Source organism: Streptomyces sp. NPDC002125, from assembly GCF_053593715.1.
In genome coordinates, this window is the sequence record NZ_JBSFDD010000016.1 from 111,418 (window position 1) to 166,907 (window position 55,490).

Consider the following 55,490-nt stretch of genomic DNA (forward strand, 5'->3'; position numbering starts at 1 on the left):
CGTGGACCACGACGCCGTCCGGATCGTCGGCGGCCAGTGGCCCGGGCAGGGGTCCCGCGTCGTCGTGGACGAGCCGGCGGGCGAAGTCGTCCTCGACGACGAAGGCACCGGCCCGCCGGGCGGCCCGCACGACGCGCTCGCGCCGCTCGGGGGCGAGGATCACGCCGGTCGGGTTCTGGAAGAGCGGCTGGCAGACGAAGACCTTGGCCCCGGTGGCGCGGAAGGCGGCCTCCAGGAGGTCGGGCCGCACCCCGTCGGCGTCCATCGGTACGGGCACGGGCCGCAGCCCGGTGGCGCGGGCGGCGGCCAGCATGCCCGGGTAGGTGGGTGACTCGACGAGGACGGGGGCGCCGGGCGGGGCGAGGGCGCGCAGCGCGGTGGCCAGGGCGCTCTGCCCGCCCGCGGTGACCAGGACGTCGGAGCCGGTGAGGGTGCCGCCGATCTCCCGGGCGAACCAGTCGCGCAGCTCGGCCAGCCCGCTGGTGGGCGGCCTGCCCCAGACCCCGGGCCTGCGGCCCGCGCGGGCGAGGGCGGCGGCCAGGGCGCGCTCGGGCTGGAGGCTGGGGTGGAGATAGCCGCCGTTGAACTCGATGACGCCCGAAGGCGGTTCGGCGAGCGTGACGAGGACGCCGGAGGCGTCGACGGTGCGCGGGACGACCTCGGGTCCGCTGTCGCCGCTGAGGGACACCTCCTGCCAGGAGGTGTCCCCGGGGGCGGGGAGCGCGGCGCGTGCCTCGGCGCGGAAGGCGCCGGAGCCGGGGCGCGTGACGACGAGGCCTTCGGCGGCGAGCTGCGCGATGGCCCGGGAGACGGTCACGGGGCTGACCCTGTAGCGCTCGACTAGGGCCCGGCTGGACGGCAGCTTTCCACCTGGTGAGTAGCGGTTGAGCTCGCCCCGAAGGGAACTCGCCAGCTCTGCGACACTGCTACGATCGTGCATGACAGCACAGAATAGCGCTACCGACCAGGCGGCGATAGCGGTGGACCCCGGCCCGACGGTGCGCGACCAGCCCTCGGGCGGCGTCCTGCTCGCCGGACTCGGCGTCGTCGCCTTCTCGCTGACCTTCCCTTCGACGGTGTGGGGCCTCGACAGCTTCGGGCCCTGGTCCCTGGTCGCGCTGCGCAGCCTGCTCGCGGCGCTGATCGCGGGGTGCGCCCTGCTGGTGGGCCGGGTCGCGCTGCCCGAGCGCCGCCACTGGGCCGGTCTCGCGGTCGTCGCGGGTGGTGTGGTGGTGGGCTTCCCGCTGCTGACCACGCTGGCCCTGCAGACCTCCACGAGCTCGCACGCCGCCGTGGTGGTGGGTCTGCTGCCGCTGACGACCGCCCTCCTCTCGGCGCTGCGTACGGGTTCGCGCCCGCCCCGCGCCTTCTGGGCGGCGGCCCTCGCCGGGGCGGCCGTGGTGATCGTCTTCACGGTCCAGCAGAGCGGCGGAACCCTCTCGGGCGGCGACCTGTACCTCTTCGGCGCGCTGCTGGTCTGCGCGGCCGGCTACACCGAGGGCGGCAGACTGGCCCGGGTGATGCCCGGCTGGCAGGTGATCGGCTGGGCGCTGATCCTCGCCCTGCCGCTCGCGGTGGCCGGCGCGGCCGTGGCCCTGCCCTTCGAGCCGGTGCATCTCACGGCGCGCGGGGTCGTCGGGCTGGTCTGGGTCGCCGCCGGGTCGACCTTCCTCGGCCTGTACGTCTGGTACCGGGGCATGGCGCGGATCGGCGTCCCCCGGGCCAGCCAGCTCCAGCTGGCGCAGCCCCTGCTCACGCTGGTCTGGTCGTTCCTGGCGCTCGGCGAGGAGGTGTCGGCCGCGGCCCCGGTGGCGGCGGTGGCCGTCCTGGTCTGCATCGCCGTCACCCAGCGGGCGGGCCGCGCCGGGGCCGGGCGGCCGGGCAGGGCCGAGGTCCGCCGGACGGGCAGGGCCGGGGCCCGGCGGACGGGCGCTTCCGAGGTCCGCCGGTCGGGCCGCGCGAAGGCCGCCCGGGGGGCGGCGCCCGCCGCGCCGAAGGACGGTGGGCGCGTCCGGTCATAGACTTGTCGACATGGACCGCCACCCGTGAGGAGGTCACTCCCGATGGAGGCACACGCGGGCGACCGGCTGCTGACGCACGGCAGGACCGTGGGGCAGCACGACCGGGTCGCAGAGATCATCGAAGTGCTCGGCGACCAGGGCGGCCCCCCGTACCGCCTGCGCTTCGAGGACGGTCATGAATCGATCAGGTCCCCGGGCCCCGACAGCGTCGTCCAGCACACCGGTCCCGAGGACCGGAAGCGGTAGAGCGCGCGTGCGCCGGGGGCACGAGTGGTTCCCGGCGCACGCGCCCGCGCGGACCGGGCGCGGCGGCGCGGCTCAGCGAGGGGCCCGGGCCCGCACCTGGTAGTGGTCGGCCACCACGCGGGCCATTGCCCCGATGGGGTCGGCCTTCACATGCTTCGCGGAGAAGTAGATGTGGCCGCCCACCTCGGGGTACCCGGCGGCGAGGTCGAGGTGGAGCGAGAGTTCGGCCGGGTCCTGCCAGGCGGCCGGCTGGGCGGGGTCGCCGGCCTTGTAGAGCGCCTCCCCCACGTAGAGCCCCACGCCCGTACCCCGGACCGTCTCGGCCCACCAGGGCAGCAGCTTCGCGTAGTCGGCGGCGGCGAGGCCGATGTTCCAGTAGATCTGCGGTGAGATGTAGTCGATCCAGCCCTCCTTCACCCATTTCCGGGTGTCGGCGTGGAGGTCGTCGTAGGTCTGCACGCCCGCCGAGGTCGCCGAGCCCAGCGGATCGGTGGAGGCGTTGCGCCACACCCCGAAGGGGCTGATCCCGAACCGGACCCCGCTCCTGACCTCCTTGATGCGCTCGGCGGTCTCCCGCACCAGCCGGTCCGTGTTGTCGCGGCGCCAGGCCGCCCTGTCCGGGAAGTCCCCGCCGTACATCGCGTACGCGTCGTCGTCGGCGAAGACCTGTCCGGCCACGGGGTAGGGGTAGAAGTAGTCGTCCCAGTGCACCGCGTCGATCGCGTAGCGGCTGACCGCGTCGAGCATGGCGTCCTGCACGAAGGACCTGACCTCGGGCAGTCCGGGGTTGTAGTAGAGCTTCCCGCCGTAGGGCAGGACCCAGTCCGGGTGCACCCGGGCGGGGTGGGAGGCGACGAGACGCGAGGGGTCCGTGTGGTTGGCGACCCGGTACGGGTTGAACCACGCGTGCAGTTCCAGACCGCGGGCGTGCGCCTCGCTCACGGCCGTCCCCAGCGGGTCCCAGCCCGGGTCCTTGCCCTGGACTCCGGTGAGGCACTGGGCCCACGGCTCGTACGGCGACGGCCACAGGGCGTCGGCGGTCGGCCGGACCTGGAGGACGACGGCGTTCAGCCGCAGCTCGACCGCGCGGTCCAGATGGGCGATCAGCTCGGCCCGCTGGGCGGCGGCGCTCAGGCCGGGCGCCGACGGCCAGTCGATGTTGGCGACGGTCGCGATCCACATGCCGCGCATCTCCCCCGCCCCGGCTCTGCGGCGCCGGTGAGGGTGCCGGTGCGCCGCGACGGCGTCACCCGCCGTCACCAGCGCGGCGACCGTCCCGGCCGCGCCCACCACGAATGACCTTCGGCCCATACGACGCATGTGCCCACCTTTCGATCCGCTGTTCCGTGTGTCACTCCGCCATTGCGTGACGCAGATCATGCCCTCCCGCGGCCCGCGCGACCCGCGGCTCACCGGAGCCGGATCGCGGAGTAACGTCGTGGGGTCGAGGCGGGCACCGGAATCGGACGGGAACTGCCGCACGAAGATCAGCGAAAGGCACGAGGTGACGGACTCTATGGCCGACATTGCACGCGTCGGAGTGGTCGGCTGTGGCCAGATGGGCGCAGGCATCGCGGAGGTGTGCGCCCGGAGCGGCCTCGAGGTCAAGGTGGCGGAGACCACCGGCGAGGCCCTGGAGATAGGGCGTACCCGGCTGCACAACTCCCTCTCGAAGGCGGCCGAGCGCGGCAAGATCACCGCGGAGGAGCGGGACGAGACCCTCGCGCGCCTCAGCTTCACCACCGACCTCGGGGAGTTCGCCGACCGCGATCTCGTGATCGAGGCCGTCGTGGAGAACGAGCAGGTCAAGACCGAGATCTTCCAGGTGCTCGACCAGGTGGTGACCCGGCCGGACGCGATCCTCGCCTCGAACACCTCGTCCATCCCGCTGGTGAAGCTCGCCGTGGCGACCTCCCGGCCGGACCAGGTCATCGGCATCCACTTCTTCAACCCGGCCCCGGTGCAGCGGCTCGTGGAACTGATTCCCGCGCTGACGACGTCCGACGAGACCATAAAGCGCGCCGAGGCCGTCGTGCACGACGTGCTCGACAAGCACGCGATCCGCGCCCAGGACCGGTCCGGCTTCGTCGTCAACGCCCTGCTGATCCCGTACCTCCTCTCGGCGATCCGGATGTTCGAGTCGGGCATCGCCAGCCGTGAGGACATCGACAACGGCATGGAGATGGGCTGCGCCCACCCGATGGGCCCGCTGAAGCTCGCCGACCTGATCGGCCTGGACACCGTGGCCTCGGTCGCCGACTCGATGTACGCGGAATACAAGGAGCCGCTGTACGCCGCTCCCCCGCTGCTCCAGCGCATGGTCGACGCGGGCCGGCTCGGCCGCAAGACGGGGTCGGGCTTCTACCCGTACGACTGACCGCCCTATCTGCGGGCCCGGCGCTCACGCCGCCGGGCCCGCAGGGGCACGTTCATCCAGGTCAGGGCCGTGTGCGGCTCCGGACGGCCTCTTCTTCCACTGCCGACCCGGCGTACTGCCGGAGCCCTACGGATCAACTGCGCGAGCCCGAAGCCTTGAGCCTCTCAGCGCTGTCGCGGGCTTCCGTGCTCGTACCGCGAAAACTCCCCGGGCACTTCTGTCCGAGTCAGCCGGTCCTGCCGTCAGCGTGGGCGATGCCCAGGTGCGAGAGCAGTGTGTCGAGTGTGGCCAGTTGTTGTGGTTCGAGGCGGCCGAAGTGCTGGCGAAGTACGTGCGTGCCCGCTTCTTCCGCGGCCCTCAGTGCCGTGCGGCCGGTGTCGGTGATGGAGACGGTCTTGCGGCGGCGGTCCTCGGGGTCGCCGGTTCGGGCGACCATGCCGAGACGCTCCAGGCCCTCCACGATCTGGGTGACGGAGCGCGGTGCTTGGCCGAGTGATGCCGCCAGTTGCGCTTGGTGGAGCGCGCCACCGCCGGCCAGTACCTGAAGGACCTTGGTGCGGGACAGGGACAGGCCGGCAGTCGCCAGCATGTGCTGGTCGACCTGTTCACGCAGGCCGGGAGCCGCGCGTGCAGCGGGAGCTGTGGGACGCGACCGCGGCGCTTCTCGCCGCCCGCCCGGCCGGCTGAGACCCGGGACGTCCGCCTCGATGAGGACACCGGCCGGTACCGGGGTACCGGCCCGGCCGGCTCGCCTTTCGGCGGCGCAGGCTGGTGCTGCTGGCGGGATCGCGGTGCTCGTCGCCGCGGTCATCGGCGTCAGCAGCGTGTCGGGCAGTACGACGGACGACTTCACGCTTCCCGGAACCCAGTCGCAGCAGGCCATCGACCTGCTGGAGAAGGAGTTCGCCCGCGCCGTCGCCGAATTCTCACTCACGGCCGCACTGTCAGATAGGACGCGGCGCGTTGGAGGTCGGGCGCGGCGTGTGCGGCCTGGTGGCGGTGAGGGCTGTTGCCGAGGGGGTCGATGAGGATGGAGCGGCGGGTGGCGGCGAACAGGCCTGTGTCGTTCGGGCCGTTGCCCAGCACGAGGATCTGGTCGGGCTCCAGGTGGAGGGAGCGGGCCAGATCGTGGAACTGGGTGACTTTGAGTTCGGTCAGGGCCGCCTGGTCGGTGGCGTCGAGGGCGAAGCCGGTCATGTAGCCGTGGTCGTCGTAGACGACGCGGCCGGCGCCGTAGGCGAACCGGGCGCCGATCCGAACGGCGGTGCCCTCGGCGTACTCGGTGACCGAGGAGCTGATCAGGGCCAGGGGCACGTTCCGCTCACGGACGGCTGCGGTCAGGTGGTCGACATCGCGCAACGGGACGGCGGCGAACGCGGCCTGCAGGTCCTCCCGCCGGGCACCTGCCCACAACGTGCACAATGCGCGGGACAGTTCGTCGCCGGCGAGGGTTCCGGCCTTGAACGCCCGGTAGAGACGGGCGTGTTCGGCTGCGGGGGTGCCGAGGGTCTTGGTGACCGTCAGCGCGCTTGAGGTGGTGGTGAGGGTGCCGTCGATGTCGCACACGACCGCACCCAGGGGAGGCAGCCGGCCGGCGGGCGGGGGGACGGCGGGGCGGAGGCTGTCGGTGGCCGGCGCACCGGCCGGGCTGGGGCGGTTCACGGCCTGGGTCCTCGTTCGTCGGCGTAGGCGGTGTAGTAGCTGGTCGGCATGGTGGCCAGTGCCTCCAGGTCACGGCGGGCGCCAGGGTCCGGCACCGCTTGGTCGAGGAGGGCCAGGATGTGCTGGGTCTGGCGGTCGATGAAGTCCAGGGCGCGGCGCCCGGCGTCGGTCGCGTTCACCAGTTCCGTCGCACGTTCGGTCTCCGCCGGTCCGAGGGGTGTGCGGGCGGCGTAGAGGGTGGTCAGGGCCTGGCCGGCCTCGCTGTCGTGGGCGAGGGCGTCCACGGTGACCAGGGTGCGCTTGAGCCCTGAGAGGTCGCTGCCGGTGGGCTTGCCGGTTCTGGCCGGGTCTCCCCAGACGCCCAGCATGTCGTTGGCGCACTGGAACGCCACCCCGGCGACGGTGAATGCCTCCACCAGGAGATCCACCACACCGGTGTCGGCGCCCGCGCACTGGGCGCCCACGCCCGCCGTCGCGCCGAGGAACACTCCCGCTTTCTGCCGGGTCATGGTCAGGCACTGGTCCCAGGTGGTGTCGTTCCGGGACTCGAAGGCGGTGTCGGCGTCCGCGCCTTCGCACATGACTGCGGTCGCGTGCCCGAGCAGCCGGGCCGCGCCCGGGGGCAGGCCGGGCAGGGTCAGGGCGAGGCACAGCAGGGCGTTGCCGGCCAGGAGCGCGGTGGGAGCGGTGTAGACGGTCCAGGCGGCACTCCGGCCGTGCCGGGTGCGGTCGCGGTCCAGGACGTCATCGGTCAGCAGCGTGAACGCCTGGATCAGCTCCACGGCCGCCGCAGCGGGCAACGCGGCCGCCGGCCCGGCGCCGAGTGCTGTCGCGGTATCGAGCACCAGCGCGGCACGGATGCTCTTGCCGCCGCCCAGACTCCCGGTCGGGCGGCCCTCGGCGTCGATCCAGCCGAAGTAGTAGCGGGCCGCTTCGCGCACCCCGCCTGCGGGGAGGGTGTCGACCGCGTCCCGGAGCACCGGGTCGATGTCGCGCCGGGCTCGGGCCAGCCTGGCTGCCAGGGCCGGTGCGGTGTGATCCGTGCTGTTTGTCGTGGTCATGCGGCCACCTCCGGCCAGTCGGCGACGCCGGGCAGCGCCAGGTCCGTCATCGCGGTCAGCAGGGCTTGTCCGGTCTGGGTGAACGGCCCGTCGGCCGCCCGGTCGAGGGCTTCTCGTCGCCGATCGATGACCATGGCCCGCACCTGCTCCACGGCCCCGGTTGCCGCGATCGTGGAACGCAGTTCGGCCAGTTCGTCGCTGTCCATGCCGGCCCGGCCCAGGAGCCGGGTCATGGCCGCGCGCTGACCGGTCGTGGCGGCCTCGGCGGCCAGGGCCACCACCACGGTGCGCTTGCCCTCCTTCAGGTCCTCCCCGCCGCCGGGACGGTCCGGTCCGGCCGTGACGTCCTCCAGGTCGTCCTGCAACTGGAACGCCTCACCCAGTGGCCGGGCGTAGCCGGCCAGGGCGTCGGTCACGTCCGGGTCGGCACCGGCCATCGAGGCACCGATGAGGAGCGGACCGAGGACGGTGTAGGCGACGGTCTTCGCCTGGATGACGGCGAACGCCTCGGGCACCGTTCCGAACGGACGGGAGGGCTCGACCAGGTCCAGAAGCTGGCCGTTGAGCAGTTCGGCACGCATCACACGCAGGTGGTCGCGGGCCGCCGGGGGGACGCCCGGCTCGTAGAGGCGGGCGAAGTGCTCCTCGGCCCACAGGGCGGCCACGTCGCCGAGGAGCACGGCGGCGCTCAGACCGTGCCAGGCGTCCCCGCCACGCAGGTCCGCGCACGCCACGTGCACCGCCGGGTGGCCGCGCCGCAGGAGGGAGCGGTCCACCACGTCGTCGTGGACCAGGGCGTGCCCGTGGAGGAGTTCGAGCCCGACACCGACGTCGACGAGTCGCGTGTCCGGCGGCGTGCTGGTGGCGGCCCGCCACCCGATGTGGCAGAACAGCGGGCGGACCCGTTTGCCGCGGCCGCTCAGAAACGCGCGCAACACAGCGATCAAATGGTCTGTGCCGGGACCGGAGCGTCCCGGCCGATCGGATGGCTGTTCGCTGTCCAGGAATGCGTCCAGGGCCCGGTCGACCGCGGTACGGGCCGCGGTCAGATCGGCTCTGGCGTCAGCCGCGCTCACAGGCCACGCCGTGATCGGTGACGCGCTCATGAAGACTCCCCATTCTGCCGCTCGCCCGCGTTTCGGGCTGCATACTTCACCCCGGGTGCCGTCAGCTGTCCGCCGCCGGCGCGGGACGCATGGTGGACGTCCCTCCAGCGACAGCGAATCTCAGTCGCCTGCTGTGACCTGGAGAAAGCCGCGCACCACGACAGTCGCGCTGTGCAACGACGGCGGGGCGCCGTCGTCACGCCTCGCGCGGGGAAGGCTTCTCCTGGCTCGGACTGCGAACCCACCCGGACGTCGAGTCCACTCGGCCCATGCACTGCCGCCGGTCCCGGCGTCCACACACGCGACCTCCGCTTTCCGCGCAGCCGGAGCGGGGCCCTCACAGGCTGACGAGAACCGCAGCCGGCCGCACATCGGACGGCTGCTCGCGAACGCCGGCCGACTCCGCGAGACGCCGCACTACGCCCCGCCTCCGGCTCCGTACCCGTCCAACGGCCGCTCGACGAGTGCGAGCGCGCTGGTGCAGGGCCGGCTCGTTCATCGGCCGTGTCCTGCGAACGGCTGTGATCGTTGCACGGCTGGCTGGGGCCTTCGGGATGTCATTCAGACGCGGCCTCGCGGCAGGCCGGCCGGAAAGCGATGGGAGTGGAGGGTGGAGCGGTGAGTCCAATCGGTCCAGTGCTGGAGGTGCGAAAGGTATGCAAGAGCTACCGGCAGCGTCCAGTGCTGCGCGGGGTGTCACTGGAGCTCCGTCCGGGCGAGTTGGTGGGCGTCGTCGGTGAGAACGGGGCCGGCAAGAGCACGCTGCTGCGCGTCCTGGCCGGGGACCTCGCGGCGGACAGCGGCACGGTGCGGCGTACGGGACGACTGGGCTGCTGCCCGCAGGAGACCGTGCTCCACCCCGCGTTCACCGTCGACCAGCACCTGCGGTTCTTCCAGGCCGCCTACGGCGTCAGCCGCCTGACCCGGGCCTGCGAGCTGCTGGAGGAACTGAACTTCAGCGACTACCGCTATGAGCGAGTGGAGACGCTCAGCGGCGGCACGCGCCAGAAACTCAACCTGACCCTCGCCCTCATGCACGATCCGCAGGTGCTGCTCCTGGACGAGCCGTACCAGGGTTTCGACTGGGAGACCTACCTGCGGTTCTGGGAGCTGGCAGTCGCCCTGCGGGACCGAGGCTGTGCGGTGCTCGTGGTCTCCCACCTCGCCTACGACGCTTCGCGCCTGTCCACCCTGTACCGCCTGGACGGCGGGCTGCTGCGCAGGACCGAGCGGACGACCACCGTCGGGGCGGCCTCGTGAAGCGCTGGTGCGCCTGTTTCGGGACGGCGATGCGGTTCGCGCTGATCGAGCAGGCCCGCAACCGGCTGGCACTGCTCATCATGCTCCTGTTCGTGCCGCTGTGGACCGCTTTGGCCTTTGAGGTGGTGTCACGGACACCCTTGCGGTTCTACGTCCGGCCGGTCGGACGTCATGTGGTCATGGATGGCAACGTGCTCACCCAGGTCGTCGGGGCGCTGCAGGCTCTCACGCTGGTCGTCGCGTTCATGATGTTCGTCGCCACGGCGCGCTCCGCCGTCTTCGACCGGCGCCTGGTGCGGGCGGGCTTCCCGCGTTCGTGCCTGGCCCTGGCGAAGTGCGCGTCGCTCGTCCTGGTGGCGGCCTCGGTCGCCGTGTACGGCACGGCGTGGATGCATCTGTTCTGGCGGCCCGTGCAGCCAGTGCTGTTCGCCGCCGGGATGTTCACCGGAGCGCTGGTCTACGGGACGGTCGGGATCGCGCTCGCCGCAGTGGTGCGCAGCGAGCTGGCCGGCATGTTCCTGGCCATCATGATCAGCTCGATCGATCTGCTGCTGCAGAACCCGCTGATCAATCCCGAATCGGACAGTGCCCTGGTGCGTTTCCTGCCCGCCCACGGCGCGGTGCAGACCGCGGTGACCGCTGCCGACCTGCACGTGATGCCGTGGAGCTGTCTGCTGCTCGGATTCGGGTGGGCCTTGGGCATGGCGGGACTCGGCCTGACCGCCTTCGTCCTGCGCACCCGCGCCCAGGGCCCGGCGCGGGCACCGGCTGCCAGTGCCGAAATGACCATGCCGGCAAGGTGACCAGGGCCGTTTCGCAGCGGGGAGCAGGGCGAGGACAGCGACCGTGCCCGCAGCGACGGCGCAACACACCGACGCTCGCCCACAGAAGGTGATCACCGTCAGACACGAACAGCACGGTCGACGCACGGCCATCAACGCATCGATGCCATGACATCCGACCTCCCGGAGTGACAGAAATTGACCGACATGCAGACGTTCCTTCCTCCCAGCGCGGCGGACCTCTTCCTGCGCGACCTGGAACAACGCGCGGATCATCCGGACGCCGGATCAACTATTGGTGGGGTCCTGCACCTGTCGGGCGCCGTACCCGGGCTGCCTGATCTCCAGGAGCACGTGGCCGCGCGCCTTTCCAGCCTTGCCTGTACGACGCATCTCCTTCACGGTGACGGTCGGCGGGCGCAGTGGGTACGTGCCGTCCCCCACCCTGCGCGTCATGTCAGCGCGCAGCGCCTGGCCAGAGGCCGCGCGGCTCTCGAGGAGGCCGTGCGCGAGCTACTGCGCGACCCCTGGCCCGTGGATGTCCCGGCCTGGCGCCTGGTTCTGTTGCACGGCCATGTCGACGACGGATTCGCACTGTTGTACCTCGCCCATCACAGCGTGCAGGACGGCGCCACCGTGGCCGAGATCCTGCACGCTCTCTTCGGCCCGGACGTACCTGCCGAGCAGTCCGCGGCGGCACTGCGGACCCTGCCGGCTGAGCCGCGGCCCCGACTGCGGCAGGTGCTGCGCAGCGCCGCACTCCTGCTGCGGTATGCCAAGAAGCACCATATGTGGACCTCACCGTCGCAGCCGCTGTCCAGCCGCCGCCGCACCGCATGGGTCCACGCCTCCGTGGACTCGCTCAAGACAACTGCCCGCGCCGGCGACGCCAGCACCAACGACGTCTACCTCACCGCTCTGGGGCACGCGGTCGCGCAGTGGACGAGCACCCACTGGCCCCATGCCGCCGAGGCTCCCATTCCCGTCATGATCCCCGTCAACCTGCGCGCGAAGGGCGAAGCCGGGGCCCCCGGCAACCGCCTTTTCCTGACCCGCGTCGACCTGCCAGCCGGCCGTCTTCCCCTCCTCCAGCGGCTCGCCGAGACCCGCAGGGTGACTTCGCCTCTCAAGCTGCCCGAACATCGAGCAGTACTCCGCGCGGCTCTCACCCGACTGCCCACTGGCCTTCTTCGGCGCCTCGTGGCCGCGAGCACTGCTCCGGGCCGGCTCACGCTCGTCGCGTCCAGCCTGGTGATGCGCGAACGTCTGCGCTACGGCGACGCGGTGGTGACCCGGATCGACCCCGTCATGTGCTGCCCGCCCGGCGCACCCCTGGCGGCGGTCATGCTCGTCTACGCGGGTGAGGCGAGCGTGTGCTTCCGCATCGACGAGGCCCTCCCCGACGCCGACAGCCTCCCCGGACTGTGGAGGCAGGCCCTGGAGGACCTGTCGACAGCCGCTGACCGCCCGTCGGCCGGCCCCCGGCCCGCCACGGCAGCAGCGGCACTTACCTCGGAGCCGTGAACGCAGCATGTGGGCCGCAGAAAATCGGCGCACGCGGCCGGTACCACCAGGCTGGGCGGCACTCCAGTGATGTAGGGGGTGGGGTTCAAGACGGGGTCGGGGTTCTACCCGTACGACCGACCGACCGGCCGGCACCGGGCGCCGTGCGGCCGGTTCGGTGCCCGGCGCCCGGCCCTTCCGTACTACGCGGCGCCGGGCTGCGCCCATGCGGCGAGGGGCACCCGGCCGCCGCGCTCATCACGGCCGTGCCGGGAGCTCAGAGATCCGACGGGGCCGCCTCGCCCTGTGCCGCGTCGCGGGTTTCGAGGAACGACGCGTCCCGGAAGGCCCTGAGCCCCTTCGCCCGGGTGACGCCCAGCTTCTCCAGGACCTGCTCCTTCACCAGGCCGGCGCCCCGGAGTTCGGCGCAGTGCCGTGCCAGTTCCAGTCGCTCCGGATGATCGTCGGGGGCTTCGTAGAAGACCGCGTCCTGCAGCAGCTCCTTCACCGATTCGACCGACCGGCCCATCGCCCGTGCTATCTGAGCCCTCGCCATGCCGGATCTCTTGTGCCGCAGGGCCTCCGCCGCCGCGCCGTACCGCTCCTTCCGCAGGTCCTCGTTGCGCTGGAGCGTGATTCCCGCCGCCTTTCGGGCACGGTGCAGGAGACCCTCGACCTGCTTGGGCGTCAGGTCCAGCTCCTCGGCGATGTCCTGGTGACGCCGGCCCTCGCCGTGCAGCCTGAGCGCGTGCTCCACCTGCTCCCGGCGCAGCAGGCGCTCCTGCTCGCGCTCCCGTTCCTTCCGCCGCCGGATCTCGTCCTCGAACCCACGGGTCAGGGCCGACTTCACGGACCTGGCCCAGCGGAGTCGCTCCTCCTCCTCGCGCATCCGCTCGCGCACGAAGTACCCGTACCAGAACGGCATACGCTCGCTCAGACCGCCGTCGCGCTTCCCGCCCCATGTGCATGCGGGGTGCTGCTCGCGCTTCGTCCACAGCGCCTTCAGGGCCGTCTCGCGCGGGGTGTAGCCGCCGTCCTCCCTCATAAGGAGTCGCTGCTCCTCCGTCAGTCCCTCCAGGGCGGCCCGTGAGGCCTTCCTCAGACCGACCGTCTCCGCCATCGCCAGAAGGGTCTGCCAGTCCCACTTGGGTACGGTGAGACCGAACCGGACCTCGCCGTCGCCCTCCCAGCGGTTCACCTCAGCCGCGACGTACACCGCGAAGCCTGCGGTGTTCCACCCCCGCACGACGTCGTGCCACATCTTCGCGGCGGTCGCGGGGAGATAGGCGACCCTCCGCCCCTCCACGTCGTAGGCCACCGCCCGCGCGTCCCAGGGGTTGCACGGCTCCGGGACGAGCTCGGCCTCGACCTTCTCTCCGGCCTCGAATCTGCTCAGCGAATCCTGGAGGTAGTAGGCGCCGGATGCGTAGTACTCCCCCTCGGGCCGACCGTAGTCGTCCAGCAGAACGCGGCCCGCAGGCCTGACGTACTCCCCTGCCCGGCGTCTGTGGATCCCCACGGAGCCCTCCCCCTCGCACCTCGCGCACGACTCTCCTGCCAGGTCGGGTGTATGTCGCCACACCATCCCCGACCTGCGACTATCGAACGATTCTATGTCTGGGCCGCCGCTGTCCGAGGCCGGCCGAGGGGCCACCGGGCCGGGTCTCCTGCCACGGAGGACCGCCCCGGATTCCCGGCCGGCCCCGGCACCGGTCAGCCCAGGCGCATGTGATGGAGCATCAGCAGGGCCGCCGCCATGTTGGCCGCCGGTATCTCGCCCCGCGCGATCATGTCCGGCACCAGCTTCAGCGGAACCCATGCGCGGCGCGAGGACTCGAAGTCGTCCGCCGGGTGCCCGGTGTACCCCGCCTCACAGCACCAGTAGAAGTGGTGCCGGGCGTCGATCAGGCCGTTGGCCGGTTCGACGGTCATCAGAGGGCGCAGCCCTTCGGGCCGCCAGCCCGTCTCCTCCTCCATCTCGCGCGCCGCCGCCACGGCGATGTCCTCGCCGTCCTCGACGACGCCGGCGGCGAGCTCCCAGCCCCAGCTGTCGGTGATGAAGCGGTGCCGCCACAGGAGCAGGACCTCGTTGGCCTCGTTGACCACCGTCGCCGCGGCGACCGCCCGGAGCCTGATGAGGAAGTGGTCCAGGTGCTTGCCGTCAGGGAGTACGACATCCGCCAGATTGACCCGGAACCAGCGATTCTCATACACGGTCTGTTCGTTTAAGTTCGTCCACTGCACAGTTCTGCCACCTTCCGACTGGTCGATGGCAACATCGGAGCAGGGTCCGCCCCGCAGGGGAACGCGGTGAGGCTCCCGTGCCGAGGCTCACAGGGGCACGCGCAGCGCCCCGTCGATGAGTCCGGCCGCGGCCTCCGCGTCGGCGGAGCCGCTCGCGGCCAGTTGTGCCCGGACCGAGCGCAGCCGGTCGCGGAGTCGCTGGGACTCCATGCCCCGGGTGCGTTCCGCCATCTCCGAGGCGGTGCGGGCCGCCTTGTCGGCGTCTCCCTGGAGCAGTTGGAGATGCGTGAGCATGGCGAGCCGGTGCACCGTGCCGCGATCGTGCGCCGGGGAGCGTACGGCCGCCGCGGCGTGCTCCCGGGCCCCGGCGAGATCCCCGAGGCTCAGCAGCGCCTCTGCCACCTGGACGTTGACGAGGCCCGGCTGGACGTATCCGGTCTCGTCGGGTTCATGGACGGCGTGGATGCGGGCGGCCTCGGCCTCGGCGCGGTGGATGGACTCCAGGGCGCCACGGTGGTCGCCGAGCTGCGCGTAGGCCTTGGCCTGCATCGCGTGGAGGTCGGTGGCCAGCGCCGGGGTGATGTGCGGGCCCGCCGCCCGCAGGGCCGCCTCGGCGAACGCGACCGACCGGCGGAAGTCGGCCAGGTGGAGCGACTGGTTGACCAGCAGCGCGATCACATAGCCGCCGAGCCCCCGGTCGCCGCTGGCCTTGGCCAGACGCAGGGCCTGGTGGAAATAGCGCTGGGCGAGTCCATGGGCGTCGGAGTCGTAGGCGCAGATACCGGCCACGGCCACCAGACCGGCGGTCGCGCGATGGAGGCTGCGGCCCGTGGCGTCGCTGTATCCGCCCCTCAGCAGCGGCGCGGTCTCGGCGTTCAGGAAGCCGACGATGCGCGACCTGGTCGCGATGCCGCCGGCCTTCCGGTACATCTGCTCGTAGTGGGCGCGGGCCGCGCGGAGCATCGCTATGTCCGCCATGCTCACCCGGCAGGGGCCGGGGCGGGAGACGTCTGCGTCCTCGGGAGGGTTCTCCCACTCCCAGACCGGCATCACCGCCCGCGTGCCCGTGACGGCGGGCGCGGTGGCCAGATGCGGGCGCTGCTGGTCGTCGGAGCGCCACAGGGCGGTCGCGTGCTCGACGAAGCCGGAGAGCCCCGTGTCGCCCCGCGTGGTGTCCGCCCCCGCGATCCCCATGCCGATGTCGTCGAGCGTGACCGGACGGTGCAGCCGGGCCGAGAGGACCTCGCAGATCAGGTCGGGCACCTGGCCGCGCGGTCGCTGGCCCTTGAGCCACCGGGCGACCGCCGTGTGCTCGTAGCGCAGGCGGAGCCCGCGGCCGCGGCCGGCCTGGTTGACATGACCGGCGAGCCCCGCGCGGGACACACCCGCCTCGTCGATCAGGGATTCGAGCAGGACGTTGGGCTCCATTGCCCCCCCATGTGCGCGTCACAATGAGCTTAGACCGTCCGGCACATAGTGGGTGGAAGAAGGAGCGGGGCTGGGTGCGTGCAGCTGCAAGGCGGAGGAGGGAGGCAACGCGGAGCGATCGGGGCCTCTCCTGCTCGAGCGAAGCCGAGAGCTTGGGGAAGATTGACGACAACGCCGCAGATGCGCGCACCCAGCCCCGCGACGCCACCCACCATGTGCCGGACGGTCCCAGTGGAGCACGATTCACACGGGGTGTGAACGGAATGCCCGAAGCATCCTGCTGTGCACCCTGCCGCGCCGGGGCACCGCTCGGTTGAATAGGTCCCTCGCAAGAGGCGGCCGGGTCGTCGGCTCCCCCTCGTAACAGTTCGACGACCCGCCCCCGCGCCGTTCGTTCTGCCGGCCTGCCCGACACTCCGTGGCAGGGCGGACGGCGCCGGATCGCGCGGCCCACTGCCCCGATGACAGACGGGCCGTGTGCGGTCCCCGGGCCGTCCGGCGAGAACAGAAGGGGCGTATCCGGTGGCCGGATACGCCCCTTCTCACCGCTCGGTGACGGCTACACCCCGCGCAGCACCGCTCGGTGACGACTACGCCCCGCGCAGCACCGCGCCGGTGCGCTCGGTGGCCAGGGCCACCGCCGTGTCGCGGGCCGCGGAGGCCTCCTCGACGGTCAGCGTCCGGTCCGGGGCACGGAACCGCAGCGCGTACGCCAGGGACTTCCGGCCCTCGCCGATCTGCTCGCCGGTGAAGACGTCGAACAGCCGCAGCGATTCGAGGAGTTCACCCGCGCCCTCGCGCAGCGCCTCCTCCACCGCGTCGGCGGGCACGTCCGAGGCGACGACGAGCGCGACGTCCTGGGTCGCCACCGGGAAGGTGGAGATCCGGGGCGCCTGGAGCGCACCGTCCACGGCCCGCTCCAGGACGTCGAGTTCGACCTCCATGGCGCAGGTCCGCTCGGGCAGGTGGAGCTCCTTGACGACGCGCGGGTGCAGTTCGCCCGCGTGTCCGAAGAGGGTCTCCTCACCGTCGACCGTGACGTACAGCGCGGCGCAGCGGCCGGGGTGCCACGGGGCGTGCCGGTCGGCGCGGACGGTCAGCTCGACGCCCGCCTCACCGGCGATCGTGCGGGCCGCCTCGACGGCGTCCGCCCAGGTCGCGGGACGGCCCTTGCCCCACCAGCCGGCCTGCTCGCGGGCGCCCGCGAGGACGACGGCGGCGCGGCGCGGCTGGCGCGGCAGCGCCGCGTCCAGACCGGCGATCTCCTCGTCGGTGGGACGGCGGTCGACGGGCAGCCGTACGGCCTTGGTCTCCTCGCCGGTCGGCCTGAAGACGAGACCGGTCTCGAAGAGTGCCAGGTCGTGGCTGCCCCGGCCGTCGTTGCGCCGCAGTGCGCCGAGGAGGCCCGGAAGCAGCGTGGTGCGCAGCGCGGGCTCCTCGTCGGAGAGCGGGTTGACGAGGCTGACCGTACGGCGGCGGGCGTCGTCCTTCTCCAGGCCGAGCTGGTCGAGGACGGCGTCGCCGATGAACGGGTAGCTGAGCGCCTCGACGTAACCGGCGCCCGCGAGCGCCCGGCCGACGCGGCGGTGCAGCCGCTGGCGGTCGGTGAGCCCGCGGCCGGACGGCGGGGTCGGCAGCGTGGACGGGAGGTTCTCGTAGCCCTCCAGCCGGATGACCTCTTCGGCCAGGTCGTTCGGCTCGGCCAGGTCGGGGCGCCAGGACGGCACCGTGACGATCAGCTCGTCCTGCCCGTAGACGTCGCAGCCGACCTGCTGGAGGCGGCGTACGACGGTCTCGCGGCCGTACTCCACACCCGCCACCCGGTCGGGGTGGTTCGCGGGCATCGCGATGCTGCGGGGCGCGGACGGGGCGGTGATCTCCGTGACCCCGGCCTCGGCGGTGCCGCCCGCGAGGAGGACCAGCAGGTCCACCGTGCGCTGCGCGGCAGCGGACGCGGCCTGCGGGTCGACGCCGCGCTCGAAGCGCTTGGACGCCTCCGAGCTCAGCTTGTGGCGGCGCGCGGTCCGGGCGATGGCGATCGCATCGAAGTGCGCGGCCTCGATGACGACCTCGGTCGTCCCGGCCTCCTCGGCGTGGTCGGCGATCTCGGTGTCGGCGCCGCCCATGACGCCCGCGAGGCCGATCGGCCCGCGGTCGTCGGTGATGACCAGGTCCTGGGCGTCCAGGACGCGCTTCACCCCGTCGAGCGTGGTGAGCTTCTCGCCCTGCTCGGCCCGGCGCACGCCGATCGCGCCCTCGACGCGGGAGCGGTCGTAGGCGTGCAGCGGCTGGCCGAGCTCCAGCATCACGTAGTTGGTGATGTCCACGGCGAGCGAGACGGTACGCATCCCGGCCTTCTGCAGCCTGCGCTGCATCCAGATCGGGGAGCGCGCCTCGGGCCGCAGGCCGGTGACCGTGCGGGCGGTGAAGTTGCCGCACCCGATCGGGTCGGACACCTTCACCGGGTAGCCGTACGCGTTGGGCGCGGGCACGTCCAGCAGCGCCGGGTCGCGCAGCGGCAGCCCGTACGCGATGGCGGTCTCGCGGGCGACACCGCGCATCGAGAGGCAGTAGCCGCGGTCCGGCGTGACGGCGATGTCGAGGACCTCGTCGACGAGCTCCAGGAGCTCGATCGCGTCGGTGCCGGGCTCGTACTCCGGCGGCAGCACGATGATGCCGTGCGTGCCGTCGTCGCCCATGCCGAGCTCGTCGGTGGAGCAGATCATGCCGTGCGAGGTCTTGCCGTACGTCTTGCGCGCGGCGATCGCGAAGTCGCCGGGCAGGACGGCGCCCGGGAGGACCACGACGACCTTGTCGCCGACGGCGAAGTTACGGGCGCCGCAGACGATCTCCTGCGGCTCGCCGGTGCCGTTGGCGGAGCCGACGTCGACGGTGCAGAAGCGAATGGGCTTCTTGAAGCCCTCCAGCTCCTCGATGGTGAGCACCTGTCCGACGACCAGGGGGCCCTTGAGGCCGGCTCCGGTCTGCTCCACGGTCTCGACCTCGAGGCCCACGGAGACGAGCTTGGCCTGTACGTCACGGCCGGTCTCCGTCACCGGCAGGTCGACGTATTCCCGCAGCCAGGAAAGCGGGACGCGCATCAGATCTCCATCCCGAACGGCCGGGTGAACCGGACGTCACCCTCGACCATGTCTCGCATGTCCTCTACGTTGTGGCGGAACATGAGCATCCGCTCGATGCCGAACCCGAAGGCGAATCCGCTGTACTTCTCGGGGTCCACACCGCAGGCGACGAGCACCTTCGGGTTGACCATGCCGCAGCCGCCGAGCTCGATCCAGCCCTCGCTGCCGCAGGTGCGGCAGGGGCGGTCGGGGTTGCCGACGGACTCGCCGCGGCAGACATAGCAGACCATGTCCATCTCGGCGGACGGCTCGGTGAACGGGAAGAAGTTCGGCCGGAGCCGGGTCTTCATGTCCGGGCCGAAGAGCGCCTGGACCATGTGGTCCAGGGTGCCCTTGAGGTCGGCCATGGTGAGGCCCTCGTCGACGGCGAGCAGCTCGATCTGGTGGAAGACCGGGGTGTGCGTGGCGTCGAGCTCGTCGGTGCGGTAGACCCGGCCGGGGCAGACCACGTAGACGGGGGGCTTGCGGCTGAGCAGCGAGCGGGCCTGGACCGGCGAGGTGTGCGTGCGCAGCACGACACCGGACTCGTCGCTCTTCGCGCCGTCGGCGCCCTGGACGAAGAAGGTGTCCTGCATCTGCCGCGCCGGGTGGTCGGGCACGAAGTTCAGGGCGTCGAAGTTGAACCACTCCGCCTCGACCTCGGGGCCCTCGGCGATCTCGTAGCCCATGGCCACGAAGACGTCGGCGACGCGCTCCATGATGGTCGTCAGGGGGTGGCGCGCACCGGCCGGGACGCGGTCGTAGGGCAGTGTGACGTCCACCGCCTCCTCGACCAGCACGCGGGCGTCACGCTCGGCCTCCAGCTCGGCCTGGCGGGCGGCCAGCGCCTTGGAGACGGCGCCGCGGGCCTGGCCCACGCGCTTGCCCGCCTCGGCCTTGGCCTGGGGCGGCAGTGCGCCGATCTCCCGGTTGGCGAGCGAGAGGGGCGAGGTGCCACCGGTGTGCGCGGTCTTCGCCTGGGCGAGCGCGTCGAGGTCGCCCGCGGCGGCGAAGGCGGCGAACGCCTCGTCCCGCATGCGCTCGATCTCTTCCGGTTTCAGTGCCTCGACCTCGACTGGGTCGTACGACTTGTTCGGTGCCGACATCTCTTCCCGTGCTTCCGATTGGCTGGTGGCGCGACCTCCGACTCGACGGCCGAGGGCGCAAAGGTGCCAAAGGTCGAGTCTACGGGCCGCCGAGCGGCGAAGAAGCCCGTGGCTGCTCAGGCGAGATACGCCGGGGCTGCCACGGGCAGGATAAATCGGAATTCGGCCCCGCCGCCGGGCGCCCGGTCGACGGTGATGGTGCCGCCGTGGGCCTCGACGATGCCCTTGACGATGTACAGACCGAGGCCGGTCCCGCCACGTTTGCTGCCCCGCCAGAAGCGGGTGAAGACGCGGCCCATCGACTCCTCGGGGATGCCGGGGCCTTCGTCGCTCACGGTGACTGCCGTTCCGCTCTCGTCGCTCTTCGCCGGTGCGGGTGCAGGGGCGATCTCAATAGTGACGGTTCCCTCGCCGTGGCGCACCGCGTTTTCCAGGAGGTTGCCGAGGACCTGGTCGACCTTGTCGGGGTCCGCCCAGAGCGCGGGCAGCGGCTGCCTGGTGTGCACGAGGAAGCGGTCCGGCGCCTGGCCGTTCGCCGTGAGGGCCTGGATGTGGCGTTCGACGGCGGCGGAGATGTCCACGGGCTGGCGGCGCAGCTCCAGCCGCCCGGAGTCGATGCGGGAGATGTCGAGCAGTTCGGCGATGAGCCGGGTGACGCGGTTGGCGTCGGCGTCGACGGTCTCCAGCATCAGCCGCTTCTGGTCGTCGGTGAACCGCTCCCACTTGGCCAGCAGGGTGGCGGTGAAGCCCTTGACCGAGGTCAGCGGGGAGCGCAGCTCGTGGGCGACGGTGGCGATCAGCTCGGCATGGCTGAGCTCGGTGCGTCTGCGGGCCTCGGTGCCGCGCAGCGAGACGACGAGCCGGCGCAGGGGCCCGGTCGGGGTCTCCCGCACGTAGCGCGCGGAGACCAGGACCTCACGGCCGCCGGGGAGCAGCAGGTTCCGCTCCGGCTGGCCGACCCGGGTGGCGAGGCCGCCGTACGGGTCGGTCAGCTCCCACCAGCGCCGCCCCTTGAGGTCCTCCAGCGGCAGCGCCTGGTGCAGGGGGCTGCCGATCGCGGCGGTGCGGGGGGTGGCGGTGATCCGGCTGGCGGCCCTGTTGAAGCAGATGACCGTGCCGCTCTCGTCGGCGACCACGAGGCCGTCGGGCAGGTCGTCCGGGTCGATGCCCATGGAGGGGTCCCCGATGACCTGGCTCTCGCCCGCCCCGTCGGAGAGGGCGCGCACAGCGGCCGTGCGTGCCGCTCGCGGCCTGCTCATGCCGACAGCCATCTTCCCGTACCCCACCTCTCGAACCGGTGCAGTGGGCCCCCGAGTTCGTCACCCTACTAGGCGTCGGCGGCCGGGCGACACCCTCGGGGCGGGCGTCGGGCGGGGTGTGGCGCGTATCGGCCGGTGGGCCGCGGGGTCAGCCCTCGCGCCGGGGGCGCTGCGCCCGCGCGGAGGCGTAGAGGCACACGGCGGCGGCGGTGGCGAGGTTGAGGCTCTCGGCCTTGCCGTGGATCGGGACCCGGACCACGGCGTCGGCCAGGGCGCGCGTCTCCTCCGGCAGGCCCCACGCCTCGTTGCCGAACACCCAGGCGGTGGGCCCGCCCATGGTGCCCGCGTCGAGCTCGTCGTCGAGGTCGTCCTCACCCGCGCCGTCGGCCGCCAGAATGCGCACCCCGGCGTCCCTCAGGCCCTGCACGGCCTGCTCGACGGGGACGCCGACGGCCACCGGCAGATGGAAGAGCGAACCGACGGAGGCCCGTACAGACTTGGGGTTGTAGAGGTCCACGGAGGCGTCGGTGAGCACGACCGCGTCCGCTCCCGCGGCGTCCGCGCAGCGCAGCACGGTGCCGGCGTTCCCGGGGTCGCGTACGTGCGCGAGGACCGCGACCAGGGTGGGCTTCGCCGCGAGGATGTCCTCGAAGGGCGAGTCCAGGAAGCGGCAGACGCCGATCAGGCCCTGAGGGGTCACGGTCTGCGAGACGTCGGCGAGAACGTCGCTGTCCGCGAGGTGTACGCGGGCCCCGGCCGCGTGGGCGGCGTCGATGATGTCGGCGTACCGGTCGGCGGCCTCGACGGTGGCGAAGAGCTCGATCAGGGTGGGCCCGCCGTCGCCGCCCCGGTGCGCGGCGGCCTCCCGCACGGCCTGCGGCCCCTCGGCGATGAACCTGCGCTCCTTGCCGCGGAAGTTGCGCCTGGCCAGCCGGCGGGCGGCGGCGACGCGCGGCGATCGTGCGGAGATCAGTTCGGGGGTGCCCATGGTCGGCGGCGAGCCTCTCTGCGTAAGTCAGCTTCTCTGCGTACGTTTCTCTGCGTACGGCTGACTGCGTACGCGAACGTCGTGCAACGCACCGGACCCGCAGACGGCGCGCGCCTGCGGGTCCGGCTCAAACGCTGGGACGCTTGAAGTGCTGCCTGGGTCAGGCGGCCTTCGGGGCGTTGACGTCGCTCGGGAGGGCCTTCTGGGCGACCTCGACGAGGGCGGCGAACGCGTTGGCGTCGTTGACCGCGAGCTCGGCCAGGATCTTGCGGTCCACCTCGATGTTGGCGGCCTTCAGACCCTGGATGAGGCGGTTGTACGTCATGCCGTTCTGGCGTGCAGCGGCGTTGATGCGCTGGATCCACAGCTGACGGAAGTCGCCCTTGCGCTTCTTGCGGTCGTTGTAGTTGTAGACCAGGGAGTGGGTGACCTGCTCCTTGGCCTTGCGGTACAGGCGCGAACGCTGACCGCGGTAACCGCTGGCGGCCTCGAGGATCGCCCGGCGCTTCTTGTGGGCGTTTACTGCCCGCTTGACGCGTGCCACTTTTAACTCCTTGCAGCGGGGCCGGATGGTCGCAGTAGGGACTCACCCCGGCCCGGAAACGAATTGGTCCCGGTCGGATCGAGATCGCGCGCCCCCGGGTTCACCGGAGGCCGGACCTCACTTGCCGAGAAGCTTCTTGATCTTCTTGGCGTCGGCCGGAGCCACGACGACCGTGCCGGTCAGCGAGCGGGTCTTCTTGGACGACTTGTGCTCGAGCAGGTGGCGCTTGCCGGCCCTCTCGCGCAGCACCTTGCCGGAGCCGGTGATCTTGAAGCGCTTGCTGGCACCGCTGTGCGTCTTGTTCTTCGGCATCGCGCCGTTATCTCCTCGTCAGTGGCGCCCCTCTCGGTGCGGGCACCGGACTGCAGGGGCGTCAGATCTTTGGGTGGTTCCCGAGGGACCCGGGGGCGCCTGGGTGGCGGCCCCCGGAGGTCACGCCTCGGAAGGTGTATCGGCCGGAGCCTCGGCCGCTGCGGCCGGGGCCTCAGCGGTCTCACCCTCGGACTCGGCGTCGGGGGTGTATCCCTGACGCTCCGCCTTGCGGGCGGCCTGGGCCTCGCGGGCTTCGGCCATGGCTTCGGTCTTCTTCTTGTGCGGGCCCAGAACCATGATCATGTTCCGGCCGTCCTGCTTCGGGTTGGACTCGATGAAGCCGAGGTCCTCGACGTCCGAAGCGAGACGCTGGAGCAGTCGGAAGCCCAGCTCGGGGCGGGACTGCTCACGACCGCGGAACATGATCGTGATCTTGACCTTGTCCCCCTGCTTGAGGAACCGGACGACGTGACCCTTCTTGGTGTCGTAGTCGTGCGGGTCGATCTTCGGCCGGAGCTTCATTTCCTTGATGACCGTGTGCGCCTGGTTCTTGCGCGCCTCACGGGCCTTCATGGCCGACTCGTACTTGAACTTCCCGTAGTCCATGAGCTTGCACACGGGGGGACGGGCTGTCGCCGCCACCTCGACCAGGTCGAGGTCGTACTCCTGTGCGAGCTCCAGGGCCTTGGCAAGCGGAACAATCCCGACCTGCTCGCCGCTGGGACCGACAAGTCGCACCTCGGGAACGCGAATCCGGTCGTTGATGCGGGGCTCGGCGCTGATGGATCCTCCTCGGTAGCACCACGCGACCGCCTGGCGGACAGCCACGTAACGTCTTTTCGTAAGACCAACCGAGCCGGGATACCAAAAATGCCCCGGACGGGACACAGGCGGGGCTCCAGGAACTACCGGAACACCGCCGCGTCTACCGCGGGGCGCATCGGGCGGCCCCATCGTCCGTACGGAACGATGGCTGCCACCTGACCGGTGACCCGCCGTCCGTGAGGACGGTCAGGTGGGAGATCGGAGCCTCCACTTGTGGGCCGAGCACATAGGTGTCCGGCCGGTCGTTACACAAGGTTAGCAGCTCCCGGGGGCGACGGCTAACCACCGCCCCCGCACCGCTCCCGCGGGCGGGGCCGCGCCCACGTGGCCTTATCGTGTGGGGCATGAGCGACGCGACCACTCCCAGCACCGAGAACCCCGGCTTCGACGACATGGCCCGCGACATCGCGGAGGTTCCCGCGGTCGAGGTGATCGTGACCGTCGCCGTCAACCTGATGAGCGCGGCGGCCGTGAAGCTCGGGCTGACCGAGGAGGGCGAGCAGCACAAGGACCTGGACGAGGCCCGCAAGCTGGTCGCGGCGCTGGCCGGGCTGCTCGACGCGAGCGCCACGGAGATCAGCACCTTCCACGCCTCCCCGCTGCGCGACGGCCTGAAGTCGCTCCAGCTGGCCTTCCGCGAGGCCTCGCTCGTACCGGACGAGCCCGGCCACGGCCCCGGCGAGAAGTACACGGGCCCCGTCTACGGCTAGAGGCACCAGCGCACGAGCACACGAGCCCGCCGCCTGCGACAGGCGGCGGGCTCGTGTGCGTCAGCGGCTGAACAGGGGCTCCCCCGGGGCCTCGGCTCCGGCGGGCAGCAGCGCCAGATCGATGCCGCGCACCAGCCGGGCGCGCAGCACCTCGCTGGCGGACAGCGCGTCGGCGACCCGGCGGGCCGCGTCGGCGACCACCGCGTCCCGGTCGAGGACCAGCGCGAGGGTGCCGTCGGCGGTGCCCGGGCCGAGATGGGCGCGGAGCACGGAGGGCTCGGCGGCCACCGCCTCCCGCACGGCGGCGACGACGGCGGGGTCGTCGAGCGGGTCGGCGCTGGCGCGGTTCTCGGCCAGGGCCAGCAGCGCCGGGCCGGTGAGCTCGAAGGGGACGGGCCCCGCGAGGTCGAGCACCACCGTGTCGGCCTTCTCGTGCGCGGCGGCCTGGAGTGCCTGGTGCAGGGGTACGGCGACGGGGCGCGCCTGCGGGTCCCAGAGGGCCAGCGAGGCGGTGGAGGTGAAGGCGGGCAGCGCGCGCCGGCCACCGGCCTGGAGCGTCGGCACGGCCATGTCGCTGGTCTTCTCGCGCCGCAGGCCGCTCTCGTCCTCCTCGACCTCGCCGAGGACGGCGACGACCGGGACGAGCAGCCTGGCGTCGCGGAGCGCCGCCAGGACCGGCCCGACTGCCGTCCGGTCCCCGGCCCACGCCGCGAGGGCCGCCGTCAGCTGGGGGGCGGCGGTGCCGTCGTCGTCGGAGAAACCGGGGTCCGGAATGTTCTTGAGCTCCACACGACGAGCGTAGTGGGTGTGTTCTCTCATCTGGACGACAGGTCGGGCACAGGCCGCTGCCAGGTCGGCTCCCTAGCGTCCGGACCATGCCCCGTCACAGAACGCGCAGGTCCGCGCTGTCCGCCTCGGTGACCGCCGTCGTGCTGCTGGCGTGCTCCGCCGCGGGGGGCGCCTGGCTGGTGGGTCGCTCGCCGGATGACGCGCCCTCGGCCGTGGCCGCCGTATCGTCCCCGTCGAGCCCGCCGGCCGAGGCGGGCGCGAGCGAGGAGCCTGAGGTGGATCTCGACGCGGAGCTGGCGGACGCGCTGGCGGGCCTGGCCCAGGACGCCGACGTGTCCGTGTCCGTGCTGGACACGGAGACCGGAGCGCACGCGACCTACGGCGACGGGGCGTACGACACCGCCAGCATCGTCAAGGTCGACATCCTCGCGGCGCTGCTGCTGCGCGCGCAGGACGAGGACCGGGAGCTGAGCGGGGCCGAGCACGCGTACGCCGAGGCCATGATCGAGCGCAGCGACAACACGTCGGCCACCGAGCTGCTCAAGGTGATCGGCGGCGCCGAGGGCCTGGACGAGGCCAACGAACGGCTGGGTCTGACCGAGACGGAGGCCGTCCACGCCTGGGGGCTGACCCAGACCACGGCCGCCGACCAGGTGCGGCTGCTGGAGGCGGTGTCCGGTACGGATTCAAAGCTGTCGGCGGCCTCTCGCGCGTACATGGCGGAGCTGATGGGCCAGGTCGAGGCGGATCAGCGGTGGGGGGTGTCCGCGGCGGGCACCGGCGCGGTGCTGAAGAACGGCTGGATGCCCCGGACCACGACGGGGCTGTGGGACGTCAACAGCATCGGGCGGGTGGAGAGCGGCGGTCACACCCTGCTGATGGCGGTGCTGTCGCGCGGACACGCGACGAAGGAGGCGGGGATCGCCCTCGTGGAGTCCGTCGCCAGGGCCGCGGCCGGGGTGACCGGTGCGGTCAGCGGGTCCGGCTGACGGGGTTCCGGCCGCGCCACAGCACCACGGCCAGGGCGAGGAGCACGGCTCCGAGGCCACCCGCCGAGGGGGCCAGCCAGCCCGCCGGGTTCTCGTCCTCCCGCTTCGGGGTGGGGCCCGAGCCGAAGTACCGCTCGCTGTGGCCCACGGTGGCGGACCGGGCGCCCAGCTCCTCGGGGCGCAGCTTCGCCCCGGCCTCGATGGCGGCGGCGGGGTCGATCAGCCCGTAGCCGCGGGCGTCGTCGCGACCGCCGTCGGGGGCGTTGCGGGCGGTGTCGGTGAGCAGGGTCTTGATCTGCGCGGGCGAGAGACCGGGGTGTGCGGCGCGTACGAGGGCGACGGCTCCGGAGACGAAGGCCGAGGCCGCGGAGGTGCCCCACTCGATGTAGTAGTGCTGGTCGGGGTTGGCCACGACGATGTCGACCCCGGGCGCGCTGACGGTGGCGTACCAGCGGCGGGTGGAGAACGAGGCGTGCGTGCCGTACTTGTCGACCGCGGCGGCGGCGATCACGCCGGGGTAGGCGGCGGGGTAGGAGACGCGGTCGCCCTTCTCCCCGCTGTTGCCGGCCGACGCGACGACGGAGACGCCCTTGCCGAGGGCGTACTGGACGGCGGCGTCCTCGCCGGGCTCCGGATGGGCGGACTTGCTGTCGTCGCCCAGGGAGAGGTTGATGACGTCGGCGCCGTGGTCCGTCGCCCAGCGGATGCCGTCCGCGAGGGCGGTGCCGCGCGACTCGCGGGCCTTGGTGCGGGACGGGTCGTTGGACTCCAGGATCACCCGGACGGGCAGGATCTTCGCCTCCGGGGCGACACCGAGCACCCCGTCGGCCCGTCCCGGGCCGTTGCCCCGGCCGGCGATGATGCCGGCCATGGCTGTCCCGTGCAGGGCCCAGGAGCGGTCTCCGCGGCCGGCGCCGAAGCCTATGAGGTCCTTGCCCGGGAGCACCTGGCCGGTGAGGTCGGGGTGCTGGTCGTCGACCCCGGTGTCCAGGACGGCGACGGTGATGCCCTCGCCCTTCGTCGTGCGCCAGGCCTGGTCGGTGCGGAGCGCCTCCAGGCCCCACTGCTGGTCTCGGATGGCGTCCGCGTGGGCGGGGGCGGCGGGCAGCAGCGCGAAGGCGGTGGCCGCGGCGGTGGCGGCGAGCGCCCGGAGCCTGCGGGGACGGGTCATTCCGGCTTCTCCGTGAGGTCGGTGACGGTCCTGCGCAGTGAACGCTCCACCCGGTCGGCGATGCCCTTCGCCTCGTGGCCGAGCCCGGCCTGGGCGACGGCGGTCGTGGCGCCGGAGGCCATGGCGTCAGCGACGGGCTGCGGGTCGGCGACCGCCCGGCCGTCGGCGAAACCGGAGACGGCGAAGACGACGACGGGCACCTCGGTCAGCACGTGCACCGTCCAGCTCGCGCGCTGGCCGGCCCCGAACCCGGCGGCGACGGTGCCGTCGGCCGGGTAGGTACGGGGCATCAGGTCGGCACGCGCGGCGAGCTTCTGGGTGGTGAAGCGGGTGCTGAGCGCGTCCATCCCCTGGGCGTCCGCCTCGGTGAAGACCAGGCCGACGGTGGTGACGCTGCTGCGGGTGGCGTCGGTGTACGTGGCGCGCACCAGGCGTTCGCAGCCGACCGGGCCGAGCGTCCTGAGCAGCAGCGGGTCCAGTCCGGCGGCGCAGCCGCTGTCGCCCGCGACGGCGACCCTGCTCCAGACGCGGTCGGTGGCTCCCGGCCCCGCGCCCGCGCCCTTGAGGGTGCGGGGGAAGAGGGTGTCGACGGGCACGCTGTGCCAGAGGGAGCGGCCGACGGTGTACGCGGTGTCCTCGCCGGGTTCGGCGGCGGAGTCGCCGGTGAGCCAGCTGCCGGTGACGGCGCCTCCGATGAGCCCGAGGCCGAGGACCGCGCAGACCGCGGCGGCCACGGTCCTGCCGGGGCGACGGGCCTTGACGGGGCGGAGCCGGGTGGTGGTCTCGGCGGGGGTCTCCGCGTAGGCGTAGTACGCGCCGGGCGGAGCGGGGGTGGCCCCGGGGCGCGGGGTGAGGTCCACGGCGCCGACGGGCCGCCGGCGGGTGGCGGCGGGCGGCGCCGGGGGGACGGGCGGCGCGGGCGGTACGGGCGGTACGCGGCGCAGCCGCGTGGTGGTCTCGGCCGGAGTGGGCTCGGAGCGGGGCGCGGGAGGCGCCGACCGGACTTCCGGCGCGGGATGTGTCGGCTGCGCCTGCGGCGCGGGAGGTGCGGGCCGTACCGGCCGGGCTTCCGGCGCAGGAGGCGCGGGGGGTGCCGGCTCGGCGTGCGGCGGGGGCGCGGGGGCGTGTCCGGGGGCGGGCGGCGGACCGGTCGGGCGGGGCGGCACTGGAGCGCGCTGCGCTTCGGTACTCATCCGTCCCCCTGGTCCACGTCCCCGTACCGCCCGCGGGCCACCGTGTCGCACGGGCCCGTCGTTCGCTCGCGTGACGTTCACTCTACGGGGTGGACGGCGCCCCGTGGGACGGGGCGAGGAGGTGCGGGACGATCTGCGCCGAACGTCCCCCTACCCAGTGGTACGGCCGTCTGGCAAGCTGCGGCCATGACTGCCCGCGCCACTGACCGGACCCGTTACGACCGGGCCACCGCCCATCTCGACGCCCCGGTGGCCGTCGTCGATCTGGAGGCCTTCGACGCCAACGCCGACGATCTGGTCCGCCGGGCCGGCGGGAAGCCGATCCGGGTGGCGAGCAAGTCGGTGCGCTGCCGTGCCCTGCTGGAGCGGGTGCTCGCGCGTCCGGGGTTCGCGGGGATCATGTCGTTCACCCTCGCGGAGTCACTGTGGCTGGCCAGGGCCGGCTTCGACGACGTACTCCTGGCCTATCCGTCGGCCGACCGCGCCGCGTACGCCGAACTGGCGGGCGATCCCAAGCTCGCGGCGAGCGTCACGGTGATGGTGGACGATCCCGCGCAGCTCGAACTGATCGACGCGGCGCGGTCCGGCGGCACCGAGGAGATCCGGGTCTGCCTGGAGCTGGACACCTCCCTGCGGCTCCTCGGCGGCCGGGTGAGGATCGGCGCGCTGCGCTCCCCGCTCCGCTCCCCGGACCAACTGGCGGAGCTGGCCCGCTCGGTGGAGCGCAGGCCGGGCTTCCGGCTGGTGGGGCTGATGGCGTACGAGGGCCATGTGGCCGGTGTGGGCGACTCGCTGGCGGGCCGTCCGCTGCGTTCGCGCGCGGTCCGGCTGATGCAGGCGGCGGCGCGCAGGGAGCTGGCGGCCCGGCGGGCGGAGGTCGTGCGCGCGGTACGGGCCGTTGCCCCGGGCCTGGAGTTCGTGAACGGCGGCGGCACCGGCAGTGTGCAGCACACCGCGGCGGAGTCGGCGGTGACCGAGATCGCGGCGGGTTCCGGGCTGTACGTGCCGAGGCTGTTCGACAACTACACGTCGTTCACGGGCCGTCCGGCCGCGCTCTTCGCGCAGCCGGTGGTGCGCCGGCCGGGCGTGGGCGTGGTGACGGTGCTCGGCGGCGGCTATCCGGCGTCGGGGGCGGCGGGCGCGGACCGGCTGCCGGTCCCGTATCTGCCGGAGGGGCTGCGCTACGACCCGCAGGAGGGCCCCGGGGAGGTCCAGACTCCGCTGCTGGGCGCCCCGGCGGACGATCTGCTGATCGGCGACAAGGTGTGGTTCCGGCACGCCAAGGCCGGTGAGCTGTGCGAACGGTTCGACGAGCTGCGGCTGGTCGAGGGCGATCGGATCACGGCGACCGTGCCGACGTACCGCGGTGAGGGCCGGACGTTCCTCTAGGCCCTCTCAAGGCGCCACGGTGCTGCCCACGCCGCCGCCCGTGGCGTCGCCGACCGGGCGGATGCCCTCGGTGACGGTGTCCATGAGGGAGAGCGGCAGATCGTCCTGGCCGGCGTCGAACGCGAAGCGCACGATGACCGGTGTCTCGCTGCCCACCGCGGAGGGGAAGACGAGCGACTGCACGTATCCCCCGGGGCCCTTGCCCGTGGTCACCCGCCACCGCACCAGGTGCCCGGTGCGCCCGGCCACGGTCACCGGCTTCGACGCCAGCGTCCGGTGGGACCTGATGCCGCCGTGGACAAGGTCTCCGGTGAGGTTCTCTCCGTAGGCGAGGTCCGCGGCCTTCTCGATGTCCTGCTCGGCCAGGGTCTTCATCACCGTGAGATCGGCCCCGCCGGCCGTACGCACCGTGACGGTCCCGTGGTAGCAGAAGCTCCCCGAGTCGCCGGGGCAGGTGTAGGAGTCGACGGTGCGCATCGTGGTGACGTCGTCGAGGGTGCTCTCGGGCTTCTCCCAGCCGTCGGGGATGGGCAGGGTGACCCCGTTGAGCTGGTCGGTCAGCACCGCGGGGTCCTCCTCCGGCCCCCCGGCGGGTGAGGGGGTGGCCGCGCTCGCGCTGTCACTCGCGGTGGGCGGCGGCGCGGCGGTCGGCGCCGTCTCCGGGCTCGTGCCCCCGTCGCCGCCGAGCGTCAGCCGGCCGGTGACGGCCGCGGCGACGACGGCCAGTGCCGCCACGGTGAGCGCGACGGTCCGCCCGGCGCGGCCGGCGGGTGCCGCGGGCGGCCGGGGCACGGACAGCGGCTGGGGGACGGCGGGGGCGCGGGTGTGCGCCGTCCAGGCCGCGCCGTCCCACCAGCGCTCGGTGCCGGGCACGTTCACGTCCGGGTACCAGCCGGGCGGGGTCGCGTTGCTCATGGCACCACTGTAGGGAGAGCGCCCGCAGCGGTGTCGCGTACGGGGGCCGGAGCGCGCCTAGAGCGGTGTCACGTACGCACCCGAGATCCCGCCGTCGACGAGGAAGTCGGTCGCGTTGACGAAGGAGGAGTCGTCGCTCGCCAGGAAGGCGACGGCCGCAGCGATCTCCGTCGCCTCGGCGAACCTCCCGAGGGGGATGTGCACGAGCCTGCGGGCGGCGCGCTCCGGGTCCTTGGCGAACAGTTCCCGGAGCAGTGGGGTGTTGACCGGTCCGGGGCACAGCGCGTTGACCCGGATGCCCTCGCGGGCGAACTGCACCCCGAGTTCGCGGGAGAGGGCGAGGACCCCGCCCTTGGACGCGGTGTAGGAGATCTGGGAGGTGGCCGCGCCCATCCTGGCCACGAAGGAGGCGGTGTTGATGATCGAGCCGCGCCCCTGGCGGCGCATGTAGGGCAGGGCGGCCTTGCAGCAGAGGTAGACGGAGGTGAGGTTGACGTCCTGGACCCGCTTCCAGGCCTCGAGACCGGTCGTGAGGATGGAGTCGTCGTCGGGCGGCGAGATGCCCGCGTTGTTGAAGGCGATGTCGACCGAGCCGTAGGTCTCGTTCGCCGTCGCGAACAGCGCCTCGACCTGGCCGGGGTCGGTGACGTCGACGCGTACGAAGGTGCCTCCGGCCTCCTCCGCGGCGGCCCGGCCCGCGCTCTCGTCGATGTCGCCGCAGACGACGTGCGCCCCCTCCGACGCCAGCCGGCGGGCGGTGGCGAGTCCGATGCCGCTGCCCGCGCCGGTGATGACGGCGGTCCGGCCGGTCAGCCGGCGGCAGATGTTCCCCGTGTCGGTGCTCATGTGTGTCAGGCCTCCGTGCCGATGAAGACGTTCTTGGTTTCGGTGAAGGCCGTGAGGGCGTCGGGCCCCAGTTCACGGCCGAGCCCGGACTGCTTGTAGCCGCCGAAGGGTGTCCAGTAGCGGACGGCGGAGTGGGAGTTGACGGACAGGTTCCCCGCTCTGACCGCCCGGGAGACCCGCAGGGCGCGGCCCACGTCGCGGGTCCAGACCGAGCCGGCGAGCCCGTACTCGGTGGCGTTGGCCAGCCGTACGGCGTCCTCCTCGTCGTCGAAGGGAAGGACCACGGCGACCGGTCCGAAGACCTCCTCGGTGGCGACGGGCGCGTCGGGGGCGATCCCGGTCAGGACGGTCGGCGGGAACCAGAAGCCGGGGCCGGAGGGCGCGCTGCCCCGGATGCCGTCCGCGTCGCCGGGGACGAGCGCGCGGACGCGCTCCAGCTGGGCCCGGGAGATCAGGGGGCCCATCTGTGTCTTCTCGTCCGCGGGGTCCCCCACGACGACGGCGGCGACGGCCGGTACGAGGCGTTCCATGAAGCGTTCGTGGACGGACCGCTGGACGAGGATGCGGGTGCGGGCGCAGCAGTCCTGGCCCGCGTTGTCCAGGAAGGACATGGGCGCGGAGGCCGCGGCGGCCTCGATGTCGGCGTCGGCGAAGACGATGTTGGGGCTCTTGCCGCCGAGTTCGAGGGTGAGCCGCTTCACCCGGTCCGCGCATCGCGCCATGATCTGCTTGCCGACGCGGGCCGATCCGGTGAAGACGATCTTGGCGACACCGGGGTGCTCGACCAGGGCGCTGCCCGTCACGTCCCCGGCGCCGGGCAGCACCTGGAAGAGGTGCTCGGGCAGGCCCGCGTCGAGCGCGATGCGGGCCAGTTGCAGGGCGGTGAGCGGGGTGGTCTCGGCGGGCTTGAGGATGACGGCGTTCCCCGCGGCGAGCGCGGGGGCGGCGCCCCAGGCGGCGACCGGCATCGGGAAGTTCCACGGGACGATCACCCCGACCACGCCGAGCGGTTCGAGGAGGGTGAGGTCGATGCCGCCCGGTACGGGGATCTGGCGTCCCGTCAGGCGCTCCACTCCCCCGGCGGCGTAGTCCAGCAGGTCCCGGACGTTGGCCGCCTCCCATCGCGCGTTGCCCAGGGTGTGGCCCGCCTCGGCGACCTCCAGCAGGGCCAGCCGTTCGGCCTGTTCGTCGACGAGGACGGCGAAGCGGCGCAGCAGCCGGGCGCGGTCGGCGGGTGCGAGGGCGGCCCAGACGCGCTGGGCCGCGGCGGCGCGCGTGACGGCGGCGGAGACCTCGGCCCCGGTGGTGGCGGGGACGGTGGCGACGAGTTGTTCGGTCGCCGGGTTCAGGACGCGGTGCTCGTGGATCACGGGGTGCCTCACAGACGTTCGAAGGAGCGGCGGAGCTCCCAGTCGGTCACCGCGGCGTCGAAGGCCTCCAGTTCGACGCGGGCCATGTTGCGGTAGTGCGCGACGATCTCGTCGCCGAAGGCCGCGCGGGCGATGCCGCTGCTCTCCCAGAGCCCGGCTGCCTCGCGGAGTGTGGTGGGGACCTGGTCGTATCCGGCGGTGTAGGCGTTGCCCTCGCAGGCCTCGGGGAGTTCGAGTGCGTTCTCGATGCCGTGGAGTCCGGCGGCGACGAGGCCGGCGACCGCGAGGTACGGGTTGACGTCGCCGCCGGGCAGCCGGTTCTCGAAGCGCAGGGAGCGCCCGTGTCCGACGACGCGCAGGGCGCAGGTGCGGTTGTCGTGGCCCCAGGCGACGGCGGTCGGGGCGAAGGAGCCGGGCTGGAACCGTTTGTAGGAGTTGATGTTCGGCGCGTACAGCAGGGAGAAGTCGCGCAGGGCGGCGAGCTGGCCCGCGAGGAAGCGGCGCATCAGGGGCGACATGGTGCCGTCCCGGTCCGCCATGACGCTGTCTCCCGCGGTGTCCCTGAGGGAGAGGTGGATGTGGCAGGAGTTGCCCTCGCGCTCGTTGAACTTGGCCATGAAGGTGAGCGCGACGCCTTCCTGGGCGGCGATCTCCTTGGAGCCCGTCTTGTACACGGCGTGCTGGTCGCAGGTGGTGAGGGCCTCGTCGTAGCGGAAGACGATCTCGTGCTGGCCCGGGTTGCACTCGCCCTTGGCGGACTCCACGGTGAGCCCGGCGGCCGCCATCTCGTTGCGGATGCGGCGCAGCAGGGGCTCGATGCGGCCGGTGCCGAGGACGGAGTAGTCGATGTTGTACTGGTTGACCGGGGTGAGTCCGCGGTAGTCGCGGTCCCATGCCTGCTCGTAGGTGTCCTTGAAGACGATGAATTCGAGTTCGGTGCCGACGTGGGCGGTCAGGCCGTGTGCGGCGAGCCTCTCCAGCTGCCGCCGGAGGATCTGGCGGGGCGCGGCGACGACCGGGGTGCCGTCCTCCCAGGCGAGATCGGCCATGACCAGGGCCGTCCCCTCGTGCCAGGGGATTCTGCGCAGGGTGGCGAGGTCGGGGTGCATGGCGAAGTCGCCGTAGCCGTTGGACCAGGAGGACATGGCGAATCCGTCGACGGTGTTCATGTCCGTGTCGACGGCGAGCAGGTAGTTGCAGCCCTCCGTGCCGTGTTCCAGCACCTCGTCGAGGAAGAAGGACGCCGCGAACCGCTTGCCCTGCAACCGGCCCTGCATGTCGGGGAAGGCGAGGACGACGGTGTCGATCTCCCCGCTCCCGACGAGCACGCGCAGCTCCTCGATCTGGAGCGGAGGTGTTCGGTCTGCCACGGGACACTCCTCGTTGGGTCGGTCTAAGGTATGGGAGAAAACCATTGGGGGGAAGGGAATCGGGACGTGGCGGAGGAGAACGGGGAGCACGGGCCGCCGGGCACGCTGCTGCCGGCGCTGCGGCCGGTCCGCGCGGGCAACGGCTTCGAGGAGGCGCTGGAGCAGATCCTCCAGGTGGTCCGGCTCGGCCTGGTGCCCGCGGGCGGACGGCTTCCGGCCGAGCGCGAGCTGGCCGCGCTCCTCGGGATCAGCCGGGTCACCCTGCGCGAGGTGCTGAAGGTGCTCCAGGACCAGGGGCTGGTGGAGTCCAGGCGCGGCCGTTACGGCGGCACGTTCGTGCTGCCCCGCAGCCGCCCGGCCGACGGCGGTGAGCTGCGCCGCCGGGTGGCGGACGCCGGGACCGAGGACCTCCTGCTGTTCCGGGAGGTGCTGGAGACGGGCGCGGCCGGTCTGTGCGCGTCGCGCGGCCTCGACGACGAGGGGGCGGAGCGGCTCCGGGCGGCTCTGGCGGCGACACACGAGGCACCTCTGCCCGAATACCGCAGGCTCGACACCCTCCTCCATCTGACGCTCGCCGAGCTCTCCGGCTCCCCCTCCCTCGCGGCGCGTTACGCGGCCGTCCGGGCGAGCGTCAACGACCTGCTGGACTGCATCCCCCTGCTGGTACGCAATCTGGAGCATTCGCAGCATCAGCACACCGCGCTCGTCGAGGCGGTCCTCGAAGGCGATGAGGAGGCGGCCCGTGCGGTGATGCGGGAGCACTGCGCGGGGACGGCGGCGCTGCTCCGGGGCTTCCTGGCTTGATCCCGCCCTTCCGGATCACTGCTCTTGCGCGTCGGCCCGGTACGAACAAAGGTATGACGCAACACCATTGCACCGGGCCGGTCCGCAGACCGGCCGCCGGAGGGACCGCACCATGCACGAACCGCTCATCGGCGTCACGACCTATCTGGAGCCGGCGGCTCGCTGGGGCGTCTGGGAACTCCCCGCGGCGGTGCTCCCCTCCGCCTATCCGCGGCTGGTCCAGCGCTCCGGCGGCCTGGCCGCGCTGCTCCCGCCGGACGAGGCCGGGCGGGCCGCGGCGGTGGTGGCCAGGCTGGACGGGCTGGTGATCGCGGGCGGCGCGGACGTCGATCCCGGGCTGTACGGCGCGGAGCGCGACTTCAGGACCGGCCCTCCGGCGCACGAACGCGACAGCTGGGAGGTGGCCTTGCTGCGCGCGGCGCGCGAGGCGGGTACCCCGGTCCTCGGGATCTGCCGGGGGATGCAGCTGCTCAACGTCGCGCTGGGCGGGACTCTGACCCAGCATCTGGACGGCCACGCGGGCCCCTTCGGCAAGGCCGGGGTCCTGGGCGAGCACACGGTGGCACCGGTCCCCGGCACGCTGTACGCCTCGCTCGTGCCGGAGGAGGCGTCCGTACCGACGTACCACCACCAGGCCGTGGACCGGCTCGCGCCGGGGCTGGTGGCGTCCGCGCACGCGGCGGACGGCACGGTGGAGGCGGTCGAACTGCCGGGCGACCAGTGGGTGCTGGGCGTGCAGTGGCACCCGGAGATGGGCGACGACCTGCGGATCATGCGAGCCCTGGTGGAGGCGGCCCGCACCCGCGCGGGAGCGGCGCGGCTCGTCGGGGACCGGGCCTGACGGAACCTCCGCGCGGCTCGCGCACACGGCCCGGCCCCCTGCTCCGCGTGCGTCGCGGAGCGGGGGGCCGGGCCGTGTCAGACCGAGTCCGGCGGGAATCCGTGGTGCGCGCCGCCGGGTACGAGCACCCGCCAGGCCTCCACGGCGCCGGAGCAGTCGGGGAGGACCGAGAGCCGGAAGGCGGGCGCCCAGGTCACGGTGAACTCCCCGGCCTCGCCGACGGTCACGGTGTCCACGGTGGGGCGCAGTTGCCCGAGCACCCCGTCGAGCGTTGCCGCCCGGGCGTCGTACACCGTGCGGAACTCGTCGAAGGCGGTGGCTCCCGCTCCCTTCTGCGCATATCTCATGTCGGCGGACCCGAGGAGGGTCTTTCCCTCGTGCGTGATCCGGAAGGGGCACTGCACATGGAGCATGACCTTCTCGCCCGCTGAGCCGGCGAACTCGATCACGCCCATGTCCGCGGCCCTGCCGACGGACCGGACCGCAGCGCCCTCCAGGAGCGCGGTGAGCGGGCCGGCCGGTGTCTCAGCGGCCACGGGCAACCCCCTGCTTCCTCGATGATGTGTCTGCGCCGGGTGCGGCCCGCCTCGCAGTCACGGCCTCCCCGGCCCCGGGCCGCGCGCTGCCTCATGAGGTGCCGGCCCCGCCTTCCCCGCCCTGGGCCGCCTGGTCGAGCCACTCGTCGAAACTCTCGACCAGGGACGCGGTGACCGCGGTCGGCGTGGCCGAGACCAAGGCGTCCCGGATCACCTCGGCCGTCTCCCTGTCCAGGTGGAGGGTGAGCCAGAGCTTCGGATCCACCAGCGTCGGCACGATCCCCGCGACGGACCGCCGGACCAGACCGGCCAGCTCGACGGCGCGGCGCTCGTCGAGCCCCGGCATGTCGATGCTCCAGTAGGGGAAGTCCGCCCCCGCCTTCTCGTCGTCCATCGGCATCCCGTCGCCGTCAGGAGAGCGTCCGTCGTCGCTGTGCGCGTGGTCTTCCGGCGATGCGACTGCCAAGTGACCGTAGGGACGGCGGATGAACGCGTCCACCTGCGCAGATGGGTACATTCGACCGACATCCACACACCGATCGCACAAGCGGAAGTGATCTTCGTCTCATGGAAATCCGGCCGGGGGCAACAGTCCTGACGTGGGGTCAACCGGAGGTGTCCGGCACATGAACCGGCGTCCGGAGAGCGGCCGCCGGCCCCGGGGCCCCGCGCACTCAGCCCCGCGCCGGGCCCGAGGGATGCGCGGTCAGGGAGAGCAGATCGCGGGCCGGGCCGGCCGGGCGGTGGCCGGCGGGCCAGACCGCGCGCAGCTGGCGGCGCAGCCGGACGCCCGCGACGGGGACCTCGACCAGGCGCCTGGCCGACAGTTCCTCGTCCAGGGCCAGTTCGCTCAGCACGCAGGGCCCGGCACCGCTCTCCGCCGCCCCCTTGACCGCGGTCGTGGAGGAGAGTTCGAGCAGCGGGCTCGCGAGACCACCGTGCACGGCGAGTGCGGCGTCCAGGACCTGGCGGGTGCCCGAGCCCCGTTCGCGCAGGATCAGGGGGGCCGCCGCGAGTTCCCGTGGGGTCAGTTGCGTACGCCGGCGGGCCCAGGGGTGGGACGGGGCGACCACGACGACGAGCCGGTCGTGCGCGATGACGGTGCCGTCGAGCCCTTCCGGTACGGAGAGGCCCTCGACGAAGCCGAGGTCGGCCTCACCGGCGAGCAGCCGCTGCGCGACGGCGGCGGAGTTCCCGGCGAGCAGCGAGACCGCCGTGTCCGGGCGGCCCGCGCGCAGGGCGATCAGCCAGCCGGGCATCAGGTACTCCGCGATCGTCATGCTGGCCGCGACCCGCAGCCGGGAGTCCCGCCGGTCGCGGAGCGCCTGCGCTCCCGCGTCGAAGGCCTCGGCGGCCTCGACGACCCGCCGCGCCCAGTCGGTGACCAGGGCCCCGGCGTCGGTCAGCCGGGAGCCGCGCGGCGAGCGGTCCAGGAGCGCCACACCGAGCTGCCGCTCCATCGACCGGATGCGGCTGGAGGCCGCGGGCTGGGTGATGCCGACCTCCCGTGCCGCCCGGCCCAGGCTCCCGTGCCGCGCGACGGCGAGGAGCAGCACCATGGCTCCCAGGTCGGGGACCCGGTGGGGCAGGGCGGCGGGCAGAGGCTCCGGGCTGGTCATAACCCCAGCCTATGGCCCCATAGCCGCGTGCTCCCTGGTGGGCCGGGGGCCGCCCGCAGAGAATCGTGGCATGGCCATCTTTCCGCATACCAAGACCGGGACCCCCGCCCTCCGGCCCGCCGCCGTACGGCTCCCCTCGCTCCGGCATCTGGGCCCGAACTGGTACGCGACCGTCATGGGCACCGCCATCGTGGCCACCGCGGGCGTCGCGCTGCCCGTGGACGTGCCGGGCCTGCGCGCGGTCTGCGCCGGGGTGTGGGCGCTGTCCGCCGTCCTGCTGGTCACCGTCCTCGTGGCCCGTGCCGGGCACTGGATCGCCCACCGGGACCAGGCCCGCGCGCACCTCCTCGACCCGGCCGTCGCCCCCTTCCACGGCTGCCTGTCCATGGCGCTCCTCGCCGTCGGCGCGGGCACGCTGGTGGTGGGCCGGGACCTCGTCGGGCGCTCGGCGGCCGTCGCCGTGGACGCGGTGCTGTTCACGGCGGGCACGGTGGCGGGGCTCGCGGCGGCCGTGGTGATCCCGTATCTGATGGTCGTACGCCACCGTCCCGCGGCCGGTACCGCGTCACCGGTCTGGCTGCTGCCCCTGGTGGCCCCGATGGTGTCCGCCGCCGTCGGGCCGCTGCTGGTGCCCGAGCTGCCGCCCGGCCAGGCACGCGAGGCGCTCCTGCTGGCCTGCTACGCGATGTTCGGGCTGTCCATCCTGGCGACCCTGGTGATCGTGCCCCTGGTCTTCGCGCGGCTGGTGCACGAGGGCCCGCTGCCGCTCGCGGCGACCCCGACGCTGTTCCTGGTGCTCGGACCGCTGGGCCAGTCCACGACCGCGGTGAACCAGCTGGCCGATGTGGCGCCGGGCGCGATCGCTGCGCCGTACGCCTCGGCCTTCGGTGCCTTCGCCGTGCTGTACGGGGTGCCGGTGATGGGCTTCGCCCTGCTCTGGCTGGCGCTGTCCGGCGCGATGGTGGTGCGCGCGGTCCGGCGCGGCATGGGGTTCACGATGACCTGGTGGGGGTTCACCTTCCCGGTCGGCACGTGCGTCACGGGCGCGGCGGGACTGGCCCGGCACACCGGACTGGACGCGTTCACCTGGCTGGCGGTGGGGCTCTACGCGCTGCTGGTGACCGCCTGGGCGGTCGCGGGCGTACGGACGCTGGGCGGGCTGTTCAGCGGAGCGCTGCTGGCGGCGCCCAGGCCGCTGCGCCCGGCGGCGGTCCGCGCCACATGATCCGTGCCGCGCGGTGAGCGCCGCCGGCGGGGTCAGCGGCGCGAGTCGTAGGTCGCGTCGATGTGCTCGGCGACCGAGACCACCAGCAGCCGGGTGCCCGGGACGGTCGCCCGCCACCGGTGCCGTACCCCGCCGGACAGGAAGAGGGTGTCGCCCCGGCCGAGCCGATGGGCCTGCCCCTCCGCCTCGACCTCGACGGCGCCCTCCACGACGTACATCACCTCGTCGTTGCGGTGCTGGAACTCCTGCCCGAGGTCCGTCTCCCCGACGAACTCCAGCGCGCTGAGCTGGTGGCGGCCCCGCACGAGCCGGCGCACACCGTCCTCGTCGTCCGCCCGCACGACGTCCACGGCGCGCGCCGAGTCCGCCGCGGCCCTCAGCCGCTCGGTCGTGGTCTCCAGCGCCTCCGCCACCCGGTCCAGGGACCGGGGGCTGGGTCTCGCCCGTTCGTTCTCGATCTGGCTGAGGAACGGTACGGACAGACCGCTGCGCCCGGCCACCGCGGCCAGGGTGAGTCCGAGGGTCCTGCGGCGTCGGCGAACCGCGGCACCCACTCGAAGGGCTTCCTTGTCGTCCATGTCCGGCTCCCTCCCCGGATCGCCATCCTCCCGGTTGCCAGCACCCTACGCATGTCGTCGGCGGGATGGAGCGGAAGTGGAGGGACGGAGAACCTTCGGGGACTCCCTTCGACCAGCCTGAAGGGGGCGGCCCCGGTTCGCTACCGGGGCCGCCCCCTTCATGGGACGAGCAGCTGGACCCGCCTCCGACGGGCTCGTGGATCAGCGCCACGAGGCGGGTGGATCAGCTGCCGCGAAACGCCTGGATCAGCTGCCGCGAGACGCGTGGATCAGCTGCCGCGAAACGCCTGGATCAGCTGCCGCGAGACGCGTGGATCAGCTGCCGACGGGCGTCAGCTTCTCCGCCACGTCCGGGTTGGCGTCCATCCAGCGGCGGGCGGACTCCTTCTCCTTGCCCGCGCCGCCCTTCTGGATCTCCACCTCCAGCGAGGCCAGCTGCGCCTCGCTGAGCTTGAAGTCCTTCAGCCAGCCGGTCAGCTCCGGGAAGTCCTTGGCGAAGTCCTTCTTGGCGACCGTGTGGATCTGCTCGCCGTCGCCCCAGGCACCCTTCGGGTCCTCGAGCTTCTTCAGGTCGTGCTTGCCGTAGGCCCAGTGCGGCGACCACAGGGTCACCACGACCGGCTCCTTCTTCTTGATCGACCGGTTCAGCTCGGCCAGCATCGACGAGGTGCTGGAGGAGACCACCTCGTACTCACCTTCGAGGCCGTACTCCTTGAGCACCTTCTTGTTGAGGGTGCCCATCATCCCGGCGCTCGACTCGATGCCGATGATCTTGCCGTTGAACTTCTTGCCCTGACCCTTGAGGTCCGCGAGCGAGTCGATGCCCTTCACGTACGAGGGAACCGTCAGCTCCAGCGAGGTCGGGCCGTACCAGGAACCGAGATCGGTGAGGTTGTCCTTGTACCGGTCCCAGTAGTCCTTGTGCGTCGTCGGCAGCCAGGAGTCGAACTGGACGTCGAGCTGGCCTTGCGCGAGACCCGTGTAGAGCGGGCCCGGGTCGAGCTGCTTGACCGTGGTCTTGTACCCCCGGTCCTCCAGCATGTTCTGCCACAGGTAAGTGGAGGCGATGGCCTCGTCCCAGGGGAAGTACCCCATGTTGACGGTCTTGCCCGCGTCCTTGCCCTGCTGCGAGCTGCCACCGCCCGGCACGGGGGCCAGCTTGTCGACCAGGCCCGGGTTCTTCTTCAGCCAGCTGCGGACGCCGTCCTGCTCCTTGCCCTGGCCGGCGTTCTGGATCTCGTTCTCGAGGCTGGTGAGCTGCTTCTCGGTGAGCTTGAAGTCCTTGAGCCACTTGGCGACGGCGGGCGCCTTCTCCGCGAAGCCCTTGTGCGCGACGGTGTGGACCTCTTCGCCCTTGCCCCAGGCACCCTTCGGGTCCGCGAGCTTCTTCAGGTCGTGCTTGCCGTAGGCCCAGTGCGGCGACCACAGGGTCACCACGACGGGCTCCTTCTTCTTGATGGAGGCGTTGAGCTCGGCCAGCATCGAGGAGGTGCTGGAGGAGACGACCTCGTACTCGCCCTCCAGGCCGTACTCCTTGAGCACCTTCTTGTTGAGGGTGCCCATCATCCCGGCACTGGCCTCGATGCCGATGATCTTGCCGTTGAACTTCTTGCCCTGGCCCTTGAGGTCCGCGAGGGAGTCGATGCCCTTCACGTACGAGGGAACCGTCAGCTCCAGCGAGGTCGGGCCGTACCAGGAACCGAGATCGTCCAGCTGGTCGCTGTACTTGTCCCAGTAGTCCTTGTGCGTCGTCGGCAGCCAGGAGTCCGTCTGGAAGTCGATGTCGCCGCGGGCCACACCGGAGTAGAGCGGGCCGGCGTCGAGCTGGGTGATGCCGGTCTCGTAGCCGCGCTGCTCCAGGATCTCCTTCCACAGGAACGTGGAGGCGATGCCCTCGTCCCAGGGGATGTAGCCCATGTTGATCTTCTGGCCCTTGCCGACGTCCGAGGCGTCGGCCTGCGCGCCCTTCGAGTCGGAGGACCCGGCGATGTTGAGGCCGCCCGCGACGAGCGCCAGGACGATGACACCGGTCATCGCGACGGCCGTTCCGGGCTTGTAGTGGGCGAACTTGAGCCGGCGGGCACCCGCCGCGGCCTTGGCGGCGGCGCGGCGGCCGAGCGGGGAGACCCGCTCGTTGAGCGCTCCGGTCATCCGGTCCAGGTACATGGCGAGGATGACGACGGCGATCCCGCTCTCGGCGGCGAGGCCGACCTGGAGCTGGGTGATCGCGGCGTAGACCTTCTCACCGAGGCCGCCGGCACCGGCCATGCCGCCGATGACGACCATCGACAGGGCCAGCATGATGACCTGGTTGATTCCGGCCATGATCGTCGGCAGGGCCAGCGGCAGCTGCACCCGGGTGAGGGTGTGCTTGGGCGTGGTGCCGAAGGCCTCGGCCGCCTCGACCAGCTCGCCGTCGACCTGGCGGATGCCGAGCTCGGTCATCCGGACGCCGGGCGGCATCGCGAAGACGATCGTGGCGATGACGCCGGGGGTGACGCCGACGCCGAAGAACATGACGCCGGGGATCAGGTAGACGAAGGCGGGCATCGTCTGCATGACGTCCAGGACGGGCCGCAGCGCGGCGCTGACCCGGTTGTTGCGCGCCGCCCAGATGCCCATGGGCACCGCGATCACGATGGTGATGACGGCGGCCACGACGACCAGCGAGAGCGTGGCCATCGCCTCGTCCCAGAGGGCGAGGGAGTCGATGAGCGCGAAGCCCACGAAGGTGAGCACGGCGGGGATCACACCGCGCAGCCAGAAGGCGATGACGGCGAAGATTCCGGCCATCAGGAGCGGTTCACCACCGCTGAGCACGGCGTTGACGCCGTCGTACATACCGCCGAGGACGGTCTTGATGAAGTCGAAGATCCAGGTCAGGTTCGACTGGAGCCAGTCGACCGCGTCCTCGACCCAGCTGCCGAAGGAGAGCCTAGGCACCGGCGATCACCTTCTCGGCCTCGTCCCGGGGAGCGGGCACCGGGGTGTCGGCCTGGGCCTCCACCTGCGGTTCCTCGCCGAGCGCGGCGAGCAGGCTCTCGCGCTGCACGAGGCCGATGACACCGCCGTCCTCGTCGGTGACGGCGACGGCCGCACCGCTGGTGGAGCAGGGGGCGAAGAGCTCGGCTATGGGAGTCTCCGAGGTCACCGTCGCGGGAGCCTCGGCCAGCAGGTCCTCGTGGGCGCGGCCCGCTGCGGGCACCTCCATGATGGAACCGGCCGTGAGCACCCTGGAGCGGTCGACGTCCTGGATGAACGAGGCGACGTAGTCGTTGGAGGGCCGCACGAGGATGTCCTCGGCGGTGCCCTGCTGGACGATCTCGCCGTCACGCATGACGGCGATACGGTCGCCGAGGCGCATGGCCTCGTTGAGGTCGTGGGTGATGAAGACGATGGTCTTCTTCAGGCGCTTCTGGAGTTCGAGGAGCTGGTCCTGCATGTCGCGGCGGATCAGCGGGTCGAGCGCGCTGAAGGACTCGTCCATGAGGAGCAGGTCGGCGTCGGTGGCGAGCGCGCGGGCGAGGCCCACTCGCTGCTGCATACCGCCGGACAGCTCGTCGGGCCAGGACTTCTCCCAGCCGGCGAGGCCGGTGAGCTCCAGCGCCTGGGCGGCGCGTTCCTCACGCTCGGCACGCGGTACGCCCTGGACCTCCAGGCCGTACGCGGCGTTCTCCAGGACGCTCCTGTGGGGAAAGAGCGCGAAGTGCTGGAAGACCATGCTGATCTTGGTGGAGCGGACGCTGCGCAGCTCCCGGGGGCTCAGGGCGGTCAGGTCCTGGCCGTCGAAGAGCACCCGCCCGGCGGTGGGCTCCAGCAGGCCGTTGAGCATCCGCAGCAGGGTGGACTTCCCGGATCCCGAGAGCCCCATGACGACGAAGATCTGGCCCGGCTCCACGGTGAACGAGGCGTCGATCACCGCTGCGGTCGTTCCGTCGGCGCGCAGCTCGTCGCGGTGGGTACCGCCTTCGAGCCTCTGCACGGCTTGATCGGGTCGTCTGCCGAACACCTTGTACAGGTGTTCCGCTTGCAGCCTTGACACATACACCTCACGCGTTGAACCGAAACGGTCTGCCGCCCCCGCAGCAGACCGTGGAGCGGTGCGGATTCGGCCCGCAGAGCACGCGCACTTGTTGAAAAATGGACGTGGTCCGCTCCGGTGGCGCGCCTGCCCCCACTTACGCGACCCAAACACTTGTGTGATCCAGCTCACCCGAAAGAAAGCGGCATCACGGGAACCGCGCGCCTCTCCCGCACCAGCGGGCCGACTGTCACAGGGGTGCGGCATCATCGGGGTGTGACGCGACGCCTGATGCTCCTCGACACCGCCTCCCTCTACTTCCGCGCCTATTTCGGCGTCCCGGACTCGGTGCGCGCACCGGACGGCACCCCGGTCAACGCCGTGCGCGGTCTGCTTGACTTCATCGCCAGGCTGGTGCAGGACCACCGGCCGGACGACCTGGTGGCCTGTATGGACGCGGACTGGCGTCCGCACTGGCGGGTCGAGCTGATCCCGACGTACAAGGCGCACCGCGTGGCGGCCGAGACCCCCGTCGGCGTGCCCGACGAGGAGGAGACCCCGGACACCCTCTCCCCCCAGGTCCCCGTCATCGAGGCGGTGCTCGACGCCCTGGGCATCGCCCGGGTGGGCGTCTCGCCGTACGAGGCGGACGACGTGATCGGCACGCTGGCCCGGCGGGCCGGCGGCCCCGTGGACATCGTGACCGGGGACCGGGACCTCTACCAGCTGGTCGACGACGCCCGGGGAGTGCGCGTGCTCTACCCCCTGAAGGGCGTGGGGTCGCTCCAGCTGACCGACGAGGCCTGGCTGCGCGAGAAGTACGGCGTGGACGGCGCCGGATACGTCGATCTGGCCCTGCTCCGCGGCGACCCGAGCGACGGCCTGCCGGGCGTCCCCGGGATCGGCGAGAAGACGGCGGCGAAGCTGCTGGACGCCTTCGGCGACCTGGCCGGGATCATGGCCGCGGTGGACGACCCGGCCGCCAGGCTCACCCCGTCCCAGCGCAAGCGGCTGGACGAGGCGCGGGAGTACGTGGCCGTGGCCCCCAAGGTGGTCCGCGTCGCGGACGACGTGCCCCTGCCCCCGTTCGATCCCGCGCTCCCGCGTGAACCGCGCGACCCGGCGGCCCTGGAGGCACTCGCCACCCGGTGGGGCCTGGGAGGAGCGCTGCAGCGACTGCTTCTCACGCTCCAGGCCTGAAGGTGCTAGCTTAGGTAAGCCTAAGTACTCAGTACCTCATACAGGTCAGAAGAGCTGGTCCAGAGCAGGGAGAACCTCGTGGCAGAGCGGCCGCAACGCCGGGCACCGAAGGCGCAGGGGGCGCAGGTTCTGCGCACCGAGCAGATCACTCCGCACATGGTGCGTGTGGTCCTCGGTGGCGACGGCCTGGCCGATTTCACCCTCGCCGGCTACACCGACCACTACGTCAAGCTGTGCTTCGCCCCCGAGGGTGCGGACTACGCCCACCCCTTCGACATGGCCGCCATCCGCGAGGAGTACCCCCGCGAGCTGTGGCCCACCACCCGTACGTACACGGTGCGCTCGTGGGACGCGGGCAGCCGCGAGCTCGCGATCGACTTCGTGGTGCACGGCGACGAGGGCCTCGCGGGCCCCTGGGCGGCACGGGCGACCCCCGGCGACCAGGTGACCTTCCTGGGCCCCGGCGGGGGTTACGCGCCGGAGGCCTCGGCCGACTGGCACCTGCTGGTGGGCGACGAGAGCGCCCTTCCCGCGATCGCCGCCTCGCTGGAGCAGATGCCGCAGGACGCGCTGGTGCACGCCTTCATCGAGGTGCCGGACGCCTCCGAGGAGCAGAAGCTCGTGGCGCCCGACGGCGTCTCGGTAACCTGGCTGCACCGCGGGGACCGCCCGGTGGGCGAGTCCCTGATCGCGGCGGTGAGCGGGCTGGACTTCCCCGAGGGCGAGGTGCAGGCCTTCGTGCACGGCGAGGCGGGATTCGTCAAGGAGATCCGGCGTCATCTGCGTCTGGAGCGCGGCATCCCGCTCCAGCAGCTGTCGATCTCGGGCTACTGGCGCCTCGGCCAGAACGACGACGCCTGGCGCGCGGTGAAGCGCGAGTGGAACGAGCAGGTGGAGCGCGAGCAGGAGAGCGCCGGCTGAGGGCCGTCCCTGAGCACCCCGGAGCCCGGTCACCGTCCTGAACGGTGACCGGGCTCCGCCGTGTCGCCCCACCGCCCGGCCCGCCTCAGGGCCGCCCGGCCCCTCCGCCGCGCCCGCCTCAGGGCCGCCCCACCCCCTCAGCCAGGCCCGTCTCCCCGTACGCACGGGCGGAGGCCTCGACATGGGCGAGCCGCCGCAGGGCACCGAACATGGCCTCGCCGAGCACCGTGCCGACGACGACGCTCTCCACCAGGTCCTCGCGGGCCACCCGCCGCCGGACGTAGTCGAGATCGGCGTGGGCGACGGGCTCCGCCGCGTCCGCGTAGACATCGAGCAGCTCGGCGAATCCGCCGTGGCCCGCCCTGTGCAGCGCGGCCAGCACACCCGCCAGGGACCGGGCCGCCGGGTTGTCCTCGCTCACCCTCCAGCCGCGCCGCGCCAGCAGCGCGGCCACCTCCTCGCGCGCCTCGGCCGACCCGGGCTCCTCGGCCGACCCGGGCTCCGCGGCCTCCGCGGAGGTGATGCGGTTGGCCGCCACTCCGAGCACCTCGTGCACCGGCTGCCCGGGGTCGTCGATCGACGTCAGGACCTCCGCGATGGCGGACAGGGGCAGCCCCCCGACGTCCAGGAGGGCCCTGATCAGCCTCAGCCTGCGCTCGTGCCCCTCGCCGTACCGCGCCTGGTTCGGGCTGGTCAGCTCGCCCGCGGGCAGCAGCCCCTCCCGTACGTAGAACTTGATCGTCGGTACCGGGACCCCGGACCGCCGGCTCAATTCACCGATGCGCACTGTGCGTTCACCTTTCAGAAGCTTGCCAGGCCGACCTCCATCATAGATAGTTCCCCTATCGGATAGCAGACAGTGCTGCTATCTATTTTTCTCTGGGGGTCCTCATGCAGTCCTGGCGCACATGGCACCGGCCGTTAGTCCTCTTCGCCGCCGCGATGGCCGTGATGGCCGTCGTCGCCGCGGTGGGGATCCTGGTGGACGAACGGGTCCTGGCGGGCTCGGCGATCTGGGCCAAGCCGTTCAAGTTCGCCGTCTCCTTCGTGGCGTACGCCCTGGCCCTGGCGTGGATGCTGACGCTCCTGACCCGGGGCAGGCGCGTCGGGTGGTGGGCGGGCACCGTTGTCGCCCTCGCGTGCGCGGGGGAGATGGCGGTCATCACCGGCCAGGTGATCAGGGGCAGGCGGAGCCACTTCAACCAGGCGACCCCGCTCGACTCGATGCTCTACGACGTCATGGCCGTCACCGTCGTGATCCTCTGGGCGGGCACCCTCGTCATCGCGGTCCTGCTGCTCCGGGCAAGGATCGCAGACCGCGCCTCCGCCTGGGCCGTACGGTCCGGGGTGCTGATCGCCCTCGTGGGTGCCGCGTTCGGTTTCCTCATGACCCGGCCCTCCGCCGGACAGCGGGCGGCGGGCGGTCTCGACACCGCCGACGTGGTCGGCGCCCACGCGGTCGGCGTGCCGGACGGCGGACCCTCGATGGCCCTGACGGGCTGGTCGACGACGGGCGGCGACCTGCGCGTCCCGCACTTCGTGGGCATGCACGCCCTGCAACTGCTCCCGCTGTTCCTGCTCGCGCTGATGTCTCTCGCGCCCCGGGTCACCCGGCTGCGCGACCCCCGTGTGCGTCTGCGTCTGGTGCTCGTCGCCTCCGGCGCGTACGCCGCGGTCGTGGCCCTGGTGACCTGGCAGGCGCTGCGCGGTCAGCCGCTGGTCCACCCCGACGGGGCGACGCTCGCCGCCGCGGGGCTGATCGCCGCCGCCACGGCCGCCGGAGCCCTCGGCGCGCTGCGGCGTGACGGCTCCGCCCCGCCGGCCGGTGCGCAGGACAAGGAGCTCGTGTCATGACCGGAGCCCTCTTCGAGTTCACGTTCATGACGGTCGCCCCGTTCTGGCTGCTCATGATCTTCGCGCCGCACCGGCCCCTGACCGCCCGCGTGGCCGCCTCCCCGCTGACCGTCCTTCCGGTGCTGACTCTCTGGGCCGTGATGGCCGTCCCGGTGTTCCCCGAACTGTGGGCGGCGGTGAGCAGCCCCGACATCGACACCTTCCGCGAGCTCACGGCGTCGGCGAACGGCGCCGGGGGGGTCTGGGCACAGATCATCGCGTGGGATCTGCTGCTCGGGCAGTGGATCTTCCTGGAGTCGCGCCGACGGGGGGTGCGCCCGCTCGTCATGGGCCCCGTGCTGGTGCTGACGGTCCTTCTCTCACCGATCGGCCTGGTGGTCTTCCTCGTCGTCCGCGCGGCCCTGGGGTCCCGGACCGGGCCGACGCGGGCCCCGGCAGGGGCCGGTCCCGCGAATCCATAGCCTGTTCGACCAATCCGGAGAGGCGCCGGCTCCGAATCAGTCAGGAAACCGATGCGTGCTCCGGGAGGATCGTCCGCGTGAGAGAAGCCGTACACATCAGTGGGGTCCCCTCGCCGGGCCCCCGCCTGGACGATTTGCTCGTCCAGGTCGCCCGTGGCGACCAGGACGCCTTCACCCAGGTGTACGACCAGGTCAGCGGGCCGGTCCTCGGTCTGGTGCGGAGCGTGCTCCGGGACCCGGCCCAGTCGGAGGAGGTGGCCCAGGAGGTCCTGGTCGAGATGTGGCGCACCGCCGCCCGCTACCAGCCGTCCCGGGGCAGCGCCATGAACTGGGTGCTGACGCTCGCGCACCGCCGCGCGGTGGACCGCGTCCGCTCGGCCGCGGCCGCGGCCGCGCGGGAGCACAGGGCCGCGCTGCTGGACCGCACCCCGGACTTCGACGAGGTGTCCGAGCAGGTCGAGTCCCGGCTGGAGAGGGAGCAGGTCCGGCGCTGTCTGCGGACCCTCTCCGAGCTCCAGCGGGAGTCGGTGACGCTGGCGTACTACCGCGGACTGACGTATCGCGAGGTCGGCGAGCTGCTGTCCGTACCGCTGGGAACGATCAAGACACGACTGCGCGACGGACTGATCCGGCTGCGCGACTGCCTGGGGGTGAGCGCATGAGCACGGCCGAGCTGCACACGCTGACCGGGGCCTACGCCCTGCACGCTCTGCCCGAGGACGAGCGCGTCGAGTTCGAACGGCATCTGGGCGCCTGCGAGGCGTGTGCCCAGGAGGTGCGCGAGCTGTCGGCCACCGCCGCCCGGCTCGGGCTCGCAGTCTCCGCCGCCCCGCCGCCCGCGCTGCGGGAGCGGGTGCTGCGGGACATCGCGACCGTACGGCAGGAGCCGCCGCCGCATGCCGGGAGCCCGCGCGCCGGGTCCCCCTCCGGGCGGGCCGGCCGCTGGTCGACGTACGCGCTCGCGGCCTGCGTCGCCGCCGCTGCCGCGTTCGGCGGGGTCGCCGTGTGGCAGAACCAGGTCGCTCAGGACGCCCGGCAGGAGACCGACCGGGCCCAGCGGCACAACGAACAGGTGGCGCGGGTGCTCACCGCGCCGGACGCGACGACCACCGCCGCGGATCTCGGGAACGGCGCCCGGGGCACCGTGGTCGTCTCGAAGAGCGTGAACCGGGCGGTGTTCCTCGCCTCGGACATGGCGCCGCCGCCCGGCGGCAAGGTGTACCAGCTGTGGTTCGACGACGCCGGCGGCATGCGGTCGGCCGGGCTGATGAATCCGTCCGCGACGGACGACGCGGTCCTGCTGGACGGGCCCGTGGACCGGGCCTCCGGCATGGGCATCACCGTCGAGCCGACGGGCGGGTCCGATCAGCCGACCTCCGCGCCGGTGGCGCTGATGGAGTTCCGGGACGCCTGAGCAGTCGTCACGCGGGTGTGCCCCCGGCCCGATTGCGAGGCCGGGGGCACACCCCTGTCCGGTGGTTCAGCCCCGGCGGAGCGTCCCCGGGGGCAGCGGGAGGAAGCCGCTGGTGCGGGCGGCGTACTCGGCGTATCCCGGCCGTCCCTCCATGTGCCGCTCCAGCAGGGCCTTGCCGCTGCCCTTGGTCAGCAGGAGGCTCATCACCACGGGCGACACGAGGGTGGTGGCCGCGACCGCGGGGTCGCCGCAGACGACGAGGAAGAGCCCCCACCAGACGCAGAAGTCGCCGAAGTAGTTCGGGTGCCGGGTCCAGGACCACAGCCCCCGGTCCATGATCCGGCCCCTGTTCGCCGGGTCGCGCTTGAAGCGGGCGAGCTGCGCGTCGCCCACCCCCTCGAAGACGAGCCCCACGGCCCACAGCGCCGCCCCCGCCCAGGCCCACGCGTCGAGCGGCCCCGGAAGGTAGTACCCGGCCTGTACCGGCAGGGAGACGAGCCAGACCAGCGCGCCCTGGAGCAGATAGACCTTCCGCAGGGCGTACAGCGCGGGACGGCCCGGCGCCTTGGCCAGCATGGCCTCGTAGCGCGGGTCCTCCCCGTGGCCCCGGCCCCGCCGTCCGATGTGCACGGCGAGGCGCCCGCCCCACACCACGGTCAGCACGGTCACCAGGAGCCGGCGCGCGTCGTCGCCGTCACCGGCCGACATGGCGTACGAGACGAGGGCGACGGCCGCGAAGCCGAGGCCCCACGCGACGTCCACGATCCTGTGCATCCCCTTGCGCAGGGCGGTCAGGAACGTCACGAGCATGACGGCGAGGGCCGCGCCCCCCGCAGCCGCCAGGTTCGTGGCGAACTCCTGCCAGGCGAAGCCGTTCACCGGCCGGCCCCCGTGCGCGGCCCGGCGGCGTCCTGGGCACGGCCGCCCCGTCCGGCCGGCCGGCCGAGGCCCTCGTACCAGCCGTGGCGGGTGAGGGGCATGCCCGCCGAGCCCTCGGCGCCGGGCCGGACCGAGAGGATCTGGTCCACGCCCATGCGCCGCTCCTCGAAGGCGAGGGCGCCGCCCACCAGGTAGAGGCGCCACACCCGGGCGGTCTCCTCACCGACGAGGGCCGTGAACTGGGGCCAGCGCTCCTCCAGCGTGCGGTGCCACGCCTCGACGGTCAGCACGTAGTGCTCGCGCATCGATTCCACGTCACGGACCTCCAGCCCCGCCCCTTCGAGGAGCCCGACCGTCTCACCGAGCGGGCGCATGTGCATGTCCGGGGCGATGTACGACTCGATGAAGGCCCCTCCCCCGGGGGCGGTGGAGCCCCGGGACATCTGCTGGACCAGGGCGCGGCCCCCCGGCCGGAGCACGGAGTGGAGCAGCGCGGTGAAGGCCGGGTACTCGGCGTCCCCGACGTGCTCCCCCATCTCCACGGTGGACACGGCGTCGTATCCGCCCCGGAAGTCGGGCAGGCCGGGGACGTCGCGGTAGTCGCGGCAGTGCACCTCGACGAGGTCCTCCAGGCCGCGTTCCGCCACCTGTCCGCGTACGTACGCCGCCTGCTCCCTGGCCAGGGTGACCGCCGTGACGCGGACCCCGTGCCTGCCCGCCGCGTGGAGGGTCAGGGACCCCCAGCCGCAGCCGATGTCGAGGAGCCGGGCGCCGGGCCGCAGCCCGAGCTTGCGGCAGATCAGCTCCAGCTTGTCGCGCTGGGCGTCGGCCGGTCCGTACTCCGGGCCGGTGCCGGTCCAGTAGCCGCACGAGTAGGCCATGGTCTCGTCGAGCAGCAGGGAGTAGAAGGCGTTCGACAGGTCGTAGTGGTGGCTGATGGCCGCCCGGTCGCGGGCCTTGCTGTGCAGGGCGCCGCTGAGCCCCGCCCGGGCGGCAGGAACCGGCGGGCGGGGGCCGACCGCGCCGAGGCGCAGTGCGGTCCCGGCCGCCCGCAGGCGGTCGGCGACGCGGGGACGGGGAAGGCCGAGGCCCTGTTCCCGTGACGCGCGGCGCATGGCGCGCAGGCCATCGCCGAGGTCGTCGGCGATGTCGATGTCACCGGTGATGTAGGCCTCGGCGAGGCCGAGTTCGCCCGGCTGCCACAGGAGCCTGCGCAGCGCGCGGCGGGAGCGTACATGCACCGTGGGGGCGTCCTCGGGGCCGGTCTCGCTACCGTCCCACATCCTGATCCTGACCGGCGGCGGACCGCCGAGGAACTGCTCGACGACCGGCGCGATCCGCTGCGCCGCTCCGGCGCGCGGGGTGTCGGCAAAGGTGTTCACGCGGTGTCCTCACGGGTCAGGAGAATCTGCTGCACATCGAGGTAGCCGGACCGGAATCCGGCCTCGGAGTAGGCGAGGTAGAAGGTCCACATCCGGCGGAAGGTCGCGTCGAAGCCGAGCGCGTCGACCTGGGCGGCCCGCTCCTCGAAGCGCTCCCGCCAGAGCCTCAGGGTCTCGGCGTAGTGCGTGCCGAAGGTGGTGCGCTGTCTCGTCCGCAGGCCGGTGTGGGCGGTGGTGACGCGTTCGACGGCCTCGGTGGAGGGGAGCAGCCCGCCGGGGAAGATGTACTTCTGGATCCAGGTGTAGGTGCTGCGGCTGGCGAGCATCCGGTCGTCCGGCATGGTGATGGCCTGGAGCGCGATGCGCCCGCCGGGGGCGAGGCAGCGCTCCAGTGTCCGGAAGTACACCGGCCAGAACTCCTCGCCGACGGCCTCGATCATCTCGACGCTGACGATCGCGTCGTACTCCCCCGTGGCGTCCCGGTAGTCGCAGAGCCGCACGTCGACCCGGTCCTCGTGACCGGCCCGGCGGATGCGGCCCCGGGCCAGCTCCCGCTGTTCCCGGGAGAGCGTGAGGGTGGTGACGCGGGCGCCCCGCGCGGCGGCGCGGATGGCGAGTTCGCCCCAGCCGGTGCCGATCTCCAGCAGTTCGGTGCCGGGGCCCACGCCGGCCAGGTCGAGCAGCAGGTCGATCTTCCGGTGCTGGGCGGCGGGGAGCAGGCCCTGCTCGGCGGGGAAGCCGCGGAAGACCGCCGAGGAGTAGCTCAGCGTCTCGTCGAGGAAGAGGGCGAAGAGGTCGTTCGACAGGTCGTAGTGGTGGCTGATGTTCTCCCGTGAGCCCTCGGGGGTGTTGGACTGCGAGGCGGGCTGCCGCAGGGCCCACAGGCCGCGCAGCTTCTGCAGCGGTGCGGGGACGAGGTGCGCGGCGTTCCCGGCGAGGACGCTCAGCACTCCGACGAGGTCGGGCGAGTCCCACTCCCCGGCCATGTACGACTCGCCGAACCCGATGAGGCCGCCCGCGCCGATCCGCCGGAAGAACGCGTCGGGCCGGCGGATCTCCATGAGCGGTCCGCCGAGCCCGATGCTGTCGCGGCCGGCGAAGCGGGCGCGCAGCGGAAGCCTGGACAGCGCGTGCCGTACGAGCCGTTCGGCCACGGCCGTCCTGATGGCGGAGGCCCGCGGCTGGGCGGCGACGTCGGGCCATCGGCCGGGATCGACGCCGGTGAGGGGGGTCGTCGCAGCGCGCTTCTGGGCCGGGATGATGCCGCTGCTGCGGGGGGAAGAGGTGGAAGAGGTGGGAGAGGTGGGCACCTTCACTGCATGCCTTCCTGGGGCTGGTGACGGGGGCGGGGCTGGACGGGCAGCCGGCGCAGGAACAGCCGGATGCCGTGCAGGCGGATGGCTGCGGACACGACCGCGGTGGAGAAGGGGTGGCGCAGGAACAGCCGCAGCAGCTGGGCGGGGGTGCCGGGGCGCCGGGTGCCGCGTACGGTCGCGGTGAACGGGCGTGCGTCCTGGCGCTCCAGATGGACCGTCAGGCTCAGCCGTCCGTCCGGTTCCGGCAGCCGCATGCGGTAGTCGCCGTCCACGGGGAAGAACGGCGACACGTAGAAGTCCTTGCCGGCCGCCGCCCGGTCCCCGGCGTCCGGGCGCAGCAGGTAGCAGTGGCGTTCGCCGTAGGTGTTGTGCACCTCGGCGACCACGCAGAGGGGGCTGCCGTCGGGGCGGTGGCACCAGTAGACGGTCAGCGGGTTGAAGACGTGTCCGAGGACGCGGGCCTGGGTGAGCATGGTGACGGTGCCGCCGGCGAGGTCGATGCCCCGGGCCGAGAGGAACCGTTCGAGCCCGGCCCGCACGGTGGGCGCCGTACCGCCGAAGTGGTCACGGGCGTCGAAGCCGGCCAGCGGGCGCAGGAGCACGGGCAGCTGCGGCGGGCGGTCCGGGTCGATGAGCCACAGATAGGTGCGGTGCCGCAGGGCGTATCTGCGGGGCGCGGTCCGCACGTGGGTGATGGTGCACGGGTAGAGGGCGCTGCTCACCATGCCACCCCCAGCGCGGCGGCGGCCTCGGCGCCGGACCGGCACCCGTCCTCGTGGAACCCCCAGCCGTGGTAGGCGCCCGCGAAGGCGGTGACCGGCCCGGAGAGCGCGGGGAGCCGGGCCTGGGCGGCCACCGACTCCGGCGTGAACACCGGGTGTTCGTACACCATGCGGGCCCGTACGGAGTCCGGGTCGACCCGGTCGGCGCCGTTCAGCGTGACGACGAACCGTTCGGGGGCGTCCAGCCGCTGGAGGCGGTTCATGTCGTAGCTGACGGTGACCCGGTCGGCGTCGGCGGCGCAGGACGGCATCAGGTAGTTCCAGGAGGCGGCGGCGCCCCGGCTGCGGGGCAGCAGCGTGGTGTCGGTGTGCAGGAGCGTGGGGTTGCGGGTGTAGCGGAACGCCCCGAGCGTGCGCCGCTCCTCGTCGGTCGGGTCGGCGAGCAGCCGGAGTGCCTCGCCGGGACGGGTGGCGAGGACCACCGCGTCGTACTCCTCGGTCGCGCCGTCCTCGGTGACGATCTCCACGCCGTCGCTGTGCCTGCGGACCGTCCTGACCGGGGTGGCCATCCGCAGGGAGTGCGCCTGCTTGACGACGCGGTCGACGTACTCGCGTGACCCGCCGGTGACGGTCCGCCAGACCGGGGAGCCGCCGATCGAGAGCATCCCGTGGTGCTGGAGGAACCGGAAGAGGTAGCGGGCGGGGTAGAGCGTCGCGGTCACCGGGTCGCAGGACCAGACGGCGGAGACCATGGGGGTCAGGAAATGCGCGCGGAAGTAGGCGGAGAACCGCCCGCGCGCCGCGAACTCCCCCAGGGTCATGTCCCCGGTCCCCTCCGGCATGGCGAGCAGCGCCCTGGCCGCCCGGTGGAACCGCGGCACCTCGGTCAGCATCCGCAGGTACGGGCCGCGTACGGCGGAGCCGGGCCGGGCGAACAGCCCGGCGGCGCCGCGGGCGCCCGCGTACTCGAGTCCGCACCCCTCGCAGCGCACGGACATGCTCATCTCGGACTCCTGTGTGGGCACTCCGAGTTCACCGAAGAGCCGGAGCAGATGCGGGTACGTCCGCCGGTTGTGCACGATGAACCCCGAGTCGACGCGGTGTGTCCGGCCGTCCGACGAGGTCAGGT

The 55,490-nt window shown here is 72.5% G+C and carries 53 protein-coding genes (2 of these 53 only partly in view); 18 read left to right on the forward strand and 35 right to left on the reverse strand.

Translation table 11 applies throughout. From position 1 onward, the window contains the following. On the reverse strand, nucleotides 1–940 hold the 5' portion of the coding sequence (locus tag ACWCQM_RS25465) for an aminotransferase-like domain-containing protein (RefSeq protein ID WP_450917452.1). 512 nt of this gene lie to the left of the window's left edge; the window shows 940 of its 1,452 coding nt (coding positions 1–940); the start codon lies at nucleotides 938–940; the stop codon falls past the left edge of the window. Between ACWCQM_RS25465 and ACWCQM_RS25470 the strand changes: the two genes are divergently transcribed. Both ACWCQM_RS25470 and ACWCQM_RS25475 read left to right on the forward strand, forming a co-directional pair. Continuing rightward, nucleotides 939–2,021 (forward strand): DMT family transporter, encoded by a 1,083-nt coding sequence (locus tag ACWCQM_RS25470; protein ID WP_450917453.1) that lies wholly within the window; start codon nucleotides 939–941, stop codon nucleotides 2,019–2,021. The two genes, ACWCQM_RS25465 and ACWCQM_RS25470, sit on opposite strands and share 2 nt — an antisense overlap. A 42-nt stretch (nucleotides 2,022–2,063) precedes the next feature. Then, entirely contained in the window at nucleotides 2,064–2,267 is a 204-nt protein-coding gene (locus tag ACWCQM_RS25475; RefSeq protein WP_450917454.1) for a DUF1918 domain-containing protein, read from the forward strand. 72 nt (nucleotides 2,268–2,339) lie between these two features. Here the strand turns inward: ACWCQM_RS25475 and ACWCQM_RS25480 are convergent, their stop codons facing one another. After that, on the reverse strand, nucleotides 2,340–3,587 hold the full coding sequence (locus ACWCQM_RS25480; protein WP_450917455.1) for a glycoside hydrolase family 10 protein: 1,248 nt from the start codon (nucleotides 3,585–3,587) through the stop codon (nucleotides 2,340–2,342). Nucleotides 3,588–3,783: 196 nt separating this feature from the next. Between ACWCQM_RS25480 and ACWCQM_RS25485 the strand changes: the two genes are divergently transcribed. Then, entirely contained in the window at nucleotides 3,784–4,644 is an 861-nt protein-coding gene (locus ACWCQM_RS25485; protein WP_145806394.1) for a 3-hydroxybutyryl-CoA dehydrogenase, read from the forward strand. A 226-nt stretch (nucleotides 4,645–4,870) separates the two neighbouring features. Here the strand turns inward: ACWCQM_RS25485 and ACWCQM_RS25490 are convergent, their stop codons facing one another. The 4 genes from ACWCQM_RS25490 to ACWCQM_RS25505 are packed head-to-tail and all read right to left on the reverse strand — an operon-like array spanning nucleotide 4,871 to nucleotide 8,473. Continuing rightward, nucleotides 4,871–5,578, reverse strand: a complete 708-nt coding sequence (locus ACWCQM_RS25490) for a MarR family winged helix-turn-helix transcriptional regulator (protein WP_450917456.1) — start codon at nucleotides 5,576–5,578, stop codon at nucleotides 4,871–4,873. Further along, on the reverse strand, nucleotides 5,575–6,306 hold the full coding sequence (locus ACWCQM_RS25495; RefSeq protein ID WP_450917457.1) for an HAD-IB family phosphatase: 732 nt from the start codon (nucleotides 6,304–6,306) through the stop codon (nucleotides 5,575–5,577). Before ACWCQM_RS25495 ends, ACWCQM_RS25490 begins: the two co-directional genes overlap by 4 nt. Next, nucleotides 6,303–7,367, reverse strand: coding sequence for a polyprenyl synthetase family protein (locus tag ACWCQM_RS25500; RefSeq protein WP_450917458.1), 1,065 nt, complete (start codon nucleotides 7,365–7,367; stop codon nucleotides 6,303–6,305). Before ACWCQM_RS25500 ends, ACWCQM_RS25495 begins: the two co-directional genes overlap by 4 nt. Beyond that, nucleotides 7,364–8,473, reverse strand: a complete 1,110-nt coding sequence (locus ACWCQM_RS25505) for a polyprenyl synthetase family protein (RefSeq protein ID WP_450917459.1) — start codon at nucleotides 8,471–8,473, stop codon at nucleotides 7,364–7,366. The genes ACWCQM_RS25500 and ACWCQM_RS25505 overlap by 4 nt, the downstream gene beginning before the upstream one ends. Nucleotides 8,474–9,112: 639 nt before the next feature. Between ACWCQM_RS25505 and ACWCQM_RS25510 the strand changes: the two genes are divergently transcribed. The 3 genes from ACWCQM_RS25510 (at nucleotide 9,113) to ACWCQM_RS25520 (ending at nucleotide 12,039) form a co-directional block, all read left to right on the forward strand. Further along, nucleotides 9,113–9,733, forward strand: a complete 621-nt coding sequence (locus ACWCQM_RS25510; RefSeq protein WP_450917515.1) for an ABC transporter ATP-binding protein — start codon at nucleotides 9,113–9,115, stop codon at nucleotides 9,731–9,733. A 29-nt stretch (nucleotides 9,734–9,762) separates the two neighbouring features. Continuing rightward, on the forward strand, nucleotides 9,763–10,536 hold the full coding sequence (locus ACWCQM_RS25515; RefSeq protein WP_450917460.1) for an ABC transporter permease: 774 nt from the start codon (nucleotides 9,763–9,765) through the stop codon (nucleotides 10,534–10,536). A gap of 186 nt (nucleotides 10,537–10,722) precedes the next feature. Beyond that, entirely contained in the window at nucleotides 10,723–12,039 is a 1,317-nt protein-coding gene (locus ACWCQM_RS25520; RefSeq protein WP_450917461.1) for a wax ester/triacylglycerol synthase domain-containing protein, read from the forward strand. A gap of 256 nt (nucleotides 12,040–12,295) precedes the next feature. Here ACWCQM_RS25520 and ACWCQM_RS25525 read toward each other — a convergent pair whose 3' ends face one another. The 10 genes from ACWCQM_RS25525 to infC form a co-directional block, all read right to left on the reverse strand. Continuing rightward, nucleotides 12,296–13,537, reverse strand: a complete 1,242-nt coding sequence (locus tag ACWCQM_RS25525) for a hypothetical protein (RefSeq protein WP_450917462.1) — start codon at nucleotides 13,535–13,537, stop codon at nucleotides 12,296–12,298. Nucleotides 13,538–13,731: 194 nt separating this feature from the next. After that, nucleotides 13,732–14,262, reverse strand: a complete 531-nt coding sequence (locus ACWCQM_RS25530; RefSeq protein WP_450917463.1) for an NUDIX hydrolase — start codon at nucleotides 14,260–14,262, stop codon at nucleotides 13,732–13,734. An 87-nt stretch (nucleotides 14,263–14,349) separates the two neighbouring features. Next, the gene (locus ACWCQM_RS25535) at nucleotides 14,350–15,690 is read right to left on the reverse strand and encodes a transcriptional regulator (protein ID WP_450917464.1); all 1,341 of its coding nucleotides are present in this window, start codon (nucleotides 15,688–15,690) and stop codon (nucleotides 14,350–14,352) included. Nucleotides 15,691–16,280: 590 nt separating this feature from the next. Beyond that, nucleotides 16,281–18,791, reverse strand: a complete 2,511-nt coding sequence (pheT, locus tag ACWCQM_RS25540; RefSeq protein ID WP_450917465.1) for a phenylalanine--tRNA ligase subunit beta — start codon at nucleotides 18,789–18,791, stop codon at nucleotides 16,281–16,283. Further along, nucleotides 18,791–19,918 (reverse strand): phenylalanine--tRNA ligase subunit alpha, encoded by a 1,128-nt coding sequence (gene pheS / locus ACWCQM_RS25545; protein ID WP_124279656.1) that lies wholly within the window; start codon nucleotides 19,916–19,918, stop codon nucleotides 18,791–18,793. The genes pheT and pheS overlap by 1 nt, the downstream gene beginning before the upstream one ends. A 116-nt stretch (nucleotides 19,919–20,034) precedes the next feature. Next, nucleotides 20,035–21,189 carry an ATP-binding protein gene (locus ACWCQM_RS25550; protein WP_450917466.1) on the reverse strand — a complete coding sequence of 385 codons (1,155 nt, stop codon included), beginning with the start codon at nucleotides 21,187–21,189 and terminating at the stop codon, nucleotides 20,035–20,037. A gap of 136 nt (nucleotides 21,190–21,325) precedes the next feature. After that, nucleotides 21,326–22,165 carry a TrmH family RNA methyltransferase gene (locus ACWCQM_RS25555; RefSeq protein WP_450917467.1) on the reverse strand — a complete coding sequence of 280 codons (840 nt, stop codon included), beginning with the start codon at nucleotides 22,163–22,165 and terminating at the stop codon, nucleotides 21,326–21,328. Between the two features lie 160 nt (nucleotides 22,166–22,325). Then, nucleotides 22,326–22,709 carry a 50S ribosomal protein L20 gene (gene rplT, locus ACWCQM_RS25560; protein WP_003970214.1) on the reverse strand — a complete coding sequence of 128 codons (384 nt, stop codon included), beginning with the start codon at nucleotides 22,707–22,709 and terminating at the stop codon, nucleotides 22,326–22,328. A 117-nt stretch (nucleotides 22,710–22,826) separates the two neighbouring features. After that, complete coding sequence (rpmI, locus tag ACWCQM_RS25565; protein WP_003970213.1) at nucleotides 22,827–23,021, reverse strand: 50S ribosomal protein L35; 195 nt, start codon at nucleotides 23,019–23,021, stop codon at nucleotides 22,827–22,829. A gap of 120 nt (nucleotides 23,022–23,141) precedes the next feature. After that, nucleotides 23,142–23,849, reverse strand: coding sequence for a translation initiation factor IF-3 (gene infC, locus ACWCQM_RS25570; RefSeq protein WP_450917468.1), 708 nt, complete (start codon nucleotides 23,847–23,849; stop codon nucleotides 23,142–23,144). Between the two features lie 341 nt (nucleotides 23,850–24,190). Between infC and ACWCQM_RS25575 the strand changes: the two genes are divergently transcribed. Continuing rightward, a complete protein-coding gene (locus ACWCQM_RS25575; protein ID WP_267076711.1) occupies nucleotides 24,191–24,556 on the forward strand; it encodes a DUF1844 domain-containing protein in 366 nt (121 codons plus the stop codon). A 60-nt stretch (nucleotides 24,557–24,616) separates the two neighbouring features. Here the strand turns inward: ACWCQM_RS25575 and ACWCQM_RS25580 are convergent, their stop codons facing one another. Further along, on the reverse strand, nucleotides 24,617–25,345 hold the full coding sequence (locus tag ACWCQM_RS25580; RefSeq protein WP_450917469.1) for an SseB family protein: 729 nt from the start codon (nucleotides 25,343–25,345) through the stop codon (nucleotides 24,617–24,619). An 86-nt stretch (nucleotides 25,346–25,431) separates the two neighbouring features. Here ACWCQM_RS25580 and ACWCQM_RS25585 point away from each other — a divergent pair, with 86 nt between their 5' ends. Next, complete coding sequence (locus ACWCQM_RS25585) at nucleotides 25,432–26,334, forward strand: serine hydrolase (protein ID WP_450917470.1); 903 nt, start codon at nucleotides 25,432–25,434, stop codon at nucleotides 26,332–26,334. On the opposite strand, the gene mycP is transcribed toward ACWCQM_RS25585, so the two are convergent. Continuing rightward, the gene (gene mycP / locus ACWCQM_RS25590) at nucleotides 26,318–27,505 is read right to left on the reverse strand and encodes a type VII secretion-associated serine protease mycosin (protein WP_450917471.1); all 1,188 of its coding nucleotides are present in this window, start codon (nucleotides 27,503–27,505) and stop codon (nucleotides 26,318–26,320) included. The genes ACWCQM_RS25585 and mycP overlap by 17 nt on opposite strands. After that, the gene (locus ACWCQM_RS25595; RefSeq protein ID WP_450917472.1) at nucleotides 27,502–28,365 is read right to left on the reverse strand and encodes a hypothetical protein; all 864 of its coding nucleotides are present in this window, start codon (nucleotides 28,363–28,365) and stop codon (nucleotides 27,502–27,504) included. The genes mycP and ACWCQM_RS25595 overlap by 4 nt, the downstream gene beginning before the upstream one ends. 519 nt (nucleotides 28,366–28,884) lie before the next feature. On the opposite strand from ACWCQM_RS25595, the gene ACWCQM_RS25600 reads away from it, so the two are divergent. After that, a complete protein-coding gene (locus tag ACWCQM_RS25600; RefSeq protein ID WP_450917473.1) occupies nucleotides 28,885–30,087 on the forward strand; it encodes an amino acid deaminase/aldolase in 1,203 nt (400 codons plus the stop codon). A gap of 6 nt (nucleotides 30,088–30,093) precedes the next feature. On the opposite strand, the gene ACWCQM_RS25605 is transcribed toward ACWCQM_RS25600, so the two are convergent. The 4 genes from ACWCQM_RS25605 to ACWCQM_RS25620 are packed head-to-tail and all read right to left on the reverse strand — an operon-like array spanning nucleotide 30,094 to nucleotide 34,588. Continuing rightward, nucleotides 30,094–31,002: a DUF2510 domain-containing protein gene (locus ACWCQM_RS25605; protein ID WP_450917474.1), complete on the reverse strand. Its 909-nt coding sequence runs from the start codon at nucleotides 31,000–31,002 to the stop codon at nucleotides 30,094–30,096. 57 nt (nucleotides 31,003–31,059) lie between these two features. After that, the gene (locus ACWCQM_RS25610) at nucleotides 31,060–31,848 is read right to left on the reverse strand and encodes a 3-oxoacyl-ACP reductase (protein WP_450917475.1); all 789 of its coding nucleotides are present in this window, start codon (nucleotides 31,846–31,848) and stop codon (nucleotides 31,060–31,062) included. Nucleotides 31,849–31,853: 5 nt separating this feature from the next. After that, the gene (locus tag ACWCQM_RS25615) at nucleotides 31,854–33,218 is read right to left on the reverse strand and encodes an aldehyde dehydrogenase family protein (protein WP_450917476.1); all 1,365 of its coding nucleotides are present in this window, start codon (nucleotides 33,216–33,218) and stop codon (nucleotides 31,854–31,856) included. An 8-nt stretch (nucleotides 33,219–33,226) separates the two neighbouring features. Next, on the reverse strand, nucleotides 33,227–34,588 hold the full coding sequence (locus tag ACWCQM_RS25620) for a glutamine synthetase family protein (protein WP_450917477.1): 1,362 nt from the start codon (nucleotides 34,586–34,588) through the stop codon (nucleotides 33,227–33,229). Nucleotides 34,589–34,654: 66 nt separating this feature from the next. On the opposite strand from ACWCQM_RS25620, the gene ACWCQM_RS25625 reads away from it, so the two are divergent. After that, nucleotides 34,655–35,392, forward strand: a complete 738-nt coding sequence (locus tag ACWCQM_RS25625) for a FadR/GntR family transcriptional regulator (RefSeq protein WP_450917478.1) — start codon at nucleotides 34,655–34,657, stop codon at nucleotides 35,390–35,392. Nucleotides 35,393–35,504: 112 nt separating this feature from the next. Beyond that, entirely contained in the window at nucleotides 35,505–36,233 is a 729-nt protein-coding gene (locus tag ACWCQM_RS25630; protein WP_450917479.1) for a gamma-glutamyl-gamma-aminobutyrate hydrolase family protein, read from the forward strand. 77 nt (nucleotides 36,234–36,310) lie between these two features. On the opposite strand, the gene ACWCQM_RS25635 is transcribed toward ACWCQM_RS25630, so the two are convergent. From ACWCQM_RS25635 to ACWCQM_RS25645, 3 genes are all read right to left on the reverse strand, one after another. Further along, entirely contained in the window at nucleotides 36,311–36,769 is a 459-nt protein-coding gene (locus ACWCQM_RS25635; RefSeq protein ID WP_450917480.1) for a hypothetical protein, read from the reverse strand. A 91-nt stretch (nucleotides 36,770–36,860) separates the two neighbouring features. Further along, nucleotides 36,861–37,235, reverse strand: coding sequence for a hypothetical protein (locus ACWCQM_RS25640; protein ID WP_450917481.1), 375 nt, complete (start codon nucleotides 37,233–37,235; stop codon nucleotides 36,861–36,863). Between the two features lie 208 nt (nucleotides 37,236–37,443). Then, nucleotides 37,444–38,388 (reverse strand): LysR family transcriptional regulator, encoded by a 945-nt coding sequence (locus tag ACWCQM_RS25645; RefSeq protein WP_267076698.1) that lies wholly within the window; start codon nucleotides 38,386–38,388, stop codon nucleotides 37,444–37,446. A 70-nt stretch (nucleotides 38,389–38,458) separates the two neighbouring features. Here ACWCQM_RS25645 and ACWCQM_RS25650 point away from each other — a divergent pair, with 70 nt between their 5' ends. After that, nucleotides 38,459–39,613 (forward strand): TDT family transporter, encoded by a 1,155-nt coding sequence (locus ACWCQM_RS25650; protein WP_450917482.1) that lies wholly within the window; start codon nucleotides 38,459–38,461, stop codon nucleotides 39,611–39,613. Between the two features lie 32 nt (nucleotides 39,614–39,645). On the opposite strand, the gene ACWCQM_RS25655 is transcribed toward ACWCQM_RS25650, so the two are convergent. From ACWCQM_RS25655 to ACWCQM_RS25665, 3 genes are all read right to left on the reverse strand, one after another. Beyond that, complete coding sequence (locus ACWCQM_RS25655) at nucleotides 39,646–40,191, reverse strand: helix-turn-helix domain-containing protein (RefSeq protein ID WP_267076696.1); 546 nt, start codon at nucleotides 40,189–40,191, stop codon at nucleotides 39,646–39,648. A 315-nt stretch (nucleotides 40,192–40,506) separates the two neighbouring features. Continuing rightward, on the reverse strand, nucleotides 40,507–43,134 hold the full coding sequence (locus tag ACWCQM_RS25660) for an ABC transporter permease/substrate binding protein (protein WP_450917483.1): 2,628 nt from the start codon (nucleotides 43,132–43,134) through the stop codon (nucleotides 40,507–40,509). Further along, the gene (locus tag ACWCQM_RS25665; RefSeq protein WP_450917484.1) at nucleotides 43,127–44,239 is read right to left on the reverse strand and encodes a quaternary amine ABC transporter ATP-binding protein; all 1,113 of its coding nucleotides are present in this window, start codon (nucleotides 44,237–44,239) and stop codon (nucleotides 43,127–43,129) included. The genes ACWCQM_RS25660 and ACWCQM_RS25665 overlap by 8 nt, the downstream gene beginning before the upstream one ends. Before the next feature lie 264 nt (nucleotides 44,240–44,503). On the opposite strand from ACWCQM_RS25665, the gene ACWCQM_RS25670 reads away from it, so the two are divergent. Together ACWCQM_RS25670 and ACWCQM_RS25675 are read left to right on the forward strand one after the other, a co-directional pair. Beyond that, nucleotides 44,504–45,412 carry a 5'-3' exonuclease gene (locus tag ACWCQM_RS25670; protein ID WP_450917516.1) on the forward strand — a complete coding sequence of 303 codons (909 nt, stop codon included), beginning with the start codon at nucleotides 44,504–44,506 and terminating at the stop codon, nucleotides 45,410–45,412. 78 nt (nucleotides 45,413–45,490) lie between these two features. Then, complete coding sequence (locus ACWCQM_RS25675) at nucleotides 45,491–46,333, forward strand: siderophore-interacting protein (protein ID WP_450917485.1); 843 nt, start codon at nucleotides 45,491–45,493, stop codon at nucleotides 46,331–46,333. A gap of 118 nt (nucleotides 46,334–46,451) precedes the next feature. Here ACWCQM_RS25675 and ACWCQM_RS25680 read toward each other — a convergent pair whose 3' ends face one another. Continuing rightward, nucleotides 46,452–47,120 (reverse strand): MerR family transcriptional regulator, encoded by a 669-nt coding sequence (locus ACWCQM_RS25680; protein WP_450917486.1) that lies wholly within the window; start codon nucleotides 47,118–47,120, stop codon nucleotides 46,452–46,454. A 104-nt stretch (nucleotides 47,121–47,224) separates the two neighbouring features. Here ACWCQM_RS25680 and ACWCQM_RS25685 point away from each other — a divergent pair, with 104 nt between their 5' ends. The 4 genes from ACWCQM_RS25685 to ACWCQM_RS25700 all read left to right on the forward strand — a co-directional run bounded on the left by ACWCQM_RS25685 (nucleotide 47,225) and on the right by ACWCQM_RS25700 (nucleotide 50,062). Beyond that, nucleotides 47,225–48,187, forward strand: coding sequence for a hypothetical protein (locus ACWCQM_RS25685; protein ID WP_450917487.1), 963 nt, complete (start codon nucleotides 47,225–47,227; stop codon nucleotides 48,185–48,187). After that, entirely contained in the window at nucleotides 48,184–48,648 is a 465-nt protein-coding gene (locus ACWCQM_RS25690) for an ABA4-like family protein (RefSeq protein WP_450917488.1), read from the forward strand. The genes ACWCQM_RS25685 and ACWCQM_RS25690 overlap by 4 nt, the downstream gene beginning before the upstream one ends. A 77-nt stretch (nucleotides 48,649–48,725) precedes the next feature. Continuing rightward, on the forward strand, nucleotides 48,726–49,310 hold the full coding sequence (locus ACWCQM_RS25695; protein ID WP_450917489.1) for a sigma-70 family RNA polymerase sigma factor: 585 nt from the start codon (nucleotides 48,726–48,728) through the stop codon (nucleotides 49,308–49,310). Beyond that, on the forward strand, nucleotides 49,307–50,062 hold the full coding sequence (locus ACWCQM_RS25700) for an anti-sigma factor (RefSeq protein WP_450917490.1): 756 nt from the start codon (nucleotides 49,307–49,309) through the stop codon (nucleotides 50,060–50,062). Before ACWCQM_RS25695 ends, ACWCQM_RS25700 begins: the two co-directional genes overlap by 4 nt. A gap of 66 nt (nucleotides 50,063–50,128) precedes the next feature. Here ACWCQM_RS25700 and ACWCQM_RS25705 read toward each other — a convergent pair whose 3' ends face one another. The 5 genes in view from ACWCQM_RS25705 to ACWCQM_RS25725 are tightly spaced (at most 50 nt apart) and all read right to left on the reverse strand, a layout consistent with a single transcriptional unit that may run on beyond the window. Continuing rightward, a complete protein-coding gene (locus ACWCQM_RS25705; RefSeq protein WP_450917491.1) occupies nucleotides 50,129–50,941 on the reverse strand; it encodes a DUF1295 domain-containing protein in 813 nt (270 codons plus the stop codon). Beyond that, nucleotides 50,938–52,323, reverse strand: a complete 1,386-nt coding sequence (locus ACWCQM_RS25710; RefSeq protein WP_450917492.1) for a class I SAM-dependent methyltransferase — start codon at nucleotides 52,321–52,323, stop codon at nucleotides 50,938–50,940. Before ACWCQM_RS25710 ends, ACWCQM_RS25705 begins: the two co-directional genes overlap by 4 nt. Beyond that, nucleotides 52,320–53,585: a class I SAM-dependent methyltransferase gene (locus ACWCQM_RS25715; protein WP_450917517.1), complete on the reverse strand. Its 1,266-nt coding sequence runs from the start codon at nucleotides 53,583–53,585 to the stop codon at nucleotides 52,320–52,322. The genes ACWCQM_RS25710 and ACWCQM_RS25715 overlap by 4 nt, the downstream gene beginning before the upstream one ends. A 50-nt stretch (nucleotides 53,586–53,635) precedes the next feature. Beyond that, complete coding sequence (locus tag ACWCQM_RS25720; protein ID WP_450917493.1) at nucleotides 53,636–54,364, reverse strand: DUF1365 domain-containing protein; 729 nt, start codon at nucleotides 54,362–54,364, stop codon at nucleotides 53,636–53,638. Next, on the reverse strand, nucleotides 54,358–55,490 hold the 3' portion of the coding sequence (locus tag ACWCQM_RS25725) for an NAD(P)/FAD-dependent oxidoreductase (RefSeq protein ID WP_450917494.1). It continues 139 nt past the right edge of the window; the window shows 1,133 of its 1,272 coding nt (coding positions 140–1,272); its start codon lies beyond the right edge, outside the window; the stop codon is at nucleotides 54,358–54,360. The genes ACWCQM_RS25720 and ACWCQM_RS25725 overlap by 7 nt, the downstream gene beginning before the upstream one ends.

Bases quoted from the DNA above. Each gene is read 5' to 3' on its own strand.
- ACWCQM_RS25480 (WP_450917455.1), bottom strand. From the start codon at position 3,587: ATGCGTCGTATGGGCCGAAGGTCATTCGTGGTGGGCGCGGCCGGGACG.
- ACWCQM_RS25520 (WP_450917461.1), top strand. From the start codon at position 10,723: ATGCAGACGTTCCTTCCTCCCAGCGCGGCGGACCTCTTCCTGCGCGAC.
- ACWCQM_RS25505 (WP_450917459.1), bottom strand. From the start codon at position 8,473: ATGAGCGCGTCACCGATCACGGCGTGGCCTGTGAGCGCGGCTGACGCC.
- ACWCQM_RS25690 (WP_450917488.1), top strand. From the start codon at position 48,184: ATGACCGGAGCCCTCTTCGAGTTCACGTTCATGACGGTCGCCCCGTTC.
- ACWCQM_RS25470 (WP_450917453.1), top strand. From the start codon at position 939: ATGACAGCACAGAATAGCGCTACCGACCAGGCGGCGATAGCGGTGGAC.
- ACWCQM_RS25720 (WP_450917493.1), bottom strand. From the start codon at position 54,364: ATGGTGAGCAGCGCCCTCTACCCGTGCACCATCACCCACGTGCGGACC.
- ACWCQM_RS25585 (WP_450917470.1), top strand. From the start codon at position 25,432: ATGCCCCGTCACAGAACGCGCAGGTCCGCGCTGTCCGCCTCGGTGACC.
- ACWCQM_RS25630 (WP_450917479.1), top strand. From the start codon at position 35,505: ATGCACGAACCGCTCATCGGCGTCACGACCTATCTGGAGCCGGCGGCT.
- ACWCQM_RS25685 (WP_450917487.1), top strand. From the start codon at position 47,225: ATGCAGTCCTGGCGCACATGGCACCGGCCGTTAGTCCTCTTCGCCGCC.
- ACWCQM_RS25575 (WP_267076711.1), top strand. From the start codon at position 24,191: ATGAGCGACGCGACCACTCCCAGCACCGAGAACCCCGGCTTCGACGAC.
- ACWCQM_RS25655 (WP_267076696.1), bottom strand. From the start codon at position 40,191: ATGGACGACAAGGAAGCCCTTCGAGTGGGTGCCGCGGTTCGCCGACGC.
- ACWCQM_RS25605 (WP_450917474.1), bottom strand. From the start codon at position 31,002: ATGAGCAACGCGACCCCGCCCGGCTGGTACCCGGACGTGAACGTGCCC.
- mycP (WP_450917471.1), bottom strand. From the start codon at position 27,505: ATGACCCGTCCCCGCAGGCTCCGGGCGCTCGCCGCCACCGCCGCGGCC.
- ACWCQM_RS25475 (WP_450917454.1), top strand. From the start codon at position 2,064: ATGGAGGCACACGCGGGCGACCGGCTGCTGACGCACGGCAGGACCGTG.
- ACWCQM_RS25610 (WP_450917475.1), bottom strand. From the start codon at position 31,848: ATGAGCACCGACACGGGGAACATCTGCCGCCGGCTGACCGGCCGGACC.
- ACWCQM_RS25645 (WP_267076698.1), bottom strand. From the start codon at position 38,388: ATGACCAGCCCGGAGCCTCTGCCCGCCGCCCTGCCCCACCGGGTCCCC.
- ACWCQM_RS25700 (WP_450917490.1), top strand. From the start codon at position 49,307: ATGAGCACGGCCGAGCTGCACACGCTGACCGGGGCCTACGCCCTGCAC.
- ACWCQM_RS25550 (WP_450917466.1), bottom strand. From the start codon at position 21,189: ATGGCTGTCGGCATGAGCAGGCCGCGAGCGGCACGCACGGCCGCTGTG.
- ACWCQM_RS25650 (WP_450917482.1), top strand. From the start codon at position 38,459: ATGGCCATCTTTCCGCATACCAAGACCGGGACCCCCGCCCTCCGGCCC.
- ACWCQM_RS25515 (WP_450917460.1), top strand. From the start codon at position 9,763: ATGCGGTTCGCGCTGATCGAGCAGGCCCGCAACCGGCTGGCACTGCTC.
- ACWCQM_RS25485 (WP_145806394.1), top strand. From the start codon at position 3,784: ATGGCCGACATTGCACGCGTCGGAGTGGTCGGCTGTGGCCAGATGGGC.
- pheS (WP_124279656.1), bottom strand. From the start codon at position 19,918: ATGTCGGCACCGAACAAGTCGTACGACCCAGTCGAGGTCGAGGCACTG.
- ACWCQM_RS25555 (WP_450917467.1), bottom strand. From the start codon at position 22,165: ATGGGCACCCCCGAACTGATCTCCGCACGATCGCCGCGCGTCGCCGCC.
- pheT (WP_450917465.1), bottom strand. From the start codon at position 18,791: ATGCGCGTCCCGCTTTCCTGGCTGCGGGAATACGTCGACCTGCCGGTG.
- rpmI (WP_003970213.1), bottom strand. From the start codon at position 23,021: ATGCCGAAGAACAAGACGCACAGCGGTGCCAGCAAGCGCTTCAAGATC.
- ACWCQM_RS25670 (WP_450917516.1), top strand. From the start codon at position 44,504: ATGCTCCTCGACACCGCCTCCCTCTACTTCCGCGCCTATTTCGGCGTC.
- ACWCQM_RS25535 (WP_450917464.1), bottom strand. From the start codon at position 15,690: ATGGAGCCCAACGTCCTGCTCGAATCCCTGATCGACGAGGCGGGTGTG.
- ACWCQM_RS25600 (WP_450917473.1), top strand. From the start codon at position 28,885: ATGACTGCCCGCGCCACTGACCGGACCCGTTACGACCGGGCCACCGCC.
- ACWCQM_RS25500 (WP_450917458.1), bottom strand. From the start codon at position 7,367: ATGACCACGACAAACAGCACGGATCACACCGCACCGGCCCTGGCAGCC.